This window comes from Shewanella abyssi, assembly GCF_023284025.1.
Lineage (GTDB): Bacteria > Pseudomonadota > Gammaproteobacteria > Enterobacterales > Shewanellaceae > Shewanella > Shewanella abyssi.
The window spans coordinates 1-57,671 of the sequence record NZ_JAKIKR010000014.1; the positions used below are offsets into that span (position 1 = coordinate 1).

The window sequence follows — 57,671 nt, forward strand, 5'->3', positions numbered from 1 at the left end:
TGGAATTAAAAATCATTTTTTATTCTTTTTTACTTTCCGGCAGAGACGCTAAGCTTGCCAACATTAAACTGATACAGGGCCGTCCTTATGTTGTTAAAAGAGCTTTCATCACTCGCATCACCTTTGTCTTCTGGGCAGGTCGATAAACTAAAGCAGTTCACTGCTGAATTGAGTGCCGTACAACTTGCGTGGGTGAGTGGCTATCTTGCTGCAACCTCAGAGCAAGGAACTTCAGTGGTACCACAAGCAACTGCTGAGCAAGTGATTACTATTTTATATGGTAGCCAAACCGGTAATGGTCGTGGCGTTGCAGCAGAACTTGCTGAAAAGGCGCAAGCCCAAGGTTATGCGGTTAACCTCGTTTCCATGGGGGACTACAAAACCCGTCAACTAAAGCAAGAAACATTAATGCTGTTTGTGGTCAGTACTCATGGCGAAGGTGAAGCTCCCGATGACGCCATTGAACTGCACAAGTTTTTAGCCTCAAAGCGTGCCCCTAAACTAGATAAGCTCAATTATTCGATATTGGCACTGGGTGATTCAAGTTACGAGTTCTTCTGCCAAACGGGTAAAGACTTCGATGTGCGCCTTGCAGCACTTGGTGCAACATCAATTTCACCTTTAGTTGAGTGCGATGTGGACTATGAAGAACACGCCGCTAAGTGGCAGGAAAGCGTACTTGAAGCGGTTAAGCCGCTTGTTCAAAGTACTGGTGCCAGTGTAGTGTCGATTGCGAGCACCACTCAATCAGCAACTGCTAGCTTTACCAAGCAAAAGCCCTACACGGCAGAGCTGCTGGTGAGCCAAAAACTGACAGGCCGAGATTCTGACCGAGATGTTCGTCACGTCGAAATAGAGCTGGGTGATTCAGGTATTAGTTATCAAGCGGGTGACGCATTAGGTGTTTGGTTTACCAACAGTGCAGCCTTGGTGAGTGAGTTGCTTGAAAATTTAAGTCTTAATGGCGATGACCAAGTCAGCCTTGGCAGCGACACAATGAGCTTGCGAGACGCACTGACTAACAAGAAAGAGTTAACTCAGCTTTACCCAGGCTTAGTCACTGGTTGGGCTGAATTGAGCCAAAATCAAGCACTACTCGATATCAGTACCGATAAAGCCTTGGTGCGTGAATATGTTAATAACAACCAAGTTGCCGATTTAGTTCAGCAATTCCCTGCTAGCGTCAGCGCCGAGCAATTGGTTAGCTTGCTGCGTGGTATCACCCCAAGATTGTACTCGATAGCTTCTAGCCAAGCGGAAGTTGAATCTGAAGTGCATTTAACCGTGGCATTGGTTGAAGATGAACGTGAAGGTGTGGCTCGATTTGGCGGCGCCTCTCAATTTCTAGCGAGTGCCGAAGAGGGTCAGCAAGTTAATGTCTACGTTGAGCCCAATAACCACTTCCGTCTCCCCGAAAACCCAGACACTCCGGTCATCATGGTTGGCCCTGGTACTGGCGTGGCACCGTTTAGAGCTTTTATGCAGCAGCGCTCAGCTCAAGGTATTGCAGGTAATGCCTGGTTAATCTTTGGTAACCCTCATTTCGAGCAAGACTTTCTCTATCAAACTGAGTGGCAGCAGTATGTTCAAAGCGGTGAGCTGTCGCGTATTGATCTGGCATTCTCCCGCGACCAAGCTCACAAGGTGTATGTACAGCATAAAATTATCGAACAGGGTGAAACATTATGGCAGTGGCTTGAATCGGGTGCTCATTTCTATGTTTGTGGTGATGCCGAGCGTATGGCAAAAGATGTTCACCAAGCACTGTTGGATGTCGTCATAAAGTTTGGTGGCAAAACCCCTGAGCAGGCTGAAGATTATCTAGAAACACTGCGAGCAGCTAAGCGTTACCAAAAAGACGTTTACTAGTCTTTTACAAGATTGGCCTTGATTAAGAACCCATTGATGAGTCGCTGGCAACACTAACGTCAGCGCTAAATATATAAAGAATAATAGAGAGTATCTTGCTATGAGTGAGAAGAAGTTAGCAATAAACGAGTATTTAAAGACTGACAGTGATTACCTGCGTGGCACCATTCAAGAAGGTTTGGATACGGCTGTCACTGGTGCCTTTAGTGAAGGTGACCAGCAGTTAATTAAATTCCACGGCTTCTATCAGCAAGATGACCGCGATCTACGTAATGAACGTAAAGAGCAAAAACTGGAGCCTTTATACAGCTTTATGCTGCGTGCTCGTGTTGCGGGCGGTGTATGTTCGCCTAAGCAGTGGTTAGCGGTTGATGAGATAGCCTCTAACTTAACCAGCTCTAACAGTATTCGTCTAACGACGCGTCAGACGTTTCAATATCATGGTATTTCAAAGCGTAATTTGAAGACCATCATCAAAGATCTTGATCGCGAAGCATTAGATTCTATTGCAGCTTGCGGTGATGTGAACCGTAACGTGATGTGTAATCCAAATCCGGTTGAATCTAAGCTGCACCAGCAAGCTTATGCTTACGCGAAAAAGTTGTCGGACAACATGCTGCCGCACACCAAAGCTTACGCAGAGATCTGGTTAGATGATGAAAAGCTAGTGACCACCGAAGGTGAAGAGGTTGAGCCCGTTTATGGTAAAACGTATCTGCCACGTAAGTTTAAAATGGCAGTCGCTGTGCCACCGGATAACGATGTAGACGTTTACACCAATGATTTAGGATTTATAGCCGTTGCCGAAGCGGGCGAACTTGTTGGCTTTAACCTGGTTGCGGGTGGCGGCATGGGCTCGACTCATGGTGAAGTGACTACCTTCCCACGTTTAGCAGATGACTTTGGTTATATCAAAGCGGAAGATACGCTTAAGTTTGCTGAAGCGATAATGACGGTGCAACGTGATTGGGGAAATCGAGAAAATCGTAAGTTATCACGTCTTAAGTACACCATTGTTAAGCATGGCTATGACGTCTTCAAGGCCGAAGTTGAAAAGCGCACCGGGATTAACTTTGAGCCCAAACGCGATGTTGTGATTGGCGACCGTGGTGATCGATATGGCTGGAAGCAGGGCGTTGATGACAACTGGCACTTAACCCTCTTTATTGAAGGTGGTCGTGTTAAAGATTTGCCAGGGCAACCTTTGCAAACAGGGCTTAGAGAGATAGCGAAAATTCACCAAGGTGATTTCCGCATGACCTCTAACCAGAATATTATAGTGGCCGGCGTGCCAGCGGCAGATAAAGACAAAGTCGAAGCGCTGGCAAGACAACACGGCCTAATGGGTAAGCTTATTAGCGAAACACGTGGCCGCTCTATTGCCTGTGTAGCATTGCCGACCTGCGCGTTAGCAATGGCTGAAGCTGAGCGTTATTTCCCGGACTTTCTAACCAAGGTAGAAGCCTTGCAAGATAAGCATGGTTTCTTAGATCAAGGTATTGTCATTCGCATGACAGGTTGCCCTAATGGCTGCGCTCGTCCGTTTGCCGCAGAAATTGGTTTAGTGGGTAAAGCTCCTGGTCGTTATAATCTCTACCTTGGCGCGAGCTATGAAGGAACACGACTCAATAAACTCTACCGTGAGAATATTCAGGAAACTGAAATTCTTGCTGAACTTGATGGCTTGTTTGCTCGTTATGTCGCTGAGCGAGAAACAGCTGAAACGTTTGGTAACTATACCGTTCGTATTGGTGTAGTGGCCGCAGTGATTGATGCTGCTAAGGAATTTCATGGCTGATCTGCAGATAGAATCTGTTATCTCTAAAGATGCGCTGGCAGCCTTGCTGACAGCGCCAGTAATAGAGCAGCGTAGCGAACTTGAAAAAGTGAACCGTTTTCTCGATGAGCTAACGCCTGAGCTGCGAGTCCGATGGGCGCTGGAGTATCTGCCTGGTAACGCGGCATTGTCGTCAAGTTTCGGTATTCAAGCAGCGGTGATGTTGCATATGTTGAGCGCTGAAAAGCCCGACATTCCGGTGATCTTAACCGATACTGGCTACTTGTTTAGCCAAACCTATCGGTTTATTGATGAGTTGACTGAGCGGTTGAAGCTGAATCTTAAGGTATATGCCTCACCGTTAAGCTCAGCTTGGCAAGAAGCTAAGTTTGGTTTTCTTTGGTTGCAAGGTCTTGATGGCTTAGATCGTTACAACCAAATCAATAAAGTCGAGCCTATGCAGCGGGCGTTAAAGGAGCTAGATGTTGGCACCTGGTTCGCAGGGCTTAGACGCTCGCAATCAAGTACTCGCGAAGCGCTACAGGTGCTAGCCATTCATGGTAACCGTTATAAAGTGCTACCAATTATTGATTGGAACAATAAACAGGTACACGAATATTTAACGGCTTTTGAGCTGCCTTACCATCCATTATGGGACCAAGGTTATGTTTCCGTAGGTGATATTCACTCAAGTAAACCGCTTGAAGTGGGGATGACTGAAGAGGAGACCAGGTTCAACGGTGTTAAACGTGAATGTGGCTTACATTACGATATATAACACCGAGACGAACTGGTCGATATATTGCTGCGTGTTAAGGTTTAATTAAGTGGTACGAATGTACATTTTACGCTTTACCTATAAGTTGATTATTATTTTAACCTCATATAAATAAAGGGCTTTAGCTGCTTTCAATCTCTTTCGGTAAGAATTTGTACATTTTTACTCACATGGTTATGCACAGCGGTTTTTTTTAGTCTATAGTTCAACGTTCCCGTAGATGGTTTTAGGAAACTGTTCTGTATCAAGCCTGTTTGGGCTGCGCAATATTTAGTCTTCCGGTGGCTTAGTTTATGGTTGAGAATTGTATTAATTCTCCTATCAATATAGCTTCTCTAAATATCGCAGACAGAGCCGTCAGTAACCAAACAAACCAAGCTCAGTTTCGCTCATCATTAGGTGGCTTTATTGAGTGCTTAGATTGGCTTGCTAGCGCCAGCTCATCCAAAGCGAGTTATCCCCCAAGTAGTCTGATTGGACTGCTTGGGGCTTATCACATATCCACTATGCTCATCATCTTCTTAAACCTTTCTTTATGTTGTTTCCCTACAGTGGATAGTTGTGACTCGATGTAAGTGAACCAGCCTTACGCTTGAACATAGCTTGATACGAAATCAAATGCTTAGGTTATATATTTCATTAAATAATGATGTAATATATCCTGCTAAGTAATTTGTATTATTAGATCGCCACCGGTTGTTGGGTTAAACATGCAGTGGCAGCGTTAAACATAGTGTCAATGATTGGATTGATGGAATTATTAAATGGAGTTTTTAAATGAATAAGATGCTAGTTGCAGCGGCTGTTGTTGCCGTTGGTGCAGGTGGGTATTGGTATAGTCAACAAGAGGTTGAAGTATCAGCAAGTGATAACGATGTCATGGCTTATATCCCTGCTGACACCCCCATATTTTCTGCACAGCTGCAGCCATTCCCGATCAAGTCATATATCAATTCACTTTCTGACGCTTATAAGCAATCCGGTGCAAACTCGTTAGGTGAGTGGGAAGATGAGGACGAGCCTCGGGCACAGTTTTTTCTTAGCCTAATGAAGTCATATTTAGCGGCAATGAAGGATGGTGACACTTTTGTTAGTACATTCGGCTTAGCTGACAATGTCCGTAGCTACTTTTATACCCTCGGCGCAATGCCTGTGCTTAAGCTTGAAGTGACTAATGCCGATGCGATATGGGCATTACTGGATAAAGCTGAAATTGACAGTGGTTTAAAGCATGTTCCAGCTCAACTCAAGGGCGTCAATTACCGCAGTTATCGGCTTACTGACACAAATGAAGATGAGCATATTAATCTTGTTGTAGCAGTATATGATTCGATTTTAACACTGACTTTAGATACATCATTTAGTGAACCCGCTTTATTGGAAACAGCCCTAGCGGTGACACCCGTTGAGCATTCAATTGTCGACGCTAAAATTATTGAAGATATCATTGCTAAACATGGTTTTACCAATGAAGGTATCAGCTATATCAATCATCAGGAGATTGTAAAAGCATTCACTAGCACTGATGGCAATCAACTGGCCCGTCAAATGACTAAGTTATTTGAAATGGCAGAAGAAGATCCTTTTGTTGAACTGAGATCGCCAGTATGCAACCAAGAGTTGTCGGCAATTGCTGCCAACTGGCCGCGTACGGTTGCCGGTTATGACAAAATGGATATTACAAGTACAGAAAGCTCACTGAGTTATAGAGTGGTTTTTGAAAGTAAAAACCAAATTATGCTCGATGCATATCAACAGATGCGCGGATATATTCCAGCTTATGTGCAAGATATTGATAACAGCGTCGCGACGCTAGGATTAGGTATCGATATCAACCAAATGGTGCCATCTTTACAGGCCATTTGGGATGAGATGTTAACGCCTGAATATCAGTGCGCGCCATTGCAAGAGATGCAAGCACAGATGAGTCAACAGAGCCCTGCCATGCTTGGTATGGTTACCGGAATGGCGAATGGGGTCAAAGGTGTTGGTTTGTCAGTGATTGACTATAAGATCAATGATGATGTTGACTCTCCTGAGATTGAAAGCTTGGATGCGGTGATGACCTTGTCTGCCGAAAACCCAGCCATGCTGTTTAATATGGTTAAGCCATTCGCTCCTGAGCTGGCCAACATTCAATTACCGACAGATGGCAGTGCGATTGTTTTGAACGATGTATTGCCGATGCCTCCAGAGATGAAAGTCACCGCTAAGTTAGCAGTAAAGGGCAACCATTTGGTGTTGTTCTTTGGTGATAAAGGTGAAGCGGTTGCCAATACGCTTAGCTCTGAGCCTATAGCAAGCAATGGCTTGCTAGCAATGTCAGCTGACTATATGAAAATGTTTGCGCCGCTGCTTAAGTTTATTGAGCTCACTGGAGAGCCAGTTCCAGAGGAGTTCAAGGCGATGAAGGATTATGATATGCGCGTTAAAGTTGAGCTTGATGTCGATGATAAAGGTATTATTATTGATTCGACAGTGAATTCGCGCGCTGGCAAGTAACCTTAAGTACAAGGTTAAAACCATTGAAAAAACGCCAGTGTAAAAAGCTGGCATTTTTATCTTCATCTTTAAGATAGTGTCGATTTAGGGGAATTAGTTTGATTGTTGCTGGGCTCTTTTTAAAAGCGAATGAGGTTAGGGTTGTGACGCTAACAGGAGAGCGTGCAAGTCATAGTTTGATCGCGCCGAAAGTCACTAAATTTAGTTTACTTAAAAATCCTACACAAACTGATGTGGTTGCATTTATCGCTCAAATAAGTCATCACATCAGTGATTTTTCTGTTGATAAATTGGTGCTTAATCGGCGAGCGACAACAGGGCAGGGTGCAGGCGGAGCTGGCACATTTTTGATGGAAGGCGCTATTCTTGCAACATGCAGTTGTGAGGTTGAGTTTATCCACCCCGCCACATTACGGGCGTCAGACAAGAAGTATAGTGAGCTTAAAAGTTGTCGCCCTAAGACGGTTGATTTAGGTAAGGCCTACGATTTGGCATTTGAATGCTTAGGCTAAAGAGTTACTACCAGCGTAGGTGAACTTTTTGTTTTGCGGCTATGATTAGTGGTATAACAATGACAGGCAACATAGTAAAAATTAGGTGAAAGCAATGATTAAAACAATGATGAAGAAAACGTCAAAAATACTTTTAGCGGCAGCTCTACTGTTACCATTAACGGCCATGGCGACCGATTTAAAGGTGGGTGACACAGCGCCCAATTTTAAGCTTCAGGCCACTGATGGCCACTTCTATCAACTGAGTGACTATAAAGGCAAGCAGACGCTAGTATTGGCATGGTATCCAATGGCGAATACGCATGGTTGTACCCTCGAATGTAAGTCTTTAGTACAGAAAGGGCACCTGATCCGCGAGTACAACGCGGTATATATGATGGTGAGCGTCGACGATCTTGAAGATAACCAAGCGTTTGCTAAAGAGCAAAAAGCAGACTTTCCAATGCTGAGCGATCCGACCAAAGAAACGGCCAAAGCCTATGATGTGCTTAATTTTGTCCGTGTTGCCAGCCGAGTGACTTTTTACATCGGTGAAGATGGTAAGATTTTAAAAATTGATGATGACATCAATGCCGAAACGGCAGCTGAAGACATTGCTGCAACGTTAAAGGTGCTTGGGATTGAAAAAGCGGCTGAAGATGAGCCTGCTAGCAGTAGCGAATCAGCTCAAGTAGAGTAGATTTCAGCTGTTCTAATGGCATTATAGTTTTAAGCTGTATTTGATATTAAAAAGCCCAACACTTTATGTGTTGGGCTTTTTTATAATTAGTTTACAGAGAAGAAAGGCTACTTACTTAATACTCATCTTGTGCTGCGGCATCACTGATCCGCTCTTTGCGTTCTTGTTCCTCTTCGAATGCCGCTTGGATCTCTTCCAATACCGCATTGATATCCGCGGTATGCTCACTCTCAACAAATTCGCCGGTTAATTCACTCTCTGGTGTAAGATCGCCTGATTCAAATTTCAGCCACATCTCTTGCGCATACTTGGTTTTGAGCACCGAGGGAGCAAACTGGCCATAATATTGGGTCATGTTATTCACATCACGCAATAACATGCGCTTGGCGTTATTATTTGCTGCAGCATCGACAGCTTGTGGTAGATCGATAATCACAGGACCAATATCATCTAGCAGCACATTAAATTCAGACAAGTCGCCATGGATAAGACCGGCACAAAGCATACGCTGCACATCTTTCATGACTTGATAATGGTGGGCGATGGCCATCTCTGCTGTGAGGGTAATATCGTTTAATCTAGGTGCAACGTAGCCAGCGTCATCGGTCACCAGCTCCATCAGCAAAACACCGTCAAAGCAGCCGTAGGGTTGAGGCACTCGTACTCCAGCGTAAGCGAGGCGATACAAAGCATCGACTTCGGCATTCTGCCAGGCTTGCTCCTGCTCTTGACGGCCATAATTGGAGCCTTTTTCCATCGCACGAGCACGGCGGCTATTGCGACCTTTACGGCCTTCACGATATTCGACAGCTTTTTTAAAGCTACGTTTGTCGGCTTCTTTGTAGATTTTCGCGCAGCGGACATCATCACCACATCTTACGATATAGACGTCGGCTTCTTTTCCACTCATTAACGGACGAATAACTTCGTCTATTAATCCTTCATCAACCAATGGTTGGAGTCGTTTAGGGGTTTTCATAGTGCCCTTATACCCTACTTAAGCAAGCGATGGAACAAAAGTGCGGATCTTCATCGTAAAAGATGCCTTTATGGCGATCTTTTAGCTGTTGAGAGTGTATTGACGCTTGATGTGTGTGTTGGAACGCCAGATTTAGCGGCGATCAATTGCTTGATACTTTCTTGACTAAGAGCGAGGTTAGTAAGGCGTATTGTTGGAGGAATGCCAATCCCTGAGACTAACTTTCCTTGAGCGCTGTAAGTTAAGCCAGCACTGAAGCTAAGCTTTATGCCACTTTGGATGAGTGTGATGTAATGGCGCGGGCTTGGGCTACCTCTGGTTCTTTCCCCAACAAGTTGTACATTTGGCCATGCAGATGCCATCAATGCCAGCCATTCACACTCTTGCTGACAACTAGAGTCGACTAATAGATTCAATTTACGTGAGTTAAGTTTGTCGTTTGAACTGGTGTTATTTGAGCTGCGGACAAGCCAATGGCTAAAGCTGGGCGAATCTTGAATTTGGTTATTGAACCCTAGCATTTCTAGGTTAACTTGCTCAAAAAAGTGTAGCCGTTCAATGGGCTCAAAATGCTGATTAACAAATGATGTTGCGGTTGCGTGGGGGTAGCGTTTGTATTTTATTAACCCAATAGCACGGTTATATGCCGAGTATTGCGGTGCAAACTGGCTTTGTAGCCACTGAGTTAAAGCCGTATCTGCTGTGGCTAGATGTCTGATATCGAGGAGTAGATCTTGTTCTGGATTGCTCGATGCGAGTTGCTCCAAAATCATGGGCGCGAATTCATTATCTACAGGGTATCGAATAACGTGTTGTTCAATAGATGAAGATTGGACCGCTTGGGTCGATGCTGTTAGCGGGTGAATATAATCGCGCTGCTGATTCTTGCTGACTAAAGCAAGCTTACGCTGAATGGAGTTGCCCTCGGGGTTGGAGAGCGTCAAAACGATATTGTTAGAGATTGTTAGACCTATAGCTAATTTAAGTCGATTGATACGCCGTAGCCAATGACTCTGCTCTTTTGCCGATAACTTGATAGAGTCGGGGATGTAGAGCTGGGCTGCTTTTTCCCAGCGTTGCATGGGGAGTCCATCGATATGGGTTAGATAAGGAAAATCCTCATCGAAGGGTCTATTTTTTGCGGTGTAGACTAACCAATGTCGACCATCGTATTGCAGCTGGCCAGGAAGCTGTTTTACATCGGCAAGCAGCTGCACTCGAACGGGCAAGCTTACTGTGATAGCAGGATCGTTTAGCGATGAAACCCAGCGCTGTAGTCTCATTTGAAAAGCAGCGGCATTAGTGGCTGCTAAGTTAGTGTTTAGCAGTAATTGTGCTTGTTGATTAAAGGCGTGTTTGCGGCTGGGATCGAATGCTGCGAAAGCTGATTTTTGATTTATGGCGGCTAAGAGTTGGCGAATATCTTGGCGCTGCTGTTCTGGACTCAGTTGATAGGAGGCGGTGTGCGGGAAAAAGGACAGTCGAATCAGTTGAGCCGCACTTATGCCCATCATAAGTGCTAATAACATTACTATGATTTTAAAGCTCTCGCTCATATCTATTCCTTGATATGGCAGGCTTAAGCTATTTTAGGTTAAGCCTGCATAGCCCTTAATTAGCTAGGCTAGCTAAGCATAGTTACAAAATGTCGTTGATAGAGATCCCGATACCTATGCGTTGATTATGTGCATTATAGTCGATAAGACTTTCGCCGTAGCCATTGAAGTACTGAGTATAGAGTCTGAGATTGCCCATGATAGGGTAGCTCCAGGTAAACTCTACCGCGCCATAATTAGGTTTTTGAATGTAGTTACGCACCATTAAGCTAAATCGATGCTCATCAATACCATAGACGCCGGTGAACTCAATGTTGCCCATATAGTCAGTGATATCAGGGTTATCATCACCACTTGGCGAGTCAGGCGTTTCTTTTTCATCTTCAGGTATGCGCCACCATGCCTTAGCCTCAAGCGCAAATGGACCTGAATCAAATATCATCATGCCGTATAAGCGATTCCAGCTCCTGGATAATGACCCCGCTTGGCCGTTGGACTGATGCACGGCACCGACTCCCCAAAAAGAGTTCTTTAGAGGTCCCACTTGCCAATCATTAGTGAATACCATGAATATTTCAGGTTCGTGATTGGTTTCTCTAAAGGGTGAAGAGATATCCTTGTTATATACCTGCCAATATGACTGGTTGGTGTATGCCGCAAAAAGGTGGCCGTTATCGCCAAAAACATTGTGCCACAGCGGAAATTTAAAGCTTATCTGAAACTTGGCTTCGATATTATCCAGTTCAAAGGGGTGGTCTGCAGCTTCTTTAGCAAAAGGTTCAATATTAGGAGAGGAGCTGTAAGTCAGCGGAAGAATGTAGTTCACCTTGTGGGGCGTAATCACGTAAGGCAGATTGCCTGTTGCCGTTTCTTCTGAGACTCGCATTGCAACCAGTGATTGTGCTCTTTTTACTTCGATATCTTCGCTCTTGCTAACGATTTCTGTTTTCTCGGCCTCGGTCGCTTCTGCAAACGATGCACAAGAGCAGCCTAAACCAATAGACAATAATAGTGTGCCTAGCGTATTCATAACATTCCCTGAAAGTGGTTAAAACAGCGCTTATTTTTATTTGTCGCAATTCTACCTAGCTATTGCGGGGTTTAACAGCGCCATAGCAAGCTGGTAACCAACATGAGGGCATTCAGTTGCTAACTGAGTCAGTGGAGTGGTCACCACCGTGATATAAACGTGATTTTGAGATTGGCTCCTAGATCTAAATGCAATAACTTAGAGCAAAATGGGTCACTCTGCACCTCTAGTTTGTAGCCACTCAAACTCACGCCCCGATACTAAGCTATTGATTTATATTAATTTAATTTTAATGCTATATTTGTGAGCCAATATCATGACTTTTTTAATAACTAAAAGTTATAAATGCTTCGAATTTCCTATTTATTATGGAATAAGAGGGCGGCTATATTCACCTTATCAAATTAGAGTGAGGTAGCGTGATGGAGATTGTATCTTTACCGGGTCAAGCCGCAGGAGGAAAGGTGTGGCTTGTAGGAGCAGGCCCTGGTGATGTGGATCTGCTAACGGTCAAAGCTTATCGGGTATTGCAATCTGCCGATGTGGTGTTGTACGACGCCTTAGTGAGCGAAGATATCATGGCACTCATTCCAACTAAAGCTGAAAAAATTGCAGTGGGTAAGCGTGCCGGTAAACACAGCGCGGCGCAAAGCGAAATTAATCAATTGTTGGTGACCAAGGCATTCACCGGTAAAAATGTGGTCCGCCTTAAAGGTGGCGACCCGTTTATTTTTGGTCGTGGTGGTGAAGAGTTACAAACGATTGTTGCTGCGGGTCTCGAGTTTGAAGTCGTCCCAGGGATCACCGCTGCAAGCGGCACAGCTGCTTATGCAGGCATCCCATTGACGCACCGAGATTATGCTCAAGGTGTGAGCTTTATTACTGGTCACTGTCAGTTAGCGAGTCGTCCAATGGATTGGCAAGGATACGCCAACCCTAACAACACTTTAGTGGTGTATATGGGGATCCTCAACGCCGATGTTATTAAAGCTGGCTTAGTTGGTGCTGGGCGGTCGCTAAATACCCCTGTGGCCATAGTATCGAAAGCAACAACCCATGAGCAGCGAACCTTCATTGGCACGTTAGGTAATATTGAACAATTAGCTGCCGACCCAGAATTAGTGATGCCCGCATTGATGGTGATAGGTGAGGTGGTTGAACTCGCTGATAGCCTCAACTGGTTTAAGCCCCAAGGTGCGCAAGGTAGCGCAGCCAAGCTTAGCAACACAAATTAAATAGATGTGCTTAGCACAATCGATTCAAGAAGACGGAGAATTAGCATGGCCGCCAAAGAGTTAAGCCATTTACAACAACTAGAAGCTGAGAGTATTCAAATTATTCGCGAAGTCGCGGCCGAGTTTGATAACCCAGTAATGATGTATTCCATCGGTAAAGATTCTTCTGTGATGCTGCATTTGGCACGCAAAGCTTTCTATCCAGGGAAAATTCCTTTTCCATTGCTGCATGTGGATACCGATTGGAAATTCAAAGAGATGATCGCCTTTCGTGATGCCCAGGCCAAAGAGTTTGGCTTTGAATTACTGGTGCATAAAAACCCAGAAGGTGTAGCGATGGGAGTTGGTCCGTTTACCCATGGTAGTGCTAAACATACCGACATCATGAAAACTCAAGGACTGAAGCAAGCGTTAAATAAGTATGGCTTTGATGCCGCGTTTGGCGGTGCTCGCCGCGATGAAGAGAAATCTCGCGCTAAAGAGCGGGTATATTCGTTCCGTGATAAGCACCATACATGGGACCCTAAAAATCAACGTCCAGAGTTATGGCGTACCTATAACGGTGCCGTCAATAAAGGTGAAAGCATTCGAGTCTTCCCACTTTCAAACTGGACGGAGTTAGATATTTGGCAATATATCTACCAAGAAGATATTAAATTGGTACCCCTGTATTTTGCCCAAAAACGTCCTGTAGTTGAGCGTGATGGCATGATGATTATGGTTGATGATGACAGGTTGCCTTTAGCAGAGGGCGAAACGGTTAAAAATGAATTAGTGCGATTTAGAACATTAGGTTGCTACCCATTAACAGGGGCGATGCACTCAGAAGCTGACACGCTGGAGAAGATTATTGAAGAGATGCTGCTAACACGTTCAAGTGAGCGTCAGGGCCGGCTCATCGATTCAGATCAAAGTGCATCGATGGAACTTAAAAAGCGCCAAGGCTACTTCTAGGTGCAATAAGTGCTAAGCATTGTCAGATTTCAAAGGAATTAATCATGAACCAAGCAGTAGATAACAACACCCGCTTAGCCGCTGAGCTAGAAGAGTTAGGTGTGAAAGAGTATTTAGCACAGCAACAACATAAAGGCATGTTGCGCTTTCTCACATGCGGCAGTGTCGATGATGGTAAAAGTACCTTGATAGGACGTTTACTGCATGACAGCGCGCAAATTTATGAAGACCAACTGGCGAGTTTAAAGAGTGACAGTGCCAAAATGGGCACCACAGGTGGAGAGATTGACCTGGCGTTACTGGTTGATGGCTTGCAGGCAGAGCGTGAGCAAGGCATTACCATTGATGTGGCTTACCGCTATTTTTCAACTGACAAACGCAAGTTCATTATTGCCGACACACCGGGCCATGAGCAGTACACGCGTAATATGGCCACGGGTGCATCGACCTGTGACTTAGCGGTTATTTTGGTTGATGCGCGCTATGGCGTACAAACACAGACTCGCCGCCATGCTTTTATTGCCTCACAACTTGGTTTGCGTCACTTTGTGGTTGCCATCAATAAAATGGATCTACTCGGTTTTGACGAAAAAGTCTTTAATGACATCAAGGCTGATTTTGCGGAGTTTGCCGCGCAGTTGGGTGATATCGATATTCGCTATGTGCCGCTATCGGCGTTAAAAGGCGACAATGTGGTCGACCGTAGTACTCAAACGCCTTGGTATACCGATGGTACGCTACTCGAATTGTTAGAAACCATCGATACACGGCGCGAGTTAAACAGCTTACCCGTACGCTTTCCGGTGCAATATGTATTGCGTCCAGATCTCGATTTCAGAGGTTTTGCTGGCACAGTGTCATCAGGCATTATCAAGGTGGGTGACGAGCTGGTGGCCTTGCCATCAGGCAAGCGCAGCAAGGTTGAGCGTATCGTGACATTTGATGGTGATCTCGACGAAGCGATTGCCGGTCAAGCGGTGACACTAACCCTAGAAGATGAAATTGATATCTCTCGTGGTGATCTGCTGTCACAAGTCGATAATGCGCCAACACTGGCAAATCAGCTCAGTGCTGATATTGCTTGGATGGATGAGAAACAGCTACAAATAGGCCAGCTTTATGATCTGAAAGTGGCGGGCAAGAAGCTACAAGCCAGTGTTACAGCTGTCGAATACCTAGTCGATATCAATACCTTAGAACATAAAAATAGTGACGTTATCGGTTTAAATGATATGGCTCGGGTGACACTAGAGCTTAATGAAGCGATTGCTATCGACCCCTATACGCTAATTCGTGACACCGGCGGCATGATCTTAATCGACAGATTATCCAATGCGACAGTGGCAGCCGTCATGGCGGTATCGACCACAAAAGTGAGCAAATCAACGAGCCAGTTTACAGGTTTTGAACTTGAGCTGAATGCGTTGATCCGCAAGCAGTATCCTCATTGGCAAGCGCTAGATATTAGCAAGTTAGAGGGCTAGTGGTGTCTGAACTGTGGGTGTTGTCGAGCATATTATTTGCCCTAGTCGTTGCCTTAATGGCTGGGATTTGGACACCCGCTGCGCTATTTTTTACCGCGGCATTAACCAGCTATCTTCTAGGGATGGTAGAGCTAGAGACGGCATTGGCAAGTTTTACCAATGCCAGTTTAGTGACCTTAGTACTGATTATTCTAGCGACTGCGGCACTTGAGAAAACCTCTTTGCTGGGTAAGCTTAGTCAAGTTGTTGGACGGGGATCTTTAGCAGCGACTATCGCTAAGCTGGGCCTCTCAAGCGCGCTATTGTCATCGTTTACTAATAATACCGCTGTGGTGTCGTCCTTGATTGGCGTAGTTAGGCGGAATCAGTCTCATGCCCCCGCTAAACTGTTATTGCCACTGTCATATGCGGCTATTCTTGGCGGTACATTAACCCTAATCGGCACTTCTACTAACCTGATTGTAAACTCCTTTGTAGAGAATGCAGGCTTAGAGCCTTTGGGCTTTTTTGAGTTCTCTATTATAGGAGTGGTGATTGTAACCTTAGGTGTAGGTTTATTGGTGTTGCTGGCGAATGTGTTGCCCGACAGGCGTGAAGAGGGGGCAGAGGAAAGCTTACCCTACTTGCTTGAAGCCAGAGTCGCAAAAAAGTCACAGTTGATTGGCAGGAGTGTCATAGACAATCGCCTAAGAGCACTGAAAAAACTCTATTTAGTTGAACTTGAACGCAGTGGCATTCGTATTTGTCCGGTACCGCCGCATCTGGTTCTGCAAAGTGAAGACATATTGCGCTTTGGTGGTGCCGTTGAATCGGTGGAGCTATTACATCAATTTGATGGTCTCGAATGGTTTGGTAAGCAACAAGCCAAAGGGCAAAACTTGGTTGAAGCTGTGCTAGCCCCTACATCAAGCCTGGTCGGCACTTCATTGAAGGCCTCTAAGTTTCGAGAGCGATTTGATGGGGCTGTTCTGGCTATTCGCCGCGGGCACCACCCATTAAAAGGTGGCCTCGGTGATATTGAGTTACAAGCGGGAGACGTATTACTGATCACGCCAGGCGATAGTTTTAGCCATAACGCCAAATTGGCGTCAGATTTTGCTGCGGTGAGTGGCCTCGATCTTAGCGTTCGCTTAGATAAAAAACGCAGTCAGTGGGTATTGTTCGGTTTTGTGTTGACCATTTTTGCCAGCGTGATTGGTGCATTGCCTTTGATCAAAGGCTTAATCTTACTATTGATTAGCTACGTCGCTATTGGCGCGGTGAGTTTAACTGAATTAAGGCGACGCTTTCCGATTGAGTTAGTGGTCATTGTTGGCAGTGCGTTAAGTCTGGCTAATTTGATGTTATCCACTGGTCTTGCTGATGATATTGCGAATTTCATCTTGGGATCATTGAATGGTTTTGGGGTCTTTGCGGCTTTTGTTTGTGTGTATTTTTTAACGTTATTACTGACCGAATTGATAACCAATAATGCCGCTGCAGCGCTGGCTTTCCCTGTCGCTTATGCTATTGCAATGAGCTACGGAGTCGATACCAGGCCATTTATTCTTGCTGTGGTTTTTGGGGCCAGTGCGAGTTTCATCTCCCCCTATGGCTACCAGACAAATTTGATGGTTTATAACGCCGGCAATTACCGTTTTACTGATTTTTTAAGAGTGGGATTGCCCTTGTCGCTGTTGTACTCGTCGATTGTTATTATATTAGTGCCGATGCTCTTCCCATTTTAAGGTGGTAATACCATATTGAAACCATAAGTTGAGTAAGTTTGGTGCATTTTATCTATTAGATTATTGTTTTTGGAGTGGTTATGTCTGACATCGTTTGGCACCAACATAGTATTGACCAAGAGTCCCGTGCAAAGCAAAAAGGCCAAAGCCCGGTATTACTGTGGTTTACGGGCCTATCCGGCTCCGGTAAATCAACCTTAGCGGGAGCGTTAGAACGCGCACTGTTTGATGCTGGCTTTCACACCTATTTACTCGATGGCGATAATGTTAGACATGGCCTCTGTAAAGATTTGGGGTTTAGCGCCAGTGATCGTGACGAGAACCTGCGCCGTGTAGGCGAAGTGGCAAAACTGATGGTTGATGCTGGCTTAGTGGTGTTATCGGCATTTATCTCCCCGACTAAGGAGGAGCGAGAGCGTGTCCGCGGCCTATTTGAAGAGGGGCGCTTTATTGAAGTTCATGTCTCTACGCCGATTGAAGTCTGTGAGGCGCGTGATCCTAAAGGGCTTTATAAAAAAGCGCGCGCAGGAGAGATAAAGGACTTTACCGGCATCTCTGCACCGTACGAAACACCCACCGCGGCGGAGTTAACCATCGATACCAGTAAAGGTGACTTAACGGTTCAGGTCAACGCGCTATTAGATTATCTCACCGCAATTCAAGTGATTGATGCGGCAAAGTTAAAGGCAGCAGTTTAGGTTTACAACGCTTGCTGCTTTATTTGCTAAGCCAGCGCTTATTTGACGGTAATTGTTCGTGACTAGGATGGTCACCGTTTAGAAAGTCATTCCGCAATCGAGTGCAACCATTTAAGACAACTTGGTTGAGTTCGTTTCTATTACAGAGCGAATTAACGGCGACTGTACTTGGAATGATATGTTGTTATTTATTTGTAAACTAGTTACTTTATAGTTCGAGAAACCAACTTAATAGCAACGAGAATAAACATTTTAGTTGCTCGCAATCTCTACTCTACAAGGACTTGTTCAGAGACGTTATTATGAAGAAAATACTTAGCTATATCTTAATTACCCCCATGCTTTTAATATGGTCTAACAGCCTCTTAGCAAGTGAAATAGTGTATGGAGTCATAGAAAATAATATCTATAAAAATAGCTATTTCAATATTGCTTTACCAGTGCCAGAGCAGTGGTCGGTTCAAAGTAAGGCTGCAATAAATGAACTTGTAGAAATAGGCGGTGAGCTCATTGCCGGTGATGATCAAAATTTAAAAGCCATTATTAAAGAGTCTGAAAAGCAAACCGTTAATATGTTTGCTTTCTTTAAGTTTGAGCAAGGTTCGCCAGTGGAGTTTAATCCCAGCATCATGGCCGTCGCGGAGCGAGTAACACATATGCCTGGAATAAAGAGAGGATCTGACTATTTTTTCCATATGAAAAAGATCCTTCAAGTATCGCAGATACAGTATACGTTTTCTAAAGAGATCTATTCAGAAGACTTGTCAGGTGTTGCTTTTGATGTGATGCCGTCAGAAATTAATATTGCCAATATTACAGTGAATCAAGAATACTACGCCGCTAGGCATGAAGACTATGTACTGAGTTTTATTTTGACCTACAAAACGGATAGTGAACAGCAAGAACTTAGAGATATACTCAGTCAGTTGAGTTTTTCTAACTAAAGCATCGATGTAGATTTTATTAGATAGATACAAGTAAGTGGGTGAGCGACAACTTGCCCTTTTTACCCGTAGTTCTTGTTTTTATCAAGATCGTCGTTAGAGATTAATAAACATCACCTGCTGAATTCAGCCGTATATCTTCCTATCCAAAGCGGGTTAATCGATTCTAAAGTCTTGTGCAAAAACCTCCTTTAACACCTTGATATAATTAACATCGGTCTTGTATCGGATCAGCTGTGTAAGTTCATCGCCAATGGGCGTAAAACGATAATAGCTGAAGAACAATTGTCCGCTTTTGGGCGTGAGTTTGAGTTTTATCCCGCTTAGCGCAAAACTAATGGGCGTTTTGCTGCTGAGTAAGCCAGTCTCTAATTCACTGCGATGCAATACTCCCGCTTCGACTAAGGTCAAGATGTTGGAGTAGGGCAGGCCAAATTGTGACAAGCCAATATTGGTTTGGGTTGGCTTTTTGAAAAAGTGGCCTAAGCCGCTGGCATGTTTAAAACCAATAACGAGCTTCAAACGTGATTCGTTGTTTACCAATACTGACATGCCCAGAGCCTTCTCTAAGATCTGCGCTTCTTTATGAGTCAGCTGCTTTAAAGTGGTCAATGTGCGTAAGCTAAAGTTACCCGGGCTGGTTATTTCACTGGCTAAAATCCTGCCCCATAACTCCTGCATTTTTCGATTATGGATCTGTTCTGCCAGTTGAAAAAACTGATGTGCCCAATCGGGGTCAAGATCCACACCGGTCACGTCTGACGGGGTTTGGCTGATTGCAATTTTATAGATAGTTTCCAAATTCGACTGGTATTGGCTAGCCAGTTTTTGTGCTCTAAAGCTTGACCTTTCAGCAATTGAGGCACTGCTTGGACGGTAATCATCTTCACTGCTCAGCCCAAGCATACGCCCAAGTAACAAGGCTTTTTTTCTGGCTGAAACATCGGCTGATTTTCCATTATCACTATTCGACGTTTTCACGCTGTGATTTCTGGTGTCCTTAATTGTTTCAACCATTTACCTATTTCCTATTTGCTATTTGCTATTTATATACCGCTAGTCTCTTTATGCCAATCAAGCGGTTAATTGTCTAGCTATTTTTCTGCGTTGACCAGAGATGGCATCTTGCCAAAGTAGGCGACCTCTTCACCTTGCTGAGGGTGGCGAGGGACATTCATTGCCAATATCAGCGAGCATACAGCAAAACTAGCGCCGATATAAAATACCAGTGAAGGGGAGGTTAGCCACAAAAGCCCAAGTAGTGCGGGGATGATAACGGCTGCAATGTGGTTAATGGTGAAACTGACCGACATGGTTGCGGCGATATCCTTGGGGTCGGCGATTTTCTGAAAGTAGGTTTTGAGCGCAATCGCCATGGCAAATAACAGGTGGTCAATGACGTATAGCGCAGCGGCGATTTGGGCATGCTCAACTAATGCATAGCTGATAAAGACCGCTATAAGACCTAAATATTCAATAGTCAGCGCGTTACGCTCACCAATTCGGCCAATTAAGCGGCCAATAGCAGGGGCAAAAAATAGGTTAACCACATAGTTTATGAGAAAGAGTGAGGTAATTTGGCTAATACTATAGCCAAATTTTTCTACCATCATAAAGCCTGCGAAGACCATGAATATCTGTCTTCTCGCGCCAGAGAAAAAAGTGAGCATGTAATATAACCAGTAGCGTTTCCGCAGGATAATTTTTTTGTGCTGCGGCTCTTTTTGTTCAAAGGTTGGGAAGTACAAACTAATGGTTATCACCATGACGAGCCCTAAGGCGCCAATGATGGCATACATCCATTGGTAGTCGAGTTTTAGCCAGGTCATTATTAACCAAATGCTGCCGTAACCGATGAGTGCTGCGGCGCTGCGCCATGCCAGTGCTTTACCTAAAAATGCAGCGGTGTTTTTCTTTTCAACCCATTGCAGCGTCAGTGATTGGTTGACGGTTTCGAAATAATGGAAGCCAATGGACATCAATACCGTGGTGATATAAAGGCCGAGAACTTGCGGGAAGAAGCCTGTGATGGCGACCCCGATACAAAGTAGTGCCAACGACAATAATGCAAATGCTTGTTCTTTTATCAGTAGTAATACGAAGATTGCGGTAAATGCCAGAAACCCAGGAACCTCTCTCAAGCTTTGTAATATACCAATTTCAGCACCGGTGAATTGAGCGCGCTCGATAACAAAGTTGTTGAGTAATACCTGCCATACAGCAAAGACTAATGACATGATAAATGTCATCCAAAGCAGCAGTTTCTGCGGGTTATTCTTCATTAAAACGATCCATGTGATCCGGCGAAAGGAGCAGCAGTATATACCTATTCTACTGGAAAATGCTCGTTTCAAAGGCATTGTGTCAGTTCAATTCTAGCCACATTAACGTAGCAGTGGAGCTCCCCTTTTAAGCTAATGCAAACACCAAGCATGGTGTGAATGTCAGTTAAGCAGGACCCATAACTGACCTTGATAAAAGCCCATTAAATTCCCATTGAATCCTGTACCTCCAGACGGCTTGTTAAATGAACAATGGCATTAACAAGTTGGTAAAGATTACTGTAAAGCGATAGATGCTAATTTACTCATTGTTGCAGCACTTTGTGCTTATGCTACAGGCCACTGTTTAAGTGGTTGAATTAGCAAGACTTTACTGTGTAGGTCTAACTGCTGCAACTGTTAATCTATATTGATTAATGTAAGTCGATTGTAAATTTAATTGTAAAGAATAATGCAAATCATTCTCATTCGTTGTATTTTGTTGGCAAATATAGAGGATGCTGGCTTTCCAGCAAAGAAGCAATTGAGAGCCGTTTTATGAAAAACATGTATAGGCATGTAAAGCTGAATATATTGGCTGCGACGATAGCAAGTATCTTTAGCGCAAATGCAATGTCAGCAACAGATCCTGAAGTACTCGCAGCAGCGATTGCAAAGCAAGAAACTGAATTGACTGAACTTAAAGCTCAGTTAAAGGAGCTTGCACAGCAGCAACAAGCGCAAGCTGAACAGCAGAAGCAGCAACAATTACTACAGCAAGAAACGCTAGCAACAGTTAAAGCTGAGTCTGCAGATAGCAAGTTCAGCAAATTTTCATTTAAGTCATATGGCAGTGTGATCTACACCAGCGATGAATATTACGACAACGTTCAAGATACGACGCCTGAACGCCGTGGTCGCTTTGATCTCGAACGTATCGTCACTGAGTTTGGTTATCAGTTTAACGACCAATGGGATATGGAAGTTGAGATTGAATATGAACATGGCGGCACCGGTACTTCACTAGAGTACGATGGTTTTGATGAGTTCGGTGAGTTTGAAGCTGAAGTCGAAGCTGGCGGCGAAGTCATGATAGAGAAAGCCGAGATCCGTTATCGTCCAGGCGACGCATTTGGGGTTAAGTTCGGTAATATCCATCTGCCAGTCGGTCTTAGCAGTACTCTGCATAAACCCAATCAGTATCTCACCGTGCAGCGCCATAAAAGTGAAGCGGCAATGCTGCCCGCGGTATGGAACGAAAATGGTATCGGTATTTTCGGTGAAATTGCTAACTTTCACTATCAAGCACAAGTGGTTAGCGGATTAAACTCAGAGTATTTTCGAACCTATGACTGGGTTGCATCGGGCCATCAAAAGCGTTTCGAGCATGTAAATGCAGATGATCTTGCATACGTTGCTCGTCTTGATTACGGCAACTTCAAAACCGGTTCAGCGGTAGGTGTTTCATATTATTACGGTAATACCAGTGGCAATCGCCATAAAACCAATAAGCTCAATTCAGATGGCACCGTCAGCATTTTTTCAATCGCTGCTGCATTTGTTGAGGGACCATGGATTGTTCGTGGCCAATACCTTAACGGTACGTTGAGCGATTCTGATGCCATTACCCAAGCAAACAAAACCACCCCAGGCCTAAAGCCGGGAAACTTTGCGCAACTGGGTAGTGAATCTGAAGCTTTCTTCGTTGAAGCCGGAGTCGACCTAGGTCATTTCACTCCTGTCCCAATTACCATTTTTGCCAATATCGACTACTCAAACCCATTGAAAGAAGTGGAAACCGGCATTGCCACCAAGCGTTACGAGAACACTTGGATCAGTGCCGGTATTAACTATTTCCCCATTCCAGAAATTGTTATCAAGGCGGAAGCCGGAGTGCAGCAAGTGGCAGTCGCTTCCATCCCCGATACCCATTTTTTTGCGCTTGGCGTGGGTTATCAATTCTCGTTGTAACCAATTCAGTACGTCGTCGTTAAATCAAATTAGCAAATTAACTAAGTTTATAAAATGGAGTTTTAAATGAAGCACTTTACTCATTCAGCGGTTGCTATCGCGCTTATTTCTGCACTTGCTGCATGTGGCGGTTCAGGTTCTGACACCACGCCAGCACCAGTACCGGACAATACCTTCTCATTTGCAGCAACTGAGATGGTCACCAACCTGACAGATGATGTCATTATTGCTGGTTACAGCGACCTCGCCGCCCGTGGTGCAACTTTACTTGCCTCAACACAGACATTAGTGGCAACGCCATCACAGTCAAATCTTGAAGCTGTACAACAAGCGTGGAAAGCGGCTCGCCAGCCATGGGAGCAAGGTGAATCACATATCTTTGGTCCAGTTGACTCACTTGGTATCGATCCTCATTTAGACAGCTGGCCATTAAACACCACCGATTTAACCACGGTACTGTCGACCACGACAGGATTTGCCGCAGCAACCATCAAAGGTTGGAATGACGACGTACAAGGTTTCCATACCATGGAATACCTACTGTTTGGCGACGGCGTAACGACTAACACTAAGATGATTGCAGACTTATCCGCTAACGAGCGTGATTACCTAATGGGTCTTGCTGAAGTATTTCGCGATTACACTCAAAACTTGGATGATGCGTGGTTAATAAGCCACGATGCAAGTACAGGTAAAGCCTATGGCGAGCTACTTAAGAATCCTGGTAGCGATGGCAATACTTTCTACAGCTCAAATGTGGGTGTTGTTCAAGAGCTTATTAACGGCATGATCGGTATTGTCGATGAAGTGGGTAATGGTAAAATTGCCGATCCATTTGGTGCCGATGCAGGCAGTGCCGATACCTCTAAAGTTGAATCTCAATACTCATGGAATTCATTGACTGATTTTAGTAATAACATCATCGGTGTGCGTAATGTTTACCAAGGCGAGTTAGCAGGAGCTGCCGATAAACAGGGTATTGTTGATTTTGTTGCCGCGGCAGATACAGAGTTAGCGGCGCGGGTGGGTACTGAAATCGACAACGCTATCTTGACGATTCAAGCCATTGAAGGTTCGAACGACATGCCTTTCCGTCAAGCCATCTCTGATGTCGAAGGGCGTAAGCGTATTCAAACTGCTATTGATGCACTTTCAACGCTACAAACAAGCTTGGATTCAGATGTGCTGCCACTACTGAAAACGTGGGAAGTATAACCATTTAGTCTGTTGAGAGGGCATAGAGAAGATTCTTTATGCCCTCTTTTTCATGTTAACTCTGTTAGTTTTTTTGTGTCTTGGACAACAGAATTAGAAGACTAATTTTAGATAAACGTGTGTGGTAACGCAAATGACAATTAACAATAATAAAGTGAATAGTACAAGGGCAAAACTGACAGCTGTTGCGATGGCAAGCGTTCTCAGTTTGTCGGCATGTGGCGGCTCTGGTGATGACAACACGCCGGTACCAGAAGAGAAGGTTTATCCCGCTTATACCGATATCACTGCCAGTGGCGGTGATACTACGACCTATGATACATCCGAATCGGGTCATGGTTTTTCAACACCAGCCCCTAATCTGACGACTGCGGAATTAGCGCTGCATTTAGACGGTGATTTGGGCTTTGAAACCGCATTCACTACGGCTCCTAATGAGGCTCATCCAGAGTTAGATGGACTTGGGCCGGTGTTTAATAACGCCGACTGTAACTCTTGTCATCAACGGGATGGTCGTAACTCAACCCCTCAAGTTGTAGCGGGTGAGACTCGGGTTAAACTCGGCTCAGCAGCGGGAATCTTTCTGCGTATCAGTAAAGCGCCTACTGAGCCTTGTCTCGTCGGCACCGCCGCTAATAACTACTGCGCTCCAATCGCAGTCCCAGGTTTTGGTGGGCAGCTATTCCATCGTGGTGTGCTTAAAGCGCGCAATGACTGGCAGCAGAACAAATTTATTGGTCAAGCAGATGTATACCTGTCTTTCGAGACTAAAGTCATCAGCTATAGTAATGGCGCTAGTGTGACCCTGAAAAAGCCACTGTTTGATGTCGAAAACCCCTATGATGCGCCCGGTGAAACTAAATCAAGTGCCAATGTCACCTCGAACTTATTGCAAGATGATGTGCTGATGGGCTGGCGTAACGGCATGCCTGTATTTGGCCTTGGGTTGCTAGAGGCGATCCCTGAGGCGGATATTGTGGCGAATGTTGATGCTGATGATGCCAATAATGATGGTATTTCAGGGCGTGCTAACTATGTATTTGATGCCGTTAAAGCACAAGCTGGCGATAGCAATCCGGTCTCTTTAGGGCGCTTTGGTTGGAAGGCAAATACCCCAAGCGTAAGAGTGCAGTCTTTGGGCGCGTTGCGCGGCGACATTGGTATCACTAATCCACTGTTTCCTGATGAAAGCATTAAAGGCACGGCACTGCATGATGATTATCTCACTCGCACTGGATTTGTCGATACTGGCGAAGGTATTGACGGTGAACCAGAGGCGACAGCAGAGTTTAGTGATTCAGTGGTGTTTTATGCCGAGACACTGGCAGTGCCTGCTAGGCGCAGCGTTGCAGATGCCGATGTCCGCGAAGGGGCCCGACTGTTTGAGCAATTAAACTGTAGCGGTTGCCATACCCCAAGCTTTGTCACTAAAGCGTCGGGCGATATTGGCGGTACAGCGATGATCGCTGGCCACAAGAACCAAACGATCTACCCCTTTAGCGACATGTTACTGCACGATATGGGTGAAGAACTGGCTGATGGTCGCCCCGATTTCCTTGCCGACGGCAGTGAGTGGCGTACTCGTCCACTATGGGGAATAGGGTTAACCCAAACCGTTAACCCACAAGCTGGCTTCTTGCATGATGGCCGCGCCGCCACACTCGAAGAGGCTATTTTGTGGCATGGAGGAGAAGCGCAGCAAAGCACAGATGACTTTATGGCACTTAATGCGGTTGAGCGCGCTCAAGTCGTTGATTTCTTGATGTCTCTATAAAGAGATCATTAAACTAGCCAAGGGGAAATACATTCTTGATGTATTTCCCTTTTTAATTTTGTGAGCTAGATAAAGTTAAAGCAGATTATCGCTTTGTAGCTCGTGATCTGATTCAAGTAAAAAGATCCAATAATCCCCTATGATTAAACTACTGAATTTCTATCTAAAGGGGACTGTCTGGTGAGCAACATTCTTATCGTTTATTCAAGCGTACATGGCCAGACCCGCAAAATTTGTGCGTATCTTGAACAAAAGCTAATAGCGTTAGGCAACCAAGTTCGAGCCGCTAGTATTAGCGACGACATTGATTTAGCTGAATTTGATAAAGTCATTATTGGTGCCAGTATCCGTCACGGTAAACATAATCCTGTGGTGTATGATTTTATTGAAGCAAATCAAGATGCACTTGAGAGAAAGCCGAGTAGCTTTTTCTCGGTGAATTTAGTGGCAAGAAAACCACTGAAAAATACTGCCGAAACCAATCCTTATATGCAGGCGTTCATGGAGAAATCACCGTGGTTGCCGGCACTGGCAGAAGTCTTTGGCGGTAATCTGAACTACCCAAGTTATGGTCTTGTCGATAGAAGTATTATCCGCTTTATTATGTGGATGACCAAAGGGCCTACGGCGGCAGATACCAATATTGAGTATACAGATTGGTTAAAAGTCGATACCTATGCTGACAATATTGATCAATTATCAGTTGAGTCAAAAGTGAGTTAATCACTTGGTGAGTCAACAGAGGTAGCCATGGCGAAATCAAAATTACAACGTTTGCTGGATAAATACAGCGCTGGGCAGCATATCGTCATCATTTTTACGGTGGCTTACCTGCTCTTAACCAGCGGTTGGGTTTTAATCGGTCGCAGCTTAAGGGCGAACGCGAGCTGGTGGGATCTCAGCCATGTCTACCTTGGATTATTTGCCGCCTTTCTGGCGCTATCATTCTTAATTACAACTTGCCAAAAAGGAAAATGGCGTCAATATTTTCCTTGGCTGGTGGGCGATTTATCACAATTAATCAGCGATTTTAAAGGGTTAAGCAAAGGTAAGTTACCTATAGCCGGTGGTCGCGGCTTGTTTAGTATTGTTGAAGGCTTAGGCTTACTGATATTTTTAGCTGTGGGCGTGACGGGGGTATTGTGGTTTGTGACACAAGGATCTGTTGATGCGCTTTTATGGCGCAGTTACCATATCTTTTGCGCTAAAGGCTTTATTGGTTTTATTGGCGTGCATATCGTTTTTGCTTGTTTACATCTGCTCGATTTTATCCGTAATTAGACTTTTTATTATCAAACAAAGCTTTTATCTTTGGAGGCTTTAAACTAACTTATTCTTATTGAACAGCAAATAAGGGTAAGCTATTGCGTCCAAAGGTTATCCATCTCATCGATGATGCAAAACTCGGTGGCGTTAACTTGGCGCTAGCGAGTCTTGCTGCCTCAAGATTGAAGCAGCACTTTGATTTTCAGTTGCTGCATATTCAACTAACACAACTAAAGCTGACCCGCTATAGCGCTGATATCATTGTTGTTCACGGCGCGATGAGTTGGCGAAAAATCCCCGCACTGCTGGCACTAAAACTGGCAAATAGTTCGACTCCGCTATTGTATCAAGAGCATCACTATTGTCGTGAGTTTGTGCGCCACAGTGTCGCTCACCCTTATCGTTTTAAGCTGATGCTCAAGCTGGGTTACGCATTGATGAATAAAGTGCTTGCCGTGTCTAATCAGCAAGCCGATTGGCTAGTTGAGTTTGGCGTGTTAGTGGAGGACAAACTCGCACGGGTTGGACAAGCTAAAGAGGTAGAACCATTTATAGCTGTTGCTGCGGTAAAACCGCACTCGCCATTGCGGCTTGTTGCCTATGGTCGACTAGCAAAACAGAAGGGGTTTGATCTGCTTATCCAAGCTATGGCGAGCTTTAGCGAGCAAGAGGTAACGCTAACGATAGCCGGTGATGGAGAGGATAGAGATATGCTGCAGCAACTGGCTAAAGCGATGCCTCAAGTTACGTTCATTGGCGAGGTTGATGACGTGCCCACCTTTTTAAGCACGGCGGATGCTGTCGTTATCCCCTCTCGATGGGAGCCGTTTGGGCTCAGCTGTATGGAGTCAGTTGCAGCTGGACGACATGTTATTTTGCCTGAAATTGATGGACTTGCCGATCAAATTACAGAGTTGAGACAACATCAACAGGGTGATTCTCATGGTTATCGTCAGGGCTATGAAGTGATTGAGTCACTGTCAGTCGAGGGAATTACCCAGGCGATTACTCGAGTCAAGAATGGCAACTGTATCGGGATTAATGGCGAGCAACGTCAATCAACCCAATATGCATGGCAAAAGATGTTAGCGCGTTGGCAGCAACTTTTGGAACAGTACCGCTAAAGCGCTATTCGGTGAGTGCACGGCGGCGTAGCAGCTACAAAAAAGGCGCCGTTAGGCGCCTTTATATCATCTACATAAGCTTACTTATGCTCTACCGCAAGGTAGTTAATAAGGTCGATAAGCTCAGCTAGAGTACGTACCGAGCTCATGTTAACGGCATACTTGTCGTTAACCACGAATGCTGGAACGCTTTGAACTTTAAATTCTTGTTGCTGTGCACGCCATAAAGCGAGTTTAGCATCGGTCTCTTTACTGTCAGCGGCTTTGTCATATTGCGCTGCATCAACACCAAATTTTGCGAAAACCTGTTTGATGTCATCACGGTTATTGATTGTTTCTTCGTGCTTGTCGCCTTCAGCGCCGTGATCGTGGCCATGACCGCCTTCGTTACCTTGGATGGCGGCGAACATTGCATTGGTAAGCTGATCTTTTTGGCCGACAGTTTGAATCACAGCTAAAGAGCGCATCACTTCGGTGCCGATATCACTGTTCATGAAATCGACGTGCTTGCTGTCGAACGTGACTGACTTATCTAAGTTGGCTTTGATATCACCTAGATACTGTTTTTCCATGTTGTAGCAGTTGTGACAGTACAGAGAGAAAAACTCTGTCAGCTTAGGCTCACTGCTTGGCGCTTTGTCTGATACTTGAGTAAAGTGCTTACCTTCGATGAATTGTGCAGCAAAGCTGCTCATTGGTGCAACGGCAAGTGTTAATGCTAAAGCGATATGTTTAATCAAGCGAATGTCCTCAAAGTGACCTTTGTCTTTTTAGACAAGGTGTAATGGTAACGAAAATACTGCAATTAAGATTTCGTTACTCGTGGTTAAGAATAAAACTAGATGCTTAATTATGACTTAATTTTTACTGTCTGGCATGCACTAAAATGTGACTTATATAGTGCTTTAGATGAGAATCGACACTTTTCATATTAAAGTTTGTAGTGCTTCACAAAATGGGTGTTATTAGAGTGAAAAATTCCTATTTGATGGAACTAATTGATGTTTGTGTACTACCCGAGGTTTAATTGTTGGGTCTTGGTTTTAGCTTGAGAGTCATTTTCTAGTTAATAATTAAGCTTTTCATAGACATCAGAACTAAGATTAAACAGATTATGTAAGCAACTTGTGTTAAATTTTAGTCAATTCTTGAGTTTTTATAGTTGAATTTCAGTTGGTTCAGTTGGTTCAGTTTGGAAACTTAAAAGTCATGTTGGGGGAAATAAATTTGAATACACCATCATATTTAATTGTGGGTTCAATCGTGTGCGCTGCGATGAGCGTTACCGCTGAAGCGGAAGGTACAGATTGGCGTATCGTATTTGGCGCTCACGACACCATAGTTGATCAAGTTGATTCTTATACATTGGGGGCGCATGCAGGCTTTTTTGTTGAGAATATGACTCAATCCGGCATCAGTTGGAAAGGAAATGTTGATATCTTTATTGATGACGATAAAGACAAACTAGACCCTGATCATATTCCCATCTGGTTTCAAACCGCTTGGTCTGTCAGTGGTAACCTGTACCGCTTCTCTCCTGCGATGGAATTGCAATGGCAAGTTACCCTAGACGGTAAACGTAATACGGTAAGCTCGGTGGAGAAACAGTCAAAGTTATTCCCAGGTATTGTCGCACGTTATAACGGCGACAAATTATTAGCTGGGCTAACGCTTGCCGGTGGGCATTATATGCTTGAAATTGATGATGATGTGCCGAGAGAGCGAGGTTACGATCGAGAGGACTTCCAGAACACAACTGGCGCATACTCAGTGGCGGCTGACACTCGTATTATGCTCGGTGAATCATTTGATATTTATGCCGGTGCGCAAACATGGAATGATGGCAGTGACTGGCTAGAAAACAAATACTCAGCTGTATTTAGTTATCATTCAGATAGCTGGATTGAAGATAGCAAGATTAAGCTCAGCGTTGAACATACTGAATATAATCTTGACCCTTTTGATAATCGCGATAAAAACGATGCTGATTACCTTGCCATCTTGCCTTGGGATAAAGACACGTTAGTTAGAGTGTACGTCGATATGCCGTGGGGCTAGCCGTGCTACGTCGACTGGAATGCTACAGGTGTTTAATCGAGTGAGTGGTTTAAAAGTACTATGAATATTTTGTCTCGTTTTATATTGTTGTGCGCCACCATGCTGGGGTTATGTTGTTCAATTGCTATCGGTTTTCGTTTTTATGTCGAAGAAACGCACTCTATTGAAACTGAGTTTACTCAGGATATTGATGACAAAGCCCAAGCTTTAGAGCAGGAAATATTGCTTAACATTGAAGTTTTGCATGCACTTAAAGGGGTATTCATTAGCTCAGAATATGTGAGTCGAGCAGAGTTTAGTCAAGTTGCTAAGAGCTTTTTAATGCGACACAGTGATATCCAGGCACTGGAGTGGGTACCCAAAGTACTAGATAATCAAAGGGGGGAGTTTGAAGCGCAGCAAAGACGTTTTTCCCCAGACTTTGAATTTACCGAGCGAGCGTCAGACGGAAGCCTAATCTCGGCAAGTCAACGAGCGTACTATTATCCTGTTTACTATCTAGAACCTCACACTGGCAATGAAAAAGCACTTGGCTTTGATTTAGCTTCAAGCAGGGCCCGTAATGAGGCGTTAGCGTTAGCGACAGATCTTGGTATGCCAATCGCTTCGGAAGGGGTGAATCTAGTACAGGCGAAAAACCAGAAAGGCTTGCTTATTTTCTTGCCCGTTTATCAAGGTGAGCCGACCACACTGAGTAAGCGTCGACAGAGATTACAAGGCTTTATTCTTGGGGTATACCGTATTTCGGATATGTTTGACAGTGCCATTAAGCGGACTTCAGCCCAGGGCCTGTATTATATCTTAGAGGATATCACCGATGATGAACATCAAGCGCTTTACAGTAATTTTGGTGGCAATGGTTCACTTGGTCTGCATCAGGGCGCCAGTGAAATCGTCTATCAGAAGCCGCTAACCCCCTTTGCTGGACGTCGCTGGCAGATCCACGCTATGCCGAGTAAAGGCTATATCGCTGAGCGGCGCACCGCTTTTCCCTATTTAGTTGGAGCCTTTGGCGTATTGGCAAGTTTTGCGCTGGCCATTTATGTGTTTTTTATTATGCGCCATACCCATATGGTTGATACACAAGTACAAGAACGTACGCGGGAGCTTAACTTGGCCAAGAAGAAGCTCGAAGCACTATCAATGACCGACAGCTTGACTCGAATTGGTAACCGACGTTACTTCGATGATGCATTTCAGCGTGAATGGAGCTTAGCGATAAGGAATAAAACCCGGCTGGCGTTATTGATGATAGATATTGATAACTTTAAGAGCTACAACGATACTTATGGTCACCTAGCAGGCGATCAGTGCTTAAAGGAAGTTGCTCAAGCAATAGCGGAAACGTTGCACCGTCCAGGTGATGTTGTTGCCCGTTATGGCGGCGAGGAGTTTGTCGTGCTTTTACCCTATACGCGAGATTGCTTGTCACCGGCGCAGCGATGCTGCAGTAATGTTGAAGCCCTATATATTCCCCATACAGGCTCCTCTACTCGCCCTTACGTGACGGTGAGTGTAGGGGTGACAAGTATCATTCCTACTGAATATGACAATATGATTAAGTTTGCATCAGTGGCAGATATGGCGCTGTATAAAGCGAAAGAAAATGGTCGCAATCAAGTCTTTATTGATGCCGAAGAGATAAAGCCTAAGGCGGAACTTGTGGTCTAAAGGCATTTGGCTAATGCGAGATTAACTCGTTTGTTATTATTATTATTTTTATGAGCAGATAGTTTTTAAATTAGAGTGAGATATTGATGCTTAATCAGCAATGGCTTACAACATTTGTGACCCTAGCCGAGCTCGGGCACTTTACCCGCACCGCTGAGCGACTGTTTATGACTCAACCGGGCGTGAGCCAGCATATCCACAAGCTTGAAAATCAAGTCGGCACCTTGCTATTAACTCGAAAAGGTAAAAGCTTTGAGCTGACAGATGCGGGTCTGCAATTGTTGGCCTATGCCAAAGCAAAAATTGCCGAGGAGGCGCAATTAATGCAGCAATTGCTGGTAGATGAACCTCATCGTGGGATCTGTCGCTTCGCCTGCTCAGGTGCTTTGGCAATGCACTTTTTCCCAAAGTTTGTCCAATATCAATTGCAGCATGAGCAGCTGCAAGTGTCCTTAGAGGCCGCACCAAACAGCGCTATTATTAATAGCATTTTAGACAATAGTGTCGATGTCGGTATTGTGACCCAACAGCAATCATCAATAGAGCTTAAGCAGCAATATCTAGGTAAGCAAGTGTTGTGCTTAGTGCTGCCACCGAGCTTTAAGGGCGCTAAAGTAACCTTGCCGTTACTCGAAGAGATAGGCTTTATTAACCATCCCGACGGCCACTATTACGCCGAGCAAATGTTGAGTTCGCATTTTGGACATGAGTTTGTGGGAATGGCTAAGCTCAAGCAACGGGGTTATATCAACCAGTTGAATCAAATTTTGCTGCCGGTTTCTAAAGGCTTAGGCTTTACCGTGTTGCCGCAGATTGTGGTGGATGAATATCCTGAGCCACTCTTTGTCGCTAATACTCAGTCAGAGGTCGCTGAAGAGCTATATATGGTGACCAAGAAGCAACGGCAGCTGCCCAGTCGGTATCAATGGTTTATCGAAACGTTTTGTGAACAGCTTAAGCCACAATGAGTGTAAACCCGTTAACGCTTCAGCTCGCGGCCAGCTTATGCTGTTTGACTAGGCGATACTCCATCACACTCGAAATGATAAACATCAGTATGTAACCACACCCCATGGCCAGTATGACGGCGACGACGTTATCGGTGAAACCCCGTAAAATATAGAACATAGCCACTAAGGTGACGATGCCCGCGATACGGATGGATAAACTCTGTATAAAGTGTCCATGGGCTTTGATATAGGCGATCTGAAAGGCATTTAGCATCATAAAGCCAAAGAACAATGAGAAGTGCATTAACACCGGGGCTGCTGAAGCGTAGGTTTCAGGGAATATAAGGGTGACGAGCTGTTCGCTAAAAAATATCATACTCAGTAAAAACAGCAGGCTAATCGTCACCCCTAAGCGATAAAACCAGCGGCGCATTTTAGCGATCTGTTGATGCTCTCCTTGGCGCAGACATTGGGCAATTTCAGGCAGAATATAGCGATAAACAGGAAAGATAAACAGCAATGTCATATAGGCGAACATGGGTCTAACAACGACTTGGAAATCGCCGAGTTCATCTACCGTAAAGTAACCAACAGTCAGCAGTACCGTAATATAGATCATCAAAATGCTAGCGCCGACCTCTAAAGAGGACAGCATGCTTTTTTTCACAAAATTACGCATCTCCGGATCGAGTTGAACAGGTGCCAATGGTGTGGTGGCAATCTCTTTGCGACGCTGAATAAACATATAGCAGGCAACGGCAATACTGGAGAGCATGAGGCTGAAAAATAGCGATGAAATGGCAGTTTGTTGCAGCGCGTAATAACACACTAAGAACAGCAGTATTTGCACCAAGGGTTCAATCCAAATGGCTTTGTTGGCAATATGGTAAAGTCGGTACATGCCAATTTGATTGGTGAAATACACCTTAAAGCCCATGCCCAAAATAATACCCACGAGTTGCACGTATTCGACATCAATCTTCAGTTGGTGTTTGATATACGGCAGTACTATCCCCCACGTGAGCAGCACCATCAATATGAGAGAGTAGCGAAAGATATTAGTGATATCTGTGGCATTTTTCGTTTGAGAAAAACTCACTACCATCGAGGTTCTAAAACCGCTCAATAGGATCAAGGATAAAGAGATAATATCGACCACAGTGTGGTAGAGCGCAAGATCACTTTTTGCGACCCATTGTGCTAGCCAAATTTTAAAGGCGAGTCCAAGGGATATGCTCGCTAGTGTCGCCCATATAGAGGCGATAAATGAGCGCTTAGCCCGCTCAAAGGAAGATTCTGACATAGTAAACTTAGCTCACCGGAAACAAAGTAAGGTTGCATAGTAGCGGGAAATATTACGTGACAATGGAAAAGACATCAGAAGTTTCGATTCAAGCTGTGATCTTGTTGGAAACTACTGAACATTTATTGGCCGAGCCACCGAAAGTGCCACCATTCAATGCTACCTGTTTCGAAATAGTTTATTCATAAAAGGGTGGATGTTGTTATGTTGTTGCTATTATTGTGTTTACTTGGTCGACATGTGTATTGTGAGTACAGCACACTCATGTTGGCATCATTTAGGCTTAGGCGTGTTTAACGCGTTATTGAATTGGGGAATTAAATGGCTTTAAAAACCAATGTTAGCGTGTTTTATCGCGGTATTCTTGCACTCGCATTACTACCTCATATCGCAATTGCAGCGCCTGCTGCAAATGTTAAAACCTCAATCGATAGAGCTGAGACGCCGGACAACGTTAAAGAAAAGCTACTTATACCTTATCTGTTTAGTTCCGACTCTATGGGGCTCAACATTGGTCTGGGCGGCATGCTCAGTGGCTACTTCCAAGATCAGATGACGATCGGCGGCACCGTATTTGGTGGCGATGTGAGCAAGGGTATCGGATTAGGTGTTTGGAATTTTAAACTACCAAAGACAGAGCGCTTCTTTTTGAGCACCTATGGTTTCCTCGGCTACTATCCTGATCAGCGAGCCTATGCTGGCGCGGGGCGAGAGTTTGTTCCCAAAGGAACGCCACTTCCAGGCAGTAATGATTCAACCAACATGCAGTTTTTAGAAGCCGATGGTTCATCAAACTGGTTTGATATAAAGCTTGAGTATGCGCTGCCAATCGGTGCAACTAAAGATAAGGGCTTGGTTGAGTACAAGCTTAAGAATGGCTTGTTGGTGTCTGAGCCTAGTGGTGGCGAAAGCTGGAATCCACTAGAGAGCGGTGCAACCGTCGTCGTATTAAGGCAGTTTAATCGTTATCAAAGCTTTGAGTTTGTCGATGAGGAGCTTGATGGCACTATCCACGCTGTGGAGCTGGGGATCCTATACGACAATACTGACTTTTCGGTTAACCCATCAATGGGCAGCAGTCAGTATCTATCGGTTTCTCATGATGCAGCATGGTTAGACTCCGATCATGAGTGGACCTTTATGAACCTCGATATGAGTAAGTATTTTTCATTCGGAGAGTCAGATTATGCCAGCCAGCGAATACTCGCGCTTAACTTTTGGACGGGCTACTCGCCATCATGGGAGGTCGAGTATGACAGTCTTGGGGGACGACAAGTCACTGATAACGCGCCTTACAATGAAGGCGCGACGTTAGGGGGCTTCTACCGTATGCGAGGTTTCGATCAGAATCGCTTTCACGACAAAGCGGCTATCTATACCAGTGCCGAGTACCGTTACACCTTAAAATATAACCCGATTGAAGATATAAATTGGTTAAAGTTCTTAAGGTTAGATTGGTTTCAAGTGGTGGGCTTTGTAGAGGCGGGTAGGGTGGCACCTGAATATACCGCCAGCACATTACTGTCTGATCTTAAGGTCGATTATGGATTGTCGTTAAGAGCATTAACAGCAGGCTTAGTGATCCGCTTTGATATTGCTCACTCTGATGAAGCCACTAATGGCTGGGTCATGGTCGATCACCCATTTTAAGAACAACAGCTATTTTCAGCGATGTAATGGCGAGTTCTTTCGTATTATTAGAATGAATACAGCCATATTTCGCGTTATTCATTCGAATATTTATTTGTTAACTTGAAGGTAATCAAAACTTATTAGGCGAAACAAATGAACATAATCAGTCAACATAAAGCACATCGCACAATGGATGGCGACGGGGTTAATATTTCTCGCGTAGCCGACTTTAATCATTGCCATTTCGACCCCTTTCTGATGATAGATGAACTCAAGTCTGATGATAAAGCGGACTATATTGGTGGCTTTCCGCCGCACCCACATCGTGGTATCGAAACTTTTTCCTATATTTTAAAAGGCGGTATGGAGCATAAAGATCAGCTCGGTAACGTTAAAGCGATACAGGCGGGTGACGTGCAGTGGATGAGTACCGGCAGCGGAGTGATCCACTCCGAGATGCCGTTAGCCGATAGCGATACAGGGCTGCATGGTTTTCAAATCTGGCTCAATATGCCCGCCAGTGAAAAAATGCGCCCTGCGCGCTATCAAGATACCACCAATACCCCCATCCCTGAAATCAGCAATAGCCACGGTGCCAAGCTAAGAGCATTGGCGGGAAATTGGGATTTTGCAGGACAAACAGCAACAGCACCGATTCAAGATCTTGCGGGTAAAGCTGAAATAGCAGACTTGATACTCGATCCTAGTGGCAGTGCAGCACTGACATTGAAGCAACATCAGTTTGTCGGCATCTACCTCTATGCGGGACAACTAACCAGTGACACAGGACAAACTTATCACCCGCAGCAATTATTGCTGCTCGATGCTAAAGCGGCTCTGCAGCTAACTGCAACCGCTGAGGGGGCGGGCATGCTGTTACTTGCAGGCACTCCGATCAAAGAGGATATCGTGCACATGGGGCCTTTTGTGATGAATAGCCAAGCTGAGATCCGCCAAGCTATTGATGATTATCAAAATGGCCGTTTCGGTGATATCCCCCCAGCGTAATCTGATTGATACGTCTTTAGGCTTATTATTTAAGTTGCTTATGAATAGCCGAACCTAGTAATTGTGCTCGGCGTTTTCTTTTCAAGCGGCTTTTATTGGTTACGCTTATAGGGCTTAAAAAGCCAATAAGCGATATTAGGTTATTGCTGAAAGCGGTGCGTTTTGTCTATTTCGCATTCATCTATCGGCAGCGGGTCATTTCCTCGGTCAGTTAACCAGCACTGGTCGTAAATAGAGCAGTAGCAAAGGCTTATTTGCACATCGTTATCTATAGCTAAGAACTCCTTAGACTGCTTACCTTGATATGCCAGTGGCCGGATAACGTCTTCAGCCGGAAGAATGCGGCTGCCGATATGCGACTGGGTAAAAGTCGGTATTGCGGGGATATCGTCCCAAGTTTTAATCGGTTTAGATTTATAGGTCAAAGCGGCGTATTTGATGATGGCGGGACCAGTACCATTGTTGCTTATTCCGTAGCTGAAACCTTCGTTACCGAAACTACGAAATATCTCTAATCGAGGCCAAACCGATGCCCGGGCGTATGCTCTATCTATCGTCGCAGAGTATATGCCGACCACAGTGGTGACTAAACTCATCAGTAGTGCCGATAACGCCACTATCATCTCGGGCTTTCTATACCAAGCTACTTTTTCCATCTAATACTATCTCCTTAGCTTGAAACTATCTGTGGTCTACGATGGCTTACAGCCTTCACTTTGATTCAGTGGCTAACGTGAGTATCTAAAAAAATCAATGAGCTAGGTTATCATTTTGTTAATGAACTAGGCAACATAACTTAGTTATCGTGAACGAACTGCAATAACGTAGAATATAAAAAAGGCGAGCAGTCATGCTCGCCTTTCGATTGATAGTTAATGGCTAATCATTAACTTTAGCTTAGGGCTGGTTATCTTCGATATTAAATACCACTTGGCCATCAACCCAGGTTTGCAGCACTTGAGCCTGCCATATTTGAGTCGGATCTCCGTTAATAACGTCGCGATCAATTAAGATAAAGTCAGCTTTCATTCCTGGCGCCAAACGACCAATTTCATTCTCTTGATGGGCAGAGTAAGCCGCTGCAGAGGTAAAGCTGGTGAGTGCTTGGACCATCGTCATGCTTTGGTCCGGATACCAGCCTTGCAGTGGTTTGTTATGATGATCTTGGCGTGTTACCGAGGCATGCAGACCAAAGAAAGGGTTTGCTGATTCTACAGGGAAGTCCGAGCCCGCGGCGATAACAGCATTGGCTTTAAGTAGCTTTTGCCACGCGTAAGCGCCTTTTATTCTATCTGGCCCAACTCTATCTTCTGCCATGTTTTTATCGCTCGTGGCATGTGTTGCCTGCATTGACGCAACCACTCCAAGTTCGGCAAAGCGTGGGATATCCTCAAGACGCAATACCTGTGCATGCTCAACACGATGGCGCAGTGGCTTACTATTGGTTTGTTTTATGAGGGCTGCATAAGAATCTAACACCAGTTTATTAGCATGATCGCCAATGGCATGGGTGTTGACCTGAAACCCCGCTTGCATTGCCGTTAGCATATAGCGGTTAAGTTGCTGGTCGCTATGTAGCAGCAGGCCCTTGTGTCCGTGGAGATCAGAGTAATCTTCGATTAACGCCGCCCCTCGGCTACCTAAAGCACCATCGGCGGAGATCTTAACGCTGCTAAAATCCAGTTTTTGTGATTTGTGATGGTATGGCCCCTTACTCATAATGCTGCTGAACTGACTGTCGCCGGCCGCGACCATGCCATACACCCGAATAGGCATGTCATCTTTATTGGCTAAATTTTTGTAGGCACTCATCGTATTACTGCCCACGCCTGCATCATGAACACTGGTGAGTCCTAATCGGGCTAAGTCGTTCATTGCGGCCTTAAGCACCGTTTCTTGTTCGCTAACACTCAAAGCAGGAATGGCCTGACTAACAAGAGCCATGGCGTTATCGATAAATACACCACTGGGCTCGCCATCTGCGGTGCGGATGATCTCACCACCTGATGGAGCTTTACTATCTTTGCTAATACCCGCGAGTTTCATTGCCGCGCTATTGGCCCAGCCAGCATGCCCGTCAACTCGCCTTAGCCATACTGGGGTTTCTGGAAAATGCTTATCAAGTGAGGCTGCGGTCGGGAACGTTTTACTCGGCCACAGTACTTGGTTCCAACCGCGTCCTTGTACCCAAGTCAGCCCAGGGTTTAGCTGACGGAACTCAATGGTTCGCTTTACGGCTTCAGCTTCTGACGCGCTACCTCGAAGGTTGGTGCGCATTAAGTTGAGCCCCCAACCGAGCACGTGCCCATGAGCATCGATTAAACCGGGCAGCATGGTTTTACCCTCTGCATCAATTGTGCGCATGGAGCTGCCGAGTTCCGGTTTTTGTTGCTCACGATAAAGGCGAGTAACAGTGTCATCTTTGAGTTCAATTGAGTGAAACGAAACAAGTTGGCCGTTATCGATGGTATAGCCATTCACATTTTTAATTAAGGTCGTTTGGGCGTGAGCGCTGCAGCTTAACGCCAATAGGGCTGGATAAATCCATTTATTCATCTTTTTCATGATTTCCGGCATCTTATTGTTGTATTAGACACATTCGATACTAACAGTTGGATTTTATTAAGCAATAAGGGGGTATTTCGCGTTATGATTCGGCTAGAAATATCCTAGGTTAATGGCGATTAACAGCGTTGAGAAACACAGCATGAGCTTATATAAATTTGGATTGGCGACAGAAAAGTCGGTATTGATTAGGCAAGCACTCGGCGCGCAAGCAGATGCTTATTTCGCTGCAATGGAAAGCGCTGAGCAAGTATTTCTAACCTCTATTAGCAATGAACAGAACCAGCAGAAACTTGATTGGCTGTTGCTACGAACGCATCTGATTTGCCGTCTGAGCGATAGAGATATTGCGCGTTTAAGTGATTATTCTATCGAAAATGCTCAAAGCGTATCTGCCAGTTTAAATGGCACTTCGCGTCAAATTGTCATAGTGTCCCGCGATTCTTTAGTGGCTGCGATTGATGATATTAAGGCTCAAAAGTGGGTCGGGTTTGATACTGAAACTGCCGCGAGCTTTGAAAAAGGTCGCCGTAATAGCAATCCTATCTCGCTAATTCAAATTGCGACCACTCGCCATTGTTATCTGTTTAGAATGGTAGGCAGTAATATTGTGCCCTTTAAGGCGGCACTTGCTGAAGTATTGGCTGAGCAATCGAATATCACTAAGGTGGGGATTGGTCTGCGCAGTGACGTCAATGGGATGAAGCGAGATTTCGGCATTGTGCTTAACCCTATGCTTGATCTTAATTGGTTAATGAATCAGCTAGGTGCAGCAAAGCAGATGGGCACGGTGCAGATGGCGGCGACGGTATTGGCACTTAAACTGCCTAAAAGTAAGCGGATAACACTGTCTAACTGGGCTATTGTGCTTAATAAGCCATTGTCAGAGGAGCAGGTTAATTACGCCGCAGGCGATGCCTTAGCAGCATTAGACATTTATCATGCCTTGTTTGAGCAACTCAAGGCCTATCAAGCACTATGGCCTAAATCAGTTCAACAACGTTTTTTAGCAGAGGGAAGCTTGTGATTTATAAGGGACAACTAGTTCGCTGGAATGACAAAAAAGGCTATGGTTTTATTCGAGTCGAAAACGCTCAAGCGGGGCAAGCGGATAATGAGGTATTTATTCATATGTCAGCGCTGCAGCATATGGCCAGACGCCCCTTAGTTGGCGATGTGCTGTATTTTCAAATCGAGACTCAAACCGATGGAAAGCAACGAGCATTTGCAGCAAGGATAGAAGGTGTTGCAGCGAATGTGGAAGCAAATGTTGAAGGCAACGCAGACAAGAGCCATTCAAACCACAAGCAAGCGCCAAGTAATAGCCCGATAAAAGGGTTGTTATACCGTATTGCGATAATGCTGGTAGTGTTAGCGATTGCCAGTTTTGTCTATAACCGTGTCGTCGCACCGACTGTCGCCCCAAGTAGTTTTGCTACTTATGGCTCCTCTGCATTGATATCAACAGCTGTTGCGGCAGATGAACAGCGAATAAGCCAGGCATTTTCCCGGCAGCAAAGCGGCATACAGGTACAAAGTCGCGGCGTTGTGACTCGACTGTTAGCTGACGACACTAAAGGCAGTCGTCACCAGCGGTTTATCGTTACGCTGGCCAACGGTCAGACCCTGTTGATTGCGCATAACATCGATTTAGCACCTAAGATTGAGAGTTTGCAAGCAGGTGATAACATCTCGTTTTATGGCGTCTATGAGTATAACGATCGCGGCGGTGTGGTGCATTGGACTCATCATGATCCACAAGGCCGACATGTTGGCGGCTGGCTTAAGCATCAAGGCAAGACTTACCAATAGATAACGTAGCTCACGAAAAACGGCGACTGACATTATGTTAGCCGCCGTTATTTTCTCTGATGTCCATTGTCGTAATGCCGATTGCCGTAATGCCGAGAGTATTAAGGCTGAGAACAATCTCTCTTTTTCGAAAGCTTATGCAGTAGCTTATGCAACAACGGGTCACCAAATTGATACAGGGCTAGCCCTGTTAGCACAAAACCAGCCCCTATCACTAGCGCCGGCGTAATGGTCTCACCATTGAACTGTGCGCCTAACATCATCGCAAATACTGGCGTTATCAGGGTCACTAGCGCAACCGTGCTGGCATTAAGATGCTGCAGAATATAGAAGTAAGCAATAAAGCCGGCGAGTGAACCAAAGACACCTAAGTAAGTGATTGCTAACAGCGAACGTGTTTGCCAAGTTTCAAAGGGTATCGTGCCATCAAATAGTAACCAGGCTAAAGCAAACATAGGTGTTGAATAAATTAGCGCGCCCACGGTACTGGCAATAGGGTGAATATTGATTTTAACCGTTTTGATTAATACGCCGCTCAAGCTAAACAAACTTACCGCAGACAAGATTAATAGCAGTCCAATCCAACTATCGCTCGCTAGTGAAAGCTTAGATGAACATACGATGCCAAGCCCGACAAATGCCATGGCTAAAGCCACTAAACGCATCGGGCCGAATTTGGGCTCATTGAGTAATTTCTGTGCCAGTAAGCCTGAGATCAGTGGCGACAGACCAAAGAACAGTGACATGGTGCTTGAAGGCAGATAGCGGGCGGAAAAGTAGCTCAGCAGCATACCACCGACAATCCCTATGGACGAAACGGCATATAGCTTTCTCGCTGTGGCATTCCATGGCAGTCGAATTCGAGCAATCAGTATGATCAGCGACCCTAGGGTCAGTGCAATCAGCATTCTCAGTAATACCGCCATCGTTGGATGCACAGACTCACTGCTCCAAACAATACCTAGCGGCGTTGTAGACCAAATTAATACCACCGACAAAAACGCCGCTGGAACCATCTTGGGTAATGCTGTTGCTGACATCTCAACACTCCTGCTAACTTAGCCATCAATAATGACCTGAGCTAATAATACAGATTAATATAGAACCGCTGGAGAGAAGGGCGAGCAAAGAGGGGAATATCCATCACCGCGCTGCAGACTCTTTGCGGTGTGGAATCGAGAACTAATGGCTAACTATTTATTATATTCCCAATTTACCGCGCAGCTAGAATGCCATATCACACTGGCGAGGAGTCGCAGTGTCAGGCAATTAACTTGCGTATAAATAGAGGTGAATAAAATTGTCATTTTACCAAGCTGAATATTGTGTCTCGAAGGCTCAATAATCTAATTGTTGCGCGCTGTAGTCAACCGATAAATTCAACAATAGCTAGTTTATACAATTGGTATTAATCAATGGCTGAGTTTTGCAGGGTAAAGTTAACGGTCATTAGGCGAGAGTTTAGCGAGAGAGGCATGAGGCTTTAGTGAGTTTTTTGGGAGGGCTAGAGTGCTGTTTTATAAAAAAGCTGCAGTGCCAGATAGTCAAAAGGGGCTAAGCCCTTCAGCTTTTGCCCCTTCTGTTTGCGGTTGTAAGACCCTTTGCCTTTTTTAGGTTTCTCAGTCCGTGTTCGAAATAGGGTACTGGTGACGATGGCCTTTAGCGCGTTATCTTTAATGACTCCACGACCACTCTCATGTTCTATCTGCGGTTGTACTTGGCGATGTTTTGCCATCACATGACTCCTATAGTCAATTTACTTGCTTCTAAACTCATTTACTAACTTACTCTATTTACTTTTTAATGCGCTGTTAGTGAGTGGCTGCTAACAAATGAACGCTTGCACCACTGCCATAAACTCTCGATTGAGATACTCTAATCAGCGGTGCAATTATACGCAATTATTAATTGCACGTGCTAATACTTTTTACCGCAGTATTAGCAGGCGACTTTTTAGTGAAAATGGTTGGCACCAAGGTTAAGCACAATCGTTACGCAAAGATGACGCTATAAAGGTAACCAGCACCAATCGCCATACCTAGAATCACGGTTAGGAACGCCGCTATCATCTGGTTCTTAAAAATCGACTTTAGCAAAATAACTTCGGTTAAACTGGCACCCGCACTACCGATAATCAACGCCATGACCGAGCCCAACGCCATACCTTTGGCGACTAATGCTGAGCTTAATGGGATAACCGCTTCTGCACGAATGTAGAGTGGGATACCGATGACCGCTGCAATAGGAATTGCATACCACATCCCTTCACCAGCGTACTTTACAATTAGCTCGGTAGGCATGAATCCGTAAATGAACGACCCAAGTAAAATACCTACCATTAAATAGGGTAAAACCTGTTTAAAGTCTTTCCATGTTGAACGCCATACCCGCATCCAACGATTATCTTGCTTAGCTACAGTGTTGCTGTCGTTACAACCACTGGCTGCCCTGGTGCTTGGCGAGCCGCATGAGCTAACTGCAGATGTACTACCGCAAGTGTTCACTGCCAATGTAGCGCCACAACTGGCGGTTTCTAGAACAGGTGCTTGGTTATTACAGCTGTTTACTTCAGCTTTGTGACTTATCACTGTTTTAGGAGTATCGCCACAGCGAGTACCGCAGCTAGAGGCTGTTACTGCTTCATACGCTTCAGGCTTGACGTAACGCTCAAATCCCAGTTTTTCTAGAGCGTAGCCAGCAGTTACCGACACAAGCATAGCGACTAAGAAGTAAAAAATAGCGACTTTAAAGCCAAACGTCACCACAAAAAGGCCGATAATGATTGGGTTCAATAATGGGCTTGAGAACAAGAAAACCATCATTGGGCCAAAGCCTGCTTTTGCTCTAAGTAATCCTTTTAGGAACGGGATGGTTGAGCATGAACAAAAGGGGGTTATCGATCCCAGCAGAGCGGCAATGATGTAACCTTTACCTTTCTTTGAGCTCAAAATCGATTGTATTTTTTCCGGTGGAATATACTCCTGCAATATGCCAACAATGTAACTAATCGCGAGGAATAGCACTGTTAATTCAGCGGCTAGAAACAGGAACATATTCGCCGTTTCTTTTGCCATGATGATGATTTCAGGACTCATGATATTGACCTTATTACACGTTTGTTTGTTATTTCCGGAATTACCGAAATAACTGAGGTGGTCGGATAGTAAACTTATTCAGTATTTAGTCAATAGTTATTTCTGCTTTTGTCGAAATGATTTTTGGTGAACGATTCTTAATACGCTGTAGAGTCTAGCTAAGGTTGATAATTCCGTTGTTAAAATAGCGCAAACGCTTATGATGATTAAATCAATAGCTTAAAGGACAAACTATGCTCGATGCTATTTGCCGATATGACGAAACTAAGCCGATAACCTATTCGGTATTTAAGTTTCAAAAATTACCTGATGGTGATATTGAAAAATATCGGCAAGCACTGGTATGTCCCGCTTGCGCAGGTAAGGCTTATTATCGTAAAGCGTCAAAAGATGGTAAAGCCGCCTGTTTTGGATCCCGTTATCATCAAGCTGATTGCTCCGAGTTTAAACCTTCGCCAGCCAAAGAGCGTGAAGAGCAGCACGCCATAGAGGTTAATCGGCTAGTGGTTGATTCTGACGCGATGATTATCGACTTTAGCCGTGCTGCAAAAGTCGCTAAGGCCAAAGTACAGCCAAAGGCAGACAAAGCAACGAATGAGAATGTTGCAGTAAATAGTTCGGCTGACATAACTCCCGCAGCAGTTAAAGCTGACTTATCAAAATCAGAGTTAGCGATCGCACAGCCTGAGTTGGTTATTGACGACGATAAAGCAGCAGCTCAAACGAGAATCGCGACTCAAGGACTGGAAAAACTACTGCATAGCTTGTTGCGTGGCAGTGACTTATCAACGTCGGATCTTTGGGTATATACCGATGAAAAGTATCGCTGGCGCGCCAAAAATCTGTTTGTAAACTTTGCCGATGCAGTGCCAACGGATAATGGCGCGCCGCGGATGTATTGGGGCACTATTTCACATACTGATAAAGAGCGCTTATGGCTGAATCCCGCCGAGACTAAAGATGTTGGGATCCCTATTGATATGTTTTCCAGCTCACTTATATCTCGCTTCGGCTTGCAGGAGCGTCGAGATTTTGAAGGCGCGGGGATCATTCTGTTTGGAAAATGTTTTTGGAATAAAGCCAAAAACCGTAAAATTATTCAGCTTTGGAGCAACGATGTCAGTCGACTCTTTATCTCTAAAGCTGACGAAAATGAGTAGCCGTTAGCGTAAAAACTCACTCTAATAGAAAAAGGGTCGCATTTAAAAGTGCGGCCCTTTTTTAGTTTAAATGAAACAGGTTTGATGTTTTTTGCAAGAATAAAGTTCATATAGATTTAGAAGTTAGTTTCCCCCCTTCCTCCCCACCTCATTCAAAGAAATAAACTGATAAACTCAGCATCAATTGTTAATAACTTGTTGTATTTACCTTGGATACCGATTATGAGATCAATGACGACCATAAAATCTTCACTGAAATTACCTATGTTGACTATCAGTCTAACGGTGAGAGTACGCCAGTATTCCATACAGGTAACTATATAGAAGCAGATAATGCTTTCCTTCCAGAAGCTACTCGTCAGCTGATGACTGACACAGACATGGAATATTTTAACCTATACCGTATCGATAAATAGTTTGGTAACCGTACCTATAACCAAGACCGCGAAACAATGCGCTTCTTAGTCGGTATTGAAGGTATCATCAGTGATGATTGGGATTACTCAATTCATGCTCAACGTGGTCAGCTAGAGGAAACCACGGTTTGGGGCGGTGAGATCTGGGGTGACCGTTATGACCAAGCTAAAGATGCAGTCTTTGCAGCTGACGGCAGTATCGTTTGTCGCGATGCCGATGCACGCGCAGCGGGTTGTGTTCCATTAAATCTTTTAGGTGAAAACCAAGCAAGTCAAGCGGCACTCGATTGGGTTAGCACTAGCGCGGGTCAAACGGCTAAAACAACTCAAACAAGTGCTGGTTTAGTGGTAACTGGTGCGTTATTTGATCTACCTGCCGGCTATGTTAGTGCTGCATTCAGTGCTGATTACCGTAAAGAAGAGTCAGAAACTAAGCCAGATCAAGCACTAGTCGACGGTACTATTTTTGGTAACACTGCAGTACCTATGACTGGTGAGTATGATGTCACCGAGTTTGCAGCCGAATTTAGCATTCCACTGTTGTCAGATATGTTCCTTGCACATGATTTAGGCATTGACCTCGCTTATCGCTGGATGGATTACAGCACAGCGGGTTCTGATGATGCTTGGAAAATAGGCCTAAACTGGGCTCCAATTGAAGACCTTCGTATTCGAGCGACGCGTTCTAAGTCGGTTCGTGCGCCTAACATTGGTGAGTTATTCGATCCAGGTGGGCAAACATTTGAAAGCTTCACTGACGTGTGTGATCTGATCAACGTTGAGCTAGGTCCAAATGACAACCGTAAAGCAAACTGTCAAGCAGCAGGTCTACCACAAGGTTGGAATCCAACAGAGTCTTGGTACCAGAGTAATCACCCAGGTACGAATGCGGGTAACCCAGATCTAAAGGCTGAAACATCAAACGATTACACTGTAGGTATGGTTTATACGCCAAACTATCTTGAAGGTTTCTCAATCACAGTCGATTACTGGTCATTTGCAATTGAAGATGCAATTAGCAGCATCGGCGTTGGTACTGCAGTTCGTTACTGCTATGACTCAGCTTCACTAGATAACCTCTATTGTGACCTATTTACTCGTGATGCTGGTACTGGTGATATTGTTGATTTCGTACAGAAGCCTGTTAACTCAGCTTCATTCGACGTTAAAGGTGTCGATATTGAATCTCAGTACGATATCCCAACGGACAGCTTTGGTGACTTTAGAGTCCACGTTATCGCAACGTATCTAGAACAGTGGGAACATAACCCGACAGGTTTTGCTGAAGACTTACAGGTTGATGTTGGTGAATATACCGACCCTCGCTGGAAAGCGATGTTTAGCTTTGGTTGGAACCTAGATGCACTTAATCTAGAAGCAAGAGCTAACTACCGTCATGCAGCAGTTGCTAGTAATGATTGGCAGCCAGAGAACAACAACTATAACGATATTCCATCGTCAACAGTTTGGGACTTCACTGGTTCGTATGATTTCACTGATACACTTTCTATGCGCTTCGGTGTGAAGAATGCGTTCGATTTAGCACCACCACGTAACCCATATGTTTATGATGGTGCTGGTTACTATGACACCACCGGTCGTGCGTTCTTCCTAGGTGCTAACTACAAGATCTAGTATTAACTAAATTTGCCATGTCGTCATCGACATAGGTAAGTCCTTAAAAGCCAGTAGTGAATAGCTACTGGCTTTTTTACAGGCCAATCGCTTTCACAATGTACTTCTTGCTAGTTTGACCCGCGTTCATCAGTCAGATTCGATTAACGAACTCAATATTTCCATTGTAGGCGGCGGTGCCACAGGTGTGGAGTCGGCGAAACGGTAAGCCCTTCGAGGAAGGTTGTAGCGAGTATTTGACGATCGATAACGGTGATTTTGGGTGTGGCTAAATTTTGGTTTATCACTCTATAGCGAGTTAGAAAAGTGTCTCAGGCTGCTGTTTGGTAAATGTTTTTCATATTAGATTAGCGGTGAACATGAGGTAAGCGTTAGGAGGGAAATACAGCGAGGACAGAGAAGCCAGTGAAGAAGCGAGACTTCCTCACTGGCGGGCAATGATTATTTTGAAATCAGGATAGTGTCATTATTGTAGCCAGTAGTGTGCACCGACAAGCACTGATCATTGCTGTCAGTCACGATCCAGTTATTGCCTGGGTAGCCAGTGAACGATGCCGATCCGTTTTCTTTGATTGTTTTATAGTGAATGCGCTCACCGTCTTCATAGCGAAGCCAAGAAACATTGATGTCAGCGGTGGTGGCATTAGTAAAGTCCAGCGTATACCACTCATCGTATGTCTCTACGGTGGAAGGTGCCTCTGTTACGCAGTTATTTACTTGCTGACCGACAGAGACGGTGATTTCGTCATAGTAAGATCGTAAATGCGGCATGGTGGAGTAGGCACGAATAGTATGCTCTCCTGCTGAGAGTGAAGCCGTAATCGTACTGCTTCTGCCGATATAGCCATCGAGATCAGAAGTCCACTCGAAGAAGTTAGTAATATCCTCCCCTTGCCTAATGGCGGATACAGCAAGAGTCACTTGCTCGTTATGTTGATCTTCAATAGTGACATTTACGCATGTTGCCGGAAGTGTAGGGCCATTTCCTGTTGCGCCTTCCGTGAAACAGGTTTGGGCTGATGCTGGTAAAGAGATCAGCAATCCCGATGCAAGAACAAACGATCCAACTAGCGATTTTGACATGATTAATAGCGCCTTAATTATAAGTGTTAAGTTAAGTTGTTATATCCGTACCTAGCCTTGTACCGCTAGTTACGAGTCGTCAGGTTAAACTTAATCGATTGATAAACAAGACTAATTACCCCTACTAAAATTCACCTATCGGCTTAGTATTTATAGTGTGTGATTTTTTAATGCATCATCAACATGTCACACATAAACATTATGGCAATGGGGGTTTATTCAGTAATAAGACTGAGTTTAGGCTAGGCTGAATGCGCCTCTAGGGTGCATAAAGGACGATTGTGGATTGTTAGGTGGCTCGCAGAACGGCGTACTTTAATTGAAAGTCATATAAAGTTCATCTAACCAACCGGTTTATCCGCGTCCTACTTGAAGATGCTGGTTTCGAACTTGCGGTAAATCCATGGTCGATTTTCATAGACTGAGCACATTAATGTCTCTCTAATTGAGCCATATTTTAAAACTTGATGGTTCTAGGATGATGAACTCGCCGAGTCATTGAGTATGAAATAAGCACATGTTAATAATCCTCTTGATTGTTACTTCCTGCGCTTGATTGTTACTTCCTGCGCTTGATTGTTACTTCCTGCGCTTGGTTAGGATTGCTGCTCACCAGTTTATTTAAGCAGGGGGAGCCAGTCGCTACTTATTTTTATCTATTCCCAAAGAGGTATTTACATCGAACGCTTGTAGTTGTTCGGTTGCGCGGATGTTGGCGCATTGTTGTTATTGGTTTTATTTATAACGAAATGTAACAAAAGGTTTGGTTTTATGTGTCATTGCTGCTAGGTATAAAAGGGCACCCAACTCAAGAAAGGATAATCTATGAGTCAAAATAGCCTGTTTAGTCGCACGAGTATCATGCTAATTGGAGCCCTAGTCACACTGGGTTTATTTATCTTTATGTCGCAATTGGTTAAATCAGATCTAGTCTATGTCGGCAAGGCAACCGAAGCCCCAATCTTACATATTACCAGTGAGATCCCCGATCCCATTCCCCCCAAAAAAATCGAACGAATCAAGCCTGATCCTATCGTCGTTAAGCCGCCACGGATTGAGATCCCAAGTCATGGAGAGGGAGGTATTACACCACTCACTGACATTGCGCCTCCGGTGATGCCAAGAGTGAGCAAGGGTTATAACCAAGGAGCGACAAATCAAGATGCGATGCCCGTGGTGCAAGTTGCCCCGCAGTATCCAATCAGCGCAGCCAGAAACGGTAAAGAGGGTTATGTTGTATTGCAGTTTGATATCAGCACGCTTGGTAGTGTCACCAATGTTAGTGTGATTGACTCCAAGCCTAAACGGATATTTAACAAGTCTGCAGTACGGGCAATTAAGGGCTGGAAATACAAGCCAAAAGTGGTTGAAGGTAACCCGGTAATTCAACCTAAGCAGCAAATTAGACTGGATTTTACTTTGGAGAAGGCGCTGTAATCAGTGCGAAGGTGAAAACAACGACATTGGCCAATGCTAATGTCGTTATCATTGTAAACCCATTGACGCTAAAGAGCAGCCTCAGATAAGTTTAACGATCTAAATAAAAAGAGAATTGCATGAAGTGACTTTCATCGCTGAGCGGACTTAAGTAACTATTTTCCATTTCTCCCCTTGCGGCTGTTAATTTACGCCACTCACTAAGTGATTTTTTCGAACCATAACTCTGAACATCAATATGTACTTTTTCAGCTTGTAACGAAGCCAGTTCGGCCTCTAGATCTGTAGATAATCTAAAGTCGGGCATCTCGCCAGAAACTCCACCTTTAATCACCCAGTAGCTACGACCAGTATCGGTTTGACCCGTAACTGAAATTTGAGTGAAAGCAATGTTACTATCCGCGTTTGAGAAATCATACTGATAAGGGGGCTGATTATCGGAAATTGAAGCGAACAAACTGTATATCGCGTCAGTTAAGTCAGTCGTCACCTCCCTAAGTTGTAAGTGGCGAATGGTGTCACCTTCAGAATTAACCTTAACCGTTGCAGTTGCATATGTATAAGCTTCAATATTGCCTACCTGAGCGGTACTGTAGTCATGATAGCGAGCATAATTGTCAGAGGTCAGTGCAGGGTAGATAAAAATAGGTTGATTTACGCCGAGATTATCATTGTAATTACTCCAACCTGTTCTGGAATAAGCACGAGCACTGTGATTGGAAAAATCAACATTGACCTCAACTCCGGTCGCGGTGAAGTCATCTAGGGTTGGCTCAATATTACTCACCTCGGTTAAATCGAACGCACCGGCCATACTTGTAGCGCCGTCGGCAGCGATAAGCTGAATAGACATATCACCATAGCTTTCACACCACTCTAACTGGGGGGATGATAAATCTGGGGCAAGCTGAAAGTTATTATTCTCTAGGTAAAGCGTGCTATCTGGTGCATCTTCGATGAGCGTTTGCAGCGAAAAGTCAACCTGTTTACAGTTGCAGTTCGTCTCATCGGTATAGGCAAAGAAGAGCGTCGCGCCTAAATCACCAGGCTCAACATCGAGTTCGGTATTAATATAAAGGGTTCTATTACCTTGATAATCATAATCATTACCTGCCACTGTTACGTGCTTAGCGTCTGCTGGCCAGTCTACCTGCAGTTGACCTTGAGTATCGGTCGCATATTCTTTGATTACATCGCCGGATTGGTTATGGATGAGCACTTTAATATTGGCTATCGGCGATTTCTGTCCGCAACCATCGCGCTTAATGGTATTGAGTGAGAGTTGCCTTTCTGGAGCTTGAGTATTGTTAGTGCTGTTAGTGCTGTTATCGCTACCACCGCCACAGGCTGTCAAAAGTCCTGCAATAGCAAGACTCAATGTTCCTTTAACTAAATTCATTTTCTTCCCTAATTATAAGTGCTGTATAACGACGTAAATACCGCGCAAATTAAATTTTGATTATTGATTGTTTTTCGAGCGGATTGTAACATCCAAACTGGCGAGGAATATACAGTGGAGAAGTAAGTTGAATTAAATTCATCCGTGGTTTTTAACTACTTATATTACTCACTTTAAATTAGGATGTCATGAATTACCTTGGCCTGCATTCTATCTGAAGATGCAGGATTCAGTGGGAGTTTAATGGGCTTTAATCAACGTCAGTTATTGCTCCTGCATAACTGACATTCACACCATCCCTGGTGCTTGCATTGATTACCACTAATGGTCATTCCCTTTGTACAATCAATAACACAGAGTAAAGCCCATTAAAACCCATCAACGCCTCTGAAACGAGCATCTTTAAGTAGGATGGGTATGTCTCTCATTCTATCGTATGCATAAAAAAGCAATCCATGGCACTTTTAAAACCTGGCACTGTGGCTAGCTGAAAAACTGATGCGAGTAGTACGGCCAAGAATGAAGCTGCACTAATACTTACACCACAAAGACGGCCAAGTTTACCGTTATGGCGATGACTGGGGTAAAGTAGGCGTTATAGGAATTTGTTATGTTTCGCAACCAGATGGATATTTGATGAGTAGCACTAAGATTGATTTAGGCGTAAGTTTTGACAACAGCTACGCAAATGAACTGCAAGGGTTTTATGTCTCCTGTGAGGGTGATAAAGCGCCCACGCCGGTATTGGTAAAGTTCAATCAGGCACTCGCTGAACAGTTAGGCATCAGTAATAGCAGTGCAGAGCAGCTTGCCGCCGTTTTTTCAGGCAGCGAAGCGCCTCAAGGTTCAGCGCCATTAGCCCAAGTCTATGCTGGTCATCAGTTCGGTGGATTCAGTCCGCAGTTGGGGGATGGCCGAGCCTTGCTGTTAGGTGAGGTGGTGGATAAGTCTGGTCAGCGGCAAGATATTCAGCTTAAAGGCTCTGGCCGTACGCAGTTTTCTCGCGGTGGTGATGGTAAAGCGGTACTGGGCGCCATTTTACGGGAATATATACTGTGTGAAGCGATGCATGCGCTGGGGATTGCGACCACTCGTGCACTGGCTGTGGTGACGACGGGTGAACCCATCTATAGAACGCGATACTTGCCAGGGGCCGTGTTAACTCGAGTGGCAGCCAGTCATCTGCGCGTAGGCACTTTTCAATATTTCGCCGCTCAAGGTGAAGAGGCTAAGCTCAAACAGCTGGCCGATTATGCCATTGCGCGGCATTACCCTGAGCTAAAGCAAAGCGAACAACCCTACTTAGACCTCATTTGTGCCGTGCGAGATAAGCAAGCCGAGCTGGTGGCCAAATGGATGTTAGTCGGCTTTGTGCATGGAGTGATGAACACCGATAACATGACCATCAGTGGCGAGAGCATAGATTACGGCCCCTGCGCGTTTATGGATAACTATGATGCTAACGCGCTGTTTAGCTCTATCGACCAAGATGGTCGCTATGCCTATAGCAACCAGCCCGCGATGGCGCAATGGGATCTGGCTCGATTTGCTGAAACATTGCTGCCATTTATCAGTGAAGATTCAGACGATGGGATCGCGCAAGCAACAGAGGCGATAAAGGCGTTTTGGGATATCTTTAAGTCCCATTGGCTTAGGGGAATGCGCGCCAAATTGGGCATGACTTTGGAATTTGAAGGCGACTATGCACTTTGTGAGCAGTTGCTGGAATCGATGCAAGGGCAAGCTGTGGATTACACTCAGCTATTTCGTCAATTAGCAGCTGATTTGGTCGCTGACAGTAGCGTTGCTGAGACGTTGTTTACTGACTCTAAATTATTCATGCAATGGCAAGCGCAATGGCAAGCAAGATTGGAAAAGGAGCCGCTATCCACTGCAGAACGCGCAAGTTTGATGGATGCAGTTAATCCTGTTTATATTCCTCGGAATCATCTGGTTGAGGCCGCTATCGAGGCCGCAGAGGAGCGCAGTGATTACCAACCATTTGAGGCGTTAGTTGCGGTACTTGCTAGCCCTTATACACTACAAACCGCTAAAGATGAGTATAGTCATCCAGCGCCCGCAAGTTTCGGTAAGTTCACCACTTACTGTGGCACTTAGGCTAAAATTGACACAAAAAAACACGCAATGAATGGTCATTGCGTGTTAGTCGAGTCTTGCCTATCTATTATTTGGGTGAAGGCATTAATCGAAGAACGCTAATTCAAGGTGTGCTTTTTCACCTTTAACTTCTACCGCAACGCGATAGTTGTCAACTGCATCTTTCCAGTCTACTGAGCCTAGCTCAAGATTGTAGATCCCAGACTCAGATTCAGTGACTGTCAAGGCGCACTCTGCATCTTCAATACAATTTGCATGGTTGGCTTGATGCCAAGCAAGTTTGTATTTAACTGAAGTATCGCCTGCCTTTGGGTAACCCATGATGATTAAGTTAAAGCCGCTGGCATCAGTCACCAACTTGTCGCCATCACCGGTAAGGGTTAACGCTACGCTACCTTTTTCAGCGTCTATTGTTTGTAAACTCACGCTCAGAGTTTCAGTTTCATTTATGCCAATCGTGGTGACTGGCGAAACTGGTGGCTCAACAGGCGGTTCGACAGTCTTATCGTCATCGCTTCCGCAGCCGAACAGTAGCACAGAGCTTAGGCCGATGGCGCAGTATAATTTAGTATGTTTCATAGTTATTTCCCTGCGTTTAGTGGCCAGTGTGGCAGGTATCACAACCCATATTGGTTTTCACACTTGGAGCAAATGTGGACTCTGAAGTGTGGCAGCTTTGACAGCCGGCAACAGTATCTGAGATAGGGTGATCGATTACCGTTTCGCCATCAAACGCTTTATTTAACATGTCCACTAGCTCATAAACAACAGAAGCGGATAGTTGCTTACAGCGCATGCCTTTTTGGCTGAAGGATTTGCCATTTTCTCTTGCCCATAGGCTGATAGAGGAGTGACATAAGATAGTGTTTGCTGAAGTAGGAGTACCGACTTGATCTAATGTCTCAGTCATATCAGCGCCAATCCCTTCAATAAACTCAGCAGTTTGCAGTGGTAACGCTTGGCTTTCGTAATAGCGCATTGTTGGACTAAGAAGTGCGTTGGCTTGTTCACCGTTAATACTCAGTAAATTAGCTAACATACCGGTCGCGTTAATATTACCGCAAACAGTACCTTCACCAAGCATGCCCGCCCAGCCATATACCGCAAGCCCTGTAGGCAACAGTGCAAATTTTTCGGCATCTGGAGAATCTGACAGAGCTAAACTTTTGATGATGCTGTCAAACACTTGGAACATACAGCCGTTACCCGTTTCATAGGCGAGTTTAGCAACCGTCATAGGGTCTAGTTTGGCGTAAGCTAATTTTTCACCTACTGCTAGTCTCCACTCGCCAGTACTACTTGTAACTGCTGCGATAACAGGGTTTGCCACTAAAGCTGTACCTGCGGCAACTGAGGTAATGCCAATGATACGGTTGATTGCTTGTCTTCTATTTAGTGTTTTCATCATTTTATGTCCCATTTTATTATGTCACTCAATACTCTGCTTGAGCGTTTTGAATTAGCTGCAGGTAGTTAAAATGCTGACCCTGTTGGAGTGCAAATCAACGCTGCATTGGCTTGAGATAAGAATGACAGGGCATTGAAAATGCTGATGAGAGCTAGCTCAAAGTAATTTTCACCTAAATTATCGCCGTAATGATTCGGCTGGGTATTGGTGTAAACTACTGCTAAATGCGTAATGAGTGGCGAATAATGCCTATATTCTTTATTCGTAACAGATGTAATGCTAATTACAGCGTTTTATCCTGTTTATTACTGGCTGGGTTTATTGATCTAGATCTAATAACGTTATGATGCACAAGAAAAATTGCATATACACCTTTGAATTTTCGATGGAGGATGCATTGCAAGTCAGTTAGTTGCTCTGAAAATAAGTGAGCAATAAAAACCTACGGGTAATATTGCTATTTAAGATCCCATGCAATAAGCGTAAAGGCTAGAAAAGCAATGATAGGGCCGACATTATGAACAGAGTATTAGATCTATTGCATATCTGCTGACAAATAATATTGTGTATTGCCAAATTGTGATTGGCAGGATGTTTGTGCTGTTGTAATTGCAGTAAAATAGCTTAACGATTTTATATGGACGCTATTGATATGCGGTTAAAAATCTTTGAATTTGATATTGCCAATAGTCAGTTATTCAATAGTGAAACTCAAAGTTCAGTACACCTAACACGCACCGAATGCCAGGTGCTTGAACTGTTAGTGACTCACCCCAATCAAGTGATGAGTAAGGGGCAGCTTGCTTGTGCGGGTTCGCAAACCGCAGTGATGAGCGAATCTGCTGTAGCAAAAGCGGTGTTCACCTTACGAAAGCATTTTGGCGAAGCGCATGCTGAGTTAATTGAGACCTTTCCTCGCAAAGGTTATCGGTTAAATATAGCAGCGCCTAATGCAAGCTGGTTGCAGCACTCTAAGGCGCGTAAAAAGTACCTTATGTTAACTGTGGCGGCACTTTTAATTAGCTGTATTGCCGTGGTGACGGCGATGCATCAATACATCTTGTTTAAAGATGTAGATGTACCTATTAAAACCAGTCGTAACATTACCTTGGATAATGGCCAGCAACTGATACTTACTTGGTTAGAGTCGCCGAGAATTAGATTACGGCAAGAGGTGTCCGTCGAAGCCAAGGTTGTATTTGCACTAAATCGTTGCCCGCATTTGACATGGGATAGGGTGTACCTCGCATTTTCAAATGATATGCAGGTGCTTAATGTATCCATGCTCGGCAAAACAGCGAAAGGCGGCACATTGATGAGAAACATTAAAACTATCGACTTTAGCTTAAGCCCTGAATTTATTTCAGAAGACTGGCTCAAGGAGGTATCACTCTGTGATTAAACAGCTAAAAATAGTGTTAAGTGGCGGGCTATTGGCGCTAGTCATAGGAATAATTGTTTATCAGCACATTAAGGCAACCGAAGTGGACATTGTGTTGTCATGTCGCAATGAACTGGTTGCCATGAATCCCAGAACCAATGTCATTGAACACCACTCAATGATTGCTGATTTTGCCCTGCAAAAACGCTCGGCTAGTATTAGTTATCGATACTTCACCACCGACGGTATTCCCATTGCTACCCTACAATTAAAGGGCGATGTGCTGAGTGCGAATAAGGACAAGGATATCTATATCCTCAATTTGGTCAGTAGTGAGCTTATTCGACATAATAGCGAGTTGTCATTGCCTTTACATGGGAGCCATTTGGAAGCGTTCGCCAGTCGCAATATTACCAAGGAAGGGGTGCACAACTTAACGATTCAAATCGCTAGTCGTAACCAAAGTGAAAATACTGCGCTGTTGTACTTTTTACCGAGCACCAATATCTGCGCCTGTAGTCTAGTCACTATGGGGTAATGTTTAATCCAATGGCTAGCTTTAAGCTAGCCATTGCAGCGTTAACTTTGTTCTTTTTCCATCTTTATACTCCTTTGCTATCTTTCTACATTTCATCGACTTTGCTGTCGCCGTTACTCATCCTCCAGCGCCTGCGAGATCAACTATAATTTGAGTTAATTGGTTTGTTTTTACATTTCGGTGACTGGAGCTGTTAGCCGAATGTAAGACACATACGTAGGTAATGATTATGACAGAACTCAAGATTAAGAATGTCGGCAAAGGCTTAGGGCTAGAGTTACCACAAGAGATCATCGACCAGCTGCATCTTGGTGCCGGCGACAATATAGCCTTAGAGAAAATGGCCCATGGCTGTTACCGACTCACCTCAAAAAGCGATGAATTGGCGGAGCAGATAGCATTAATAGAGGGTTATATGCATGAAGAAGATGCTTAATCCTACCATCTATCCAAATTAAATGGTTAGCGCCGTAAGCGTTCAGCTTTTACGGCGTTTAATATCTTCTCTACCTAACTACCTAACTACCTAACTACCACCAACAATCTACTCACCCCTTCGATGTCATCGATAAGCAAAATATCCATTAATACCTGTGGCTGTAATTTGTTGGTTTAATATCAAAGAGGCTAATTTAAAGTAGTATTCGCGAGTAATTAATTACCGTTT

49 protein-coding genes are annotated in these 57,671 nt (G+C 44.6%); 33 read left to right on the top strand and 16 right to left on the bottom strand.

Annotated features, from left to right (window positions below; all coding sequences use genetic code 11):
• The first annotated feature begins 87 nt into the window (after positions 1 to 87).
• The 6 genes from L2755_RS08220 to L2755_RS08245 all read left to right on the top strand — a co-directional run bounded on the left by L2755_RS08220 (position 88) and on the right by L2755_RS08245 (position 8,117).
• Entirely contained in the window at positions 88 to 1,869 is a 1,782-nt protein-coding gene (locus tag L2755_RS08220) for an assimilatory sulfite reductase (NADPH) flavoprotein subunit (protein ID WP_248980201.1), read from the top strand.
• 100 nt (positions 1,870 to 1,969) lie between these two features.
• Complete coding sequence (cysI, locus tag L2755_RS08225; protein ID WP_248980202.1) at positions 1,970 to 3,667, top strand: assimilatory sulfite reductase (NADPH) hemoprotein subunit; 1,698 nt, start codon at positions 1,970 to 1,972, stop codon at positions 3,665 to 3,667.
• Positions 3,660 to 4,424 carry a phosphoadenylyl-sulfate reductase gene (locus L2755_RS08230; protein WP_248980203.1) on the top strand — a complete coding sequence of 255 codons (765 nt, stop codon included), beginning with the start codon at positions 3,660 to 3,662 and terminating at the stop codon, positions 4,422 to 4,424. The genes cysI and L2755_RS08230 overlap by 8 nt, the downstream gene beginning before the upstream one ends.
• A gap of 777 nt (positions 4,425 to 5,201) precedes the next feature.
• Positions 5,202 to 6,926: a hypothetical protein gene (locus L2755_RS08235; protein WP_248980204.1), complete on the top strand. Its 1,725-nt coding sequence runs from the start codon at positions 5,202 to 5,204 to the stop codon at positions 6,924 to 6,926.
• 98 nt (positions 6,927 to 7,024) lie between these two features.
• On the top strand, positions 7,025 to 7,438 hold the full coding sequence (locus tag L2755_RS08240; RefSeq protein ID WP_283102758.1) for a DUF3010 family protein: 414 nt from the start codon (positions 7,025 to 7,027) through the stop codon (positions 7,436 to 7,438).
• Positions 7,439 to 7,544: 106 nt separating this feature from the next.
• On the top strand, positions 7,545 to 8,117 hold the full coding sequence (locus L2755_RS08245; RefSeq protein ID WP_248980270.1) for a peroxiredoxin family protein: 573 nt from the start codon (positions 7,545 to 7,547) through the stop codon (positions 8,115 to 8,117).
• Between the two features lie 115 nt (positions 8,118 to 8,232).
• On the opposite strand, the gene L2755_RS08250 is transcribed toward L2755_RS08245, so the two are convergent.
• From L2755_RS08250 to L2755_RS08260, 3 genes are all read right to left on the bottom strand, one after another.
• Positions 8,233 to 9,096: a PA4780 family RIO1-like protein kinase gene (locus tag L2755_RS08250; RefSeq protein ID WP_248980206.1), complete on the bottom strand. Its 864-nt coding sequence runs from the start codon at positions 9,094 to 9,096 to the stop codon at positions 8,233 to 8,235.
• Between the two features lie 68 nt (positions 9,097 to 9,164).
• Positions 9,165 to 10,652, bottom strand: a complete 1,488-nt coding sequence (locus L2755_RS08255; protein ID WP_248980207.1) for a S41 family peptidase — start codon at positions 10,650 to 10,652, stop codon at positions 9,165 to 9,167.
• Between the two features lie 82 nt (positions 10,653 to 10,734).
• Positions 10,735 to 11,682: a phospholipase A gene (locus tag L2755_RS08260; RefSeq protein ID WP_248980208.1), complete on the bottom strand. Its 948-nt coding sequence runs from the start codon at positions 11,680 to 11,682 to the stop codon at positions 10,735 to 10,737.
• 422 nt (positions 11,683 to 12,104) lie between these two features.
• Here L2755_RS08260 and cobA point away from each other — a divergent pair, with 422 nt between their 5' ends.
• From cobA to L2755_RS08290, 6 genes are all read left to right on the top strand, one after another.
• Entirely contained in the window at positions 12,105 to 12,917 is an 813-nt protein-coding gene (gene cobA / locus L2755_RS08265; protein WP_248980209.1) for a uroporphyrinogen-III C-methyltransferase, read from the top strand.
• A gap of 45 nt (positions 12,918 to 12,962) precedes the next feature.
• A complete protein-coding gene (gene cysD, locus L2755_RS08270; protein ID WP_248980210.1) occupies positions 12,963 to 13,871 on the top strand; it encodes a sulfate adenylyltransferase subunit CysD in 909 nt (302 codons plus the stop codon).
• A gap of 44 nt (positions 13,872 to 13,915) precedes the next feature.
• A complete protein-coding gene (gene cysN, locus L2755_RS08275) occupies positions 13,916 to 15,355 on the top strand; it encodes a sulfate adenylyltransferase subunit CysN (RefSeq protein WP_248980211.1) in 1,440 nt (479 codons plus the stop codon).
• Between the two features lie 2 nt (positions 15,356 to 15,357).
• Entirely contained in the window at positions 15,358 to 17,082 is a 1,725-nt protein-coding gene (locus L2755_RS08280) for an SLC13 family permease (protein WP_248980212.1), read from the top strand.
• An 80-nt stretch (positions 17,083 to 17,162) separates the two neighbouring features.
• Positions 17,163 to 17,780 (top strand): adenylyl-sulfate kinase, encoded by a 618-nt coding sequence (gene cysC / locus L2755_RS08285; protein ID WP_248980213.1) that lies wholly within the window; start codon positions 17,163 to 17,165, stop codon positions 17,778 to 17,780.
• A gap of 302 nt (positions 17,781 to 18,082) precedes the next feature.
• Positions 18,083 to 18,724 (top strand): hypothetical protein, encoded by a 642-nt coding sequence (locus L2755_RS08290; RefSeq protein ID WP_248980214.1) that lies wholly within the window; start codon positions 18,083 to 18,085, stop codon positions 18,722 to 18,724.
• Between the two features lie 156 nt (positions 18,725 to 18,880).
• Here L2755_RS08290 and L2755_RS08295 read toward each other — a convergent pair whose 3' ends face one another.
• The gene (locus L2755_RS08295; protein WP_248980215.1) at positions 18,881 to 19,741 is read right to left on the bottom strand and encodes a TIGR03899 family protein; all 861 of its coding nucleotides are present in this window, start codon (positions 19,739 to 19,741) and stop codon (positions 18,881 to 18,883) included.
• 77 nt (positions 19,742 to 19,818) lie between these two features.
• Positions 19,819 to 21,006: an MFS transporter gene (locus L2755_RS08300; RefSeq protein WP_248980216.1), complete on the bottom strand. Its 1,188-nt coding sequence runs from the start codon at positions 21,004 to 21,006 to the stop codon at positions 19,819 to 19,821.
• Positions 21,007 to 21,618: 612 nt separating this feature from the next.
• Between L2755_RS08300 and L2755_RS08305 the strand changes: the two genes are divergently transcribed.
• From L2755_RS08305 to L2755_RS08330, 6 genes are all read left to right on the top strand, one after another.
• Positions 21,619 to 22,956, top strand: coding sequence for a hypothetical protein (locus L2755_RS08305; protein WP_428847782.1), 1,338 nt, complete (start codon positions 21,619 to 21,621; stop codon positions 22,954 to 22,956).
• A 66-nt stretch (positions 22,957 to 23,022) separates the two neighbouring features.
• Positions 23,023 to 24,171 (top strand): imelysin family protein, encoded by a 1,149-nt coding sequence (locus tag L2755_RS08310; protein ID WP_248980217.1) that lies wholly within the window; start codon positions 23,023 to 23,025, stop codon positions 24,169 to 24,171.
• A 190-nt stretch (positions 24,172 to 24,361) separates the two neighbouring features.
• The gene (locus L2755_RS08315; RefSeq protein ID WP_248980272.1) at positions 24,362 to 25,945 is read left to right on the top strand and encodes a di-heme oxidoredictase family protein; all 1,584 of its coding nucleotides are present in this window, start codon (positions 24,362 to 24,364) and stop codon (positions 25,943 to 25,945) included.
• A 180-nt stretch (positions 25,946 to 26,125) separates the two neighbouring features.
• On the top strand, positions 26,126 to 26,668 hold the full coding sequence (gene hemG / locus L2755_RS08320) for a menaquinone-dependent protoporphyrinogen IX dehydrogenase (RefSeq protein WP_248980218.1): 543 nt from the start codon (positions 26,126 to 26,128) through the stop codon (positions 26,666 to 26,668).
• 27 nt (positions 26,669 to 26,695) lie between these two features.
• The gene (locus L2755_RS08325; RefSeq protein WP_248980219.1) at positions 26,696 to 27,226 is read left to right on the top strand and encodes a cytochrome b/b6 domain-containing protein; all 531 of its coding nucleotides are present in this window, start codon (positions 26,696 to 26,698) and stop codon (positions 27,224 to 27,226) included.
• Positions 27,227 to 27,309: 83 nt separating this feature from the next.
• Positions 27,310 to 28,335 carry a glycosyltransferase gene (locus L2755_RS08330; RefSeq protein ID WP_248980220.1) on the top strand — a complete coding sequence of 342 codons (1,026 nt, stop codon included), beginning with the start codon at positions 27,310 to 27,312 and terminating at the stop codon, positions 28,333 to 28,335.
• Positions 28,336 to 28,415: 80 nt separating this feature from the next.
• Here L2755_RS08330 and L2755_RS08335 read toward each other — a convergent pair whose 3' ends face one another.
• Positions 28,416 to 29,075: a thiol:disulfide interchange protein DsbA/DsbL gene (locus L2755_RS08335; protein ID WP_248980221.1), complete on the bottom strand. Its 660-nt coding sequence runs from the start codon at positions 29,073 to 29,075 to the stop codon at positions 28,416 to 28,418.
• 487 nt (positions 29,076 to 29,562) lie between these two features.
• Between L2755_RS08335 and L2755_RS08340 the strand changes: the two genes are divergently transcribed.
• The 3 genes from L2755_RS08340 (at position 29,563) to L2755_RS08350 (ending at position 33,032) form a co-directional block, all read left to right on the top strand.
• Complete coding sequence (locus L2755_RS08340; protein WP_248980222.1) at positions 29,563 to 30,393, top strand: hypothetical protein; 831 nt, start codon at positions 29,563 to 29,565, stop codon at positions 30,391 to 30,393.
• A gap of 60 nt (positions 30,394 to 30,453) precedes the next feature.
• Positions 30,454 to 32,064, top strand: a complete 1,611-nt coding sequence (locus L2755_RS08345) for a diguanylate cyclase domain-containing protein (protein WP_248980223.1) — start codon at positions 30,454 to 30,456, stop codon at positions 32,062 to 32,064.
• A gap of 86 nt (positions 32,065 to 32,150) precedes the next feature.
• Complete coding sequence (locus L2755_RS08350) at positions 32,151 to 33,032, top strand: LysR family transcriptional regulator (RefSeq protein ID WP_248980224.1); 882 nt, start codon at positions 32,151 to 32,153, stop codon at positions 33,030 to 33,032.
• A gap of 19 nt (positions 33,033 to 33,051) precedes the next feature.
• Here L2755_RS08350 and L2755_RS08355 read toward each other — a convergent pair whose 3' ends face one another.
• Positions 33,052 to 34,317: an MATE family efflux transporter gene (locus L2755_RS08355; RefSeq protein ID WP_248980225.1), complete on the bottom strand. Its 1,266-nt coding sequence runs from the start codon at positions 34,315 to 34,317 to the stop codon at positions 33,052 to 33,054.
• 321 nt (positions 34,318 to 34,638) lie between these two features.
• Here L2755_RS08355 and L2755_RS08360 point away from each other — a divergent pair, with 321 nt between their 5' ends.
• Together L2755_RS08360 and L2755_RS08365 are read left to right on the top strand one after the other, a co-directional pair.
• Positions 34,639 to 35,967: a BamA/TamA family outer membrane protein gene (locus tag L2755_RS08360; RefSeq protein WP_248980226.1), complete on the top strand. Its 1,329-nt coding sequence runs from the start codon at positions 34,639 to 34,641 to the stop codon at positions 35,965 to 35,967.
• Between the two features lie 135 nt (positions 35,968 to 36,102).
• Positions 36,103 to 36,957: a pirin family protein gene (locus tag L2755_RS08365; protein WP_248980227.1), complete on the top strand. Its 855-nt coding sequence runs from the start codon at positions 36,103 to 36,105 to the stop codon at positions 36,955 to 36,957.
• 140 nt (positions 36,958 to 37,097) lie between these two features.
• Here L2755_RS08365 and L2755_RS08370 read toward each other — a convergent pair whose 3' ends face one another.
• Positions 37,098 to 37,613 (bottom strand): hypothetical protein, encoded by a 516-nt coding sequence (locus tag L2755_RS08370; protein WP_248980228.1) that lies wholly within the window; start codon positions 37,611 to 37,613, stop codon positions 37,098 to 37,100.
• Positions 37,614 to 37,854: 241 nt separating this feature from the next.
• Positions 37,855 to 39,513: an amidohydrolase gene (locus L2755_RS08375; protein ID WP_346348083.1), complete on the bottom strand. Its 1,659-nt coding sequence runs from the start codon at positions 39,511 to 39,513 to the stop codon at positions 37,855 to 37,857.
• A 151-nt stretch (positions 39,514 to 39,664) separates the two neighbouring features.
• Between L2755_RS08375 and L2755_RS08380 the strand changes: the two genes are divergently transcribed.
• A complete protein-coding gene (locus L2755_RS08380; protein ID WP_248980230.1) occupies positions 39,665 to 40,549 on the top strand; it encodes a 3'-5' exonuclease in 885 nt (294 codons plus the stop codon).
• A complete protein-coding gene (locus L2755_RS22280; RefSeq protein ID WP_248980231.1) occupies positions 40,546 to 41,334 on the top strand; it encodes a DUF3465 domain-containing protein in 789 nt (262 codons plus the stop codon). Before L2755_RS08380 ends, L2755_RS22280 begins: the two co-directional genes overlap by 4 nt.
• Positions 41,335 to 41,435: 101 nt before the next feature.
• Here L2755_RS22280 and L2755_RS08390 read toward each other — a convergent pair whose 3' ends face one another.
• The 3 genes from L2755_RS08390 to L2755_RS08400 all read right to left on the bottom strand — a co-directional run bounded on the left by L2755_RS08390 (position 41,436) and on the right by L2755_RS08400 (position 44,429).
• Positions 41,436 to 42,374 carry a DMT family transporter gene (locus L2755_RS08390; protein WP_248980232.1) on the bottom strand — a complete coding sequence of 313 codons (939 nt, stop codon included), beginning with the start codon at positions 42,372 to 42,374 and terminating at the stop codon, positions 41,436 to 41,438.
• Positions 42,375 to 42,838: 464 nt separating this feature from the next.
• The gene (locus L2755_RS08395; protein WP_248980233.1) at positions 42,839 to 43,069 is read right to left on the bottom strand and encodes a ribosome alternative rescue factor ArfA; all 231 of its coding nucleotides are present in this window, start codon (positions 43,067 to 43,069) and stop codon (positions 42,839 to 42,841) included.
• 256 nt (positions 43,070 to 43,325) lie between these two features.
• Positions 43,326 to 44,429, bottom strand: coding sequence for a permease (locus tag L2755_RS08400; RefSeq protein ID WP_248980234.1), 1,104 nt, complete (start codon positions 44,427 to 44,429; stop codon positions 43,326 to 43,328).
• A gap of 233 nt (positions 44,430 to 44,662) precedes the next feature.
• Here L2755_RS08400 and L2755_RS08405 point away from each other — a divergent pair, with 233 nt between their 5' ends.
• The 3 genes from L2755_RS08405 to L2755_RS08415 all read left to right on the top strand — a co-directional run bounded on the left by L2755_RS08405 (position 44,663) and on the right by L2755_RS08415 (position 47,640).
• Positions 44,663 to 45,589 carry a hypothetical protein gene (locus L2755_RS08405; RefSeq protein WP_248980235.1) on the top strand — a complete coding sequence of 309 codons (927 nt, stop codon included), beginning with the start codon at positions 44,663 to 44,665 and terminating at the stop codon, positions 45,587 to 45,589.
• 209 nt (positions 45,590 to 45,798) lie between these two features.
• A complete protein-coding gene (locus L2755_RS08410) occupies positions 45,799 to 46,005 on the top strand; it encodes a hypothetical protein (RefSeq protein ID WP_248980236.1) in 207 nt (68 codons plus the stop codon).
• A gap of 36 nt (positions 46,006 to 46,041) precedes the next feature.
• Positions 46,042 to 47,640 carry a TonB-dependent receptor domain-containing protein gene (locus L2755_RS08415; RefSeq protein ID WP_248980237.1) on the top strand — a complete coding sequence of 533 codons (1,599 nt, stop codon included), beginning with the start codon at positions 46,042 to 46,044 and terminating at the stop codon, positions 47,638 to 47,640.
• Between the two features lie 441 nt (positions 47,641 to 48,081).
• Here L2755_RS08415 and L2755_RS08420 read toward each other — a convergent pair whose 3' ends face one another.
• Positions 48,082 to 48,723, bottom strand: coding sequence for a hypothetical protein (locus L2755_RS08420; RefSeq protein WP_248980238.1), 642 nt, complete (start codon positions 48,721 to 48,723; stop codon positions 48,082 to 48,084).
• 825 nt (positions 48,724 to 49,548) lie between these two features.
• Here L2755_RS08420 and L2755_RS08425 point away from each other — a divergent pair.
• Positions 49,549 to 50,160 (top strand): energy transducer TonB, encoded by a 612-nt coding sequence (locus L2755_RS08425; protein WP_248980239.1) that lies wholly within the window; start codon positions 49,549 to 49,551, stop codon positions 50,158 to 50,160.
• Between the two features lie 91 nt (positions 50,161 to 50,251).
• Here L2755_RS08425 and L2755_RS08430 read toward each other — a convergent pair whose 3' ends face one another.
• Positions 50,252 to 51,559: a hypothetical protein gene (locus L2755_RS08430; RefSeq protein ID WP_248980240.1), complete on the bottom strand. Its 1,308-nt coding sequence runs from the start codon at positions 51,557 to 51,559 to the stop codon at positions 50,252 to 50,254.
• 636 nt (positions 51,560 to 52,195) lie between these two features.
• Here L2755_RS08430 and L2755_RS08435 point away from each other — a divergent pair.
• Positions 52,196 to 53,677: a protein adenylyltransferase SelO gene (locus L2755_RS08435; protein WP_248980241.1), complete on the top strand. Its 1,482-nt coding sequence runs from the start codon at positions 52,196 to 52,198 to the stop codon at positions 53,675 to 53,677.
• 84 nt (positions 53,678 to 53,761) lie between these two features.
• Here L2755_RS08435 and L2755_RS08440 read toward each other — a convergent pair whose 3' ends face one another.
• Positions 53,762 to 54,256, bottom strand: coding sequence for a hypothetical protein (locus L2755_RS08440; protein ID WP_248980242.1), 495 nt, complete (start codon positions 54,254 to 54,256; stop codon positions 53,762 to 53,764).
• A gap of 16 nt (positions 54,257 to 54,272) precedes the next feature.
• Positions 54,273 to 55,082: a cytochrome c3 family protein gene (locus L2755_RS08445; protein WP_248980273.1), complete on the bottom strand. Its 810-nt coding sequence runs from the start codon at positions 55,080 to 55,082 to the stop codon at positions 54,273 to 54,275.
• A gap of 655 nt (positions 55,083 to 55,737) precedes the next feature.
• Between L2755_RS08445 and L2755_RS08450 the strand changes: the two genes are divergently transcribed.
• From L2755_RS08450 to L2755_RS08460, 3 genes are all read left to right on the top strand, one after another.
• On the top strand, positions 55,738 to 56,487 hold the full coding sequence (locus L2755_RS08450) for a winged helix-turn-helix domain-containing protein (protein ID WP_248980243.1): 750 nt from the start codon (positions 55,738 to 55,740) through the stop codon (positions 56,485 to 56,487).
• Positions 56,480 to 57,004: a hypothetical protein gene (locus L2755_RS08455; protein WP_248980244.1), complete on the top strand. Its 525-nt coding sequence runs from the start codon at positions 56,480 to 56,482 to the stop codon at positions 57,002 to 57,004. Before L2755_RS08450 ends, L2755_RS08455 begins: the two co-directional genes overlap by 8 nt.
• A 229-nt stretch (positions 57,005 to 57,233) precedes the next feature.
• The gene (locus L2755_RS08460) at positions 57,234 to 57,440 is read left to right on the top strand and encodes an AbrB/MazE/SpoVT family DNA-binding domain-containing protein (protein ID WP_248980245.1); all 207 of its coding nucleotides are present in this window, start codon (positions 57,234 to 57,236) and stop codon (positions 57,438 to 57,440) included.
• The last annotated feature ends 231 nt before the right edge of the window (positions 57,441 to 57,671 follow it).

Bases quoted from the DNA above. Each gene is read 5' to 3' on its own strand.
- L2755_RS08220 (WP_248980201.1), top strand. From the start codon at position 88: ATGTTGTTAAAAGAGCTTTCATCACTCGCATCACCTTTGTCTTCTGGG.
- cysI (WP_248980202.1), top strand. From the start codon at position 1,970: ATGAGTGAGAAGAAGTTAGCAATAAACGAGTATTTAAAGACTGACAGT.
- L2755_RS08230 (WP_248980203.1), top strand. From the start codon at position 3,660: ATGGCTGATCTGCAGATAGAATCTGTTATCTCTAAAGATGCGCTGGCA.
- L2755_RS08235 (WP_248980204.1), top strand. From the start codon at position 5,202: ATGAATAAGATGCTAGTTGCAGCGGCTGTTGTTGCCGTTGGTGCAGGT.
- L2755_RS08245 (WP_248980270.1), top strand. From the start codon at position 7,545: ATGATGAAGAAAACGTCAAAAATACTTTTAGCGGCAGCTCTACTGTTA.
- L2755_RS08250 (WP_248980206.1), bottom strand. From the start codon at position 9,096: ATGAAAACCCCTAAACGACTCCAACCATTGGTTGATGAAGGATTAATA.
- L2755_RS08255 (WP_248980207.1), bottom strand. From the start codon at position 10,652: ATGAGCGAGAGCTTTAAAATCATAGTAATGTTATTAGCACTTATGATG.
- L2755_RS08260 (WP_248980208.1), bottom strand. From the start codon at position 11,682: ATGAATACGCTAGGCACACTATTATTGTCTATTGGTTTAGGCTGCTCT.
- cobA (WP_248980209.1), top strand. From the start codon at position 12,105: ATGGAGATTGTATCTTTACCGGGTCAAGCCGCAGGAGGAAAGGTGTGG.
- cysD (WP_248980210.1), top strand. From the start codon at position 12,963: ATGGCCGCCAAAGAGTTAAGCCATTTACAACAACTAGAAGCTGAGAGT.
- cysN (WP_248980211.1), top strand. From the start codon at position 13,916: ATGAACCAAGCAGTAGATAACAACACCCGCTTAGCCGCTGAGCTAGAA.
- cysC (WP_248980213.1), top strand. From the start codon at position 17,163: ATGTCTGACATCGTTTGGCACCAACATAGTATTGACCAAGAGTCCCGT.
- L2755_RS08290 (WP_248980214.1), top strand. From the start codon at position 18,083: ATGAAGAAAATACTTAGCTATATCTTAATTACCCCCATGCTTTTAATA.
- L2755_RS08295 (WP_248980215.1), bottom strand. From the start codon at position 19,741: ATGGTTGAAACAATTAAGGACACCAGAAATCACAGCGTGAAAACGTCG.
- L2755_RS08300 (WP_248980216.1), bottom strand. From the start codon at position 21,006: ATGAAGAATAACCCGCAGAAACTGCTGCTTTGGATGACATTTATCATG.
- L2755_RS08305 (WP_428847782.1), top strand. From the start codon at position 21,619: ATGTCAGCAACAGATCCTGAAGTACTCGCAGCAGCGATTGCAAAGCAA.
- L2755_RS08310 (WP_248980217.1), top strand. From the start codon at position 23,023: ATGAAGCACTTTACTCATTCAGCGGTTGCTATCGCGCTTATTTCTGCA.
- L2755_RS08315 (WP_248980272.1), top strand. From the start codon at position 24,362: ATGGCAAGCGTTCTCAGTTTGTCGGCATGTGGCGGCTCTGGTGATGAC.
- L2755_RS08325 (WP_248980219.1), top strand. From the start codon at position 26,696: ATGGCGAAATCAAAATTACAACGTTTGCTGGATAAATACAGCGCTGGG.
- L2755_RS08345 (WP_248980223.1), top strand. From the start codon at position 30,454: ATGAATATTTTGTCTCGTTTTATATTGTTGTGCGCCACCATGCTGGGG.
- L2755_RS08350 (WP_248980224.1), top strand. From the start codon at position 32,151: ATGCTTAATCAGCAATGGCTTACAACATTTGTGACCCTAGCCGAGCTC.
- L2755_RS08355 (WP_248980225.1), bottom strand. From the start codon at position 34,317: ATGTCAGAATCTTCCTTTGAGCGGGCTAAGCGCTCATTTATCGCCTCT.
- L2755_RS08360 (WP_248980226.1), top strand. From the start codon at position 34,639: ATGGCTTTAAAAACCAATGTTAGCGTGTTTTATCGCGGTATTCTTGCA.
- L2755_RS08365 (WP_248980227.1), top strand. From the start codon at position 36,103: ATGAACATAATCAGTCAACATAAAGCACATCGCACAATGGATGGCGAC.
- L2755_RS08370 (WP_248980228.1), bottom strand. From the start codon at position 37,613: ATGGAAAAAGTAGCTTGGTATAGAAAGCCCGAGATGATAGTGGCGTTA.
- L2755_RS08375 (WP_346348083.1), bottom strand. From the start codon at position 39,513: ATGAATAAATGGATTTATCCAGCCCTATTGGCGTTAAGCTGCAGCGCT.
- L2755_RS08380 (WP_248980230.1), top strand. From the start codon at position 39,665: ATGAGCTTATATAAATTTGGATTGGCGACAGAAAAGTCGGTATTGATT.
- L2755_RS08390 (WP_248980232.1), bottom strand. From the start codon at position 42,374: ATGTCAGCAACAGCATTACCCAAGATGGTTCCAGCGGCGTTTTTGTCG.
- L2755_RS08395 (WP_248980233.1), bottom strand. From the start codon at position 43,069: ATGGCAAAACATCGCCAAGTACAACCGCAGATAGAACATGAGAGTGGT.
- L2755_RS08400 (WP_248980234.1), bottom strand. From the start codon at position 44,429: ATGAGTCCTGAAATCATCATCATGGCAAAAGAAACGGCGAATATGTTC.
- L2755_RS08405 (WP_248980235.1), top strand. From the start codon at position 44,663: ATGCTCGATGCTATTTGCCGATATGACGAAACTAAGCCGATAACCTAT.
- L2755_RS08415 (WP_248980237.1), top strand. From the start codon at position 46,042: ATGCGCTTCTTAGTCGGTATTGAAGGTATCATCAGTGATGATTGGGAT.
- L2755_RS08420 (WP_248980238.1), bottom strand. From the start codon at position 48,723: ATGTCAAAATCGCTAGTTGGATCGTTTGTTCTTGCATCGGGATTGCTG.
- L2755_RS08425 (WP_248980239.1), top strand. From the start codon at position 49,549: ATGAGTCAAAATAGCCTGTTTAGTCGCACGAGTATCATGCTAATTGGA.
- L2755_RS08430 (WP_248980240.1), bottom strand. From the start codon at position 51,559: ATGAATTTAGTTAAAGGAACATTGAGTCTTGCTATTGCAGGACTTTTG.
- L2755_RS08435 (WP_248980241.1), top strand. From the start codon at position 52,196: ATGAGTAGCACTAAGATTGATTTAGGCGTAAGTTTTGACAACAGCTAC.
- L2755_RS08440 (WP_248980242.1), bottom strand. From the start codon at position 54,256: ATGAAACATACTAAATTATACTGCGCCATCGGCCTAAGCTCTGTGCTA.
- L2755_RS08445 (WP_248980273.1), bottom strand. From the start codon at position 55,082: ATGAAAACACTAAATAGAAGACAAGCAATCAACCGTATCATTGGCATT.
- L2755_RS08450 (WP_248980243.1), top strand. From the start codon at position 55,738: ATGCGGTTAAAAATCTTTGAATTTGATATTGCCAATAGTCAGTTATTC.
- L2755_RS08460 (WP_248980245.1), top strand. From the start codon at position 57,234: ATGACAGAACTCAAGATTAAGAATGTCGGCAAAGGCTTAGGGCTAGAG.